The following is a 56,858-nucleotide window of genomic DNA, read 5'->3' as shown; positions in this document are numbered from 1 at the left end:
GCAAGTCGCGTTTGCCGGAGCCGCAGGACGCGCTGATCTAGCGGTACAGCGCGAGTGCTCCGGTGAGGGAGTCGACGGCCTGCCGCGGGCCGTGGATCGCGAGGCCGAGGTATTCGACGTCTTCGGGCTTGGTGCCGGCCAACGTGTCGCTCATCTGCTGATAGGTCCTCGCCTGCTGGGCGATCTGGTTCATGTCGTGCACGACGACGTCGTCGCGAGCCGCGGCCTGTGCACGCAACTCGTGAAGCCGTTCCGGCGACGCCTTCAGCACCGGGATCGGGTACGCCGACATGGCAGTGTGCGGATTCCCGCCGGCATCCACGGTGTCGGCCCCGACTGTCTCGGCATGCCGGTGGCCGAGGCCGACCCCGAGCAACGCCGCGGTGTTCAGAGCGACGCCAACCGGGGCGTCGGCGGAAATGATGACCACGATCTTGTTCGTCAGCACAGTCGGAACGTATCCCGACGTACAAGATTTCACCCGCGCAACCGAACATCGTTCGGCAGATCTGCGAAAATCGTGGTCATGGACGAACTTGATACGGCGTTGCTGCGGATCCTGCAGAACGATGCCCGCCGCACCAACCGCGAGATGGCCGCCGAGCTCGGCATCGCCCCGTCCACCTGCCTGGAGCGGATCCGCTCACTGCGCGAGCGCGGGGTGATCAGCGGCTACCACGCCGCCGTCGACCTGAAGGCGATCGACCGCGCCATGCAGGCCATCATCTCGATCAAACTGCGCCCGCAGGCGATGGCCAAGGCCACCGCCTTCCAGGACTACGTGATGCAACTCCCGCAGACCCTCGACATGTTCATGGTCTCCGGCGCCTCCGACTTCCTCGCGCACGTCGCAGTCCGAGACGCCCAGGCACTCCGCGACCTCGTCCTCGACCTCGCCAAACGACAGGAGATTGCCGACATCCGCAGCTCGGTGGTCTTCGAGCACCACCACCGAACCACGGTCCTCCCGCTGTAGAGGGTCAGCGGTTGTCCTTGATGCGTTTCGCCTTGCCCAGTGAGCGTTCCAGGGCGTGTGGGTCGAGGATCTCGACGGTGGCGGTGACGCCGACGCGGTCCTTGATGCGACGGGACAGTACGGCGGCTGCGGTGCTCCGGTCGGTGAATCCGGGGGCGGCCTCGACCTGGACGGTGAGTTCGTCCAGGCGGCCGGGGCGGGTGAGGATGCAGAGGTAGTGCGGGGTGAGGCCGTCGACCTCGAGGATCTGTTCTTCGATCTGAGTGGGGAAGACGTTCACGCCGCGGACGATCATCATGTCGTCGGTGCGGCCGGTGATCTTCTCCATCCGGCGCATGCCCGGGCGCGCCGTACCGGGGAGGAGGCGGGTCAGGTCGCGGGTGCGGTACCGAATGACGGGGAAGGCCTGTTTGGTGAGGGTGGTGAAGACCAGCTCGCCCTCGGAGCCGTCGGGGAGGACCTCGCCGGTGACCGGGTCGATGATCTCGGGGTAGAAGTGGTCTTCCCAGATATGCAGGCCGTCCTTGGACTCAACGCACTCCTGCGCGACGCCCGGGCCCATCACCTCGGACAGGCCGTAGATGTCGACCGCGTGCATGCCGGTGCGTTGCTCGACCTCGGTGCGCATCTGCTCGGTCCAGGGTTCGGCGCCGAAGATGCCGATCCGCAGCTGGGTGTCGCGCGGGTCGAGGCCGCGGCGTTCCATCTCGTCGATGATCGCGAGGAAGTACGACGGGGTGACCATGATGATGCGAGCGCCGAAGTCGCGGATCAGGTCGACCTGTCGCTCGGTCATCCCACCCGAGACCGGTACGACGGTGCAGCCCAGTCGCTCGGCGCCGTAGTGAGCGCCAAGCCCGCCGGTGAACAGGCCGTAGCCGTAGGCAACATGACAGATGTCGCCAGCCCGGCCCCCGGCCGCGCGGATCGAGCGGGCCATCAGATCTGCCCAGGTGTCGATGTCCTGCTGGGTGTACCCGACCACGGTCGGCTGGCCGGTCGTCCCGGACGAGGCGTGCACCCGCGCAACCTGGGACTGCGGTACGGCGAACATTCCGAACGGATAGTTGTCCCGCAGATCCTTCTTACCGGTGAACGGCAGTCGGCTCAGATCGGACAACTCCTGCAGATCACCGGGCGCGAACCCGACCTCGTCCAACGCTGCCCGATAGTGCGGCACGTTCTCGTAGCACCGCCGTACCGTTGCCTGCAGCAACGACAATTGCCGGGACCGGAGCTCGTCGACCGACAGCCGCTCGCCGGGATCGAGCAACTCCTCGGGACACGCATCACCGAGCATCTTCAGTACTCCTAGGGACGGGCTAACAGGGTCGCGATGCCCTGCCCGACGCCGATACACATGGTGGCGAGCGCGTACCCGGCGTCGCGGTGGCGAAGCTCCAGGGCTGCGGTGAGAGCGAGGCGCGCGCCGGACATCCCCAGGGGGTGACCCAGGGCGATGGCGCCGCCGTTCGGGTTGACGTGCTCGGCATCGTCGGGGAGTCCGAGCTCGCGCAGGACGGCCAGCGACTGTGAAGCGAAGGCCTCGTTCAGCTCGATCGCGCCGATATCGGACAGTGCGACACCGGTCCGAGCGAGAAGTTTGCGGGTGGCCGGCGCGGGCCCGATCCCCATGATCCGAGGCGGTACGCCGGCCGTCGCGGTACCGACGATCCGCGCCAGCGGAGTAACGCCGAGCCGCGAGACCATGTCGCCGCTCATCACGAGCAGGGCGGCCGCGCCGTCGTTCATGCCGGACGCGTTGCCCGCGGTCACCGTACCGCCGTCGCGGAACGGCGTTCTGAGTCCGGCCAGGGCTTCGAGGGTGGTCTCGCGCGGGTGCTCGTCGGTGTCGACGACGGTCACCGCACCGCGCTTGCCGGGGATCTCGACCGGCACGATCTCCTCGGCCAACCGGCCGTTCGCCTGGGCCTTGGCTGCGCGCTGCTGACTGCGCAGCGCGAACAGGTCCTGGTCCTCGCGGGAGATGTTGTAGTCGGCGGCAACGTTCTCCGCCGTCTCCGGCATCGAGTCGATCCCGTACTGCGCCTGCAGCACTGGGTTCACGAACCGCCAGCCGATCGTAGTGTCGAACACCTCGGCCTGCCGGGAGAATGCGGTAGTTGCCTTAGGCATCACAAAAGGTGCCCGCGACATCGATTCGACGCCACCGGCGATCAGTACGTCGTTGTCCCCGGCAATGATCGATCGGGCGGCATACGCCAGTGCGTCCAGACCCGACCCGCAGAGCCGGTTGATCGTCGTACCGGGAACCTCGACCGGGAGACCCGCGAGCAGCACGGCCATCCGGGCCACGTTGCGGTTGTCCTCACCGGCCTGGTTCGCACACCCGAGCGCGACATCGTCTATCAGCGCCGGGTCGAGAGTCGAGTGTCGGGCCAGCAGGGACCGGATCGCGTGCGCGGCCAGATCGTCCGGGCGAACGCCGGCCAGCGCACCGCCGTACCGGCCGATCGGGGTCCGGACTCCGTCGACCAAGAACGCCTCGCGCGTCATGCCTGCTCCTCAATGATCGTTCCCGACAACTGGCGGCTGCGGCCGCGGAATTCGGCGATGACGTCGTCGCCGCGGCGGACCGTCACGTCGTAGATCGCGTTCCGGCCGAAGGTGGTGCGCTCGGCCGCCTCGGCGACGAGCAGGTCGCCGAGGTGCGCGGGCGCGACGAAGACGATGTCGCAGGCCTGCGCCACCGTGACCTGGTTCCGGGAGTTGCAGGCGAAGGCGAACGCGGAGTCGGCCAGGCTGAACACGAAGCCGCCGTGCGCGATCCCGTGCCCGTTCACCATGTCGTCGCGGACCGGCATCTCGACCGACGCCGTACCGTCCCCGACCGCGACCAGGCGCATACCCAGGCCGGCGCTGGCGGTGTCCTCCGCCCACATCGCCGCCGCTACGCGGTTCGCCAGATCCATACCGACTTGCCCCTTCGGGTGAGGGTTTGTGACACTCTAGCCCCGATAATGCCTCTGACTGTAACATCGCCAGCATGACCGATCTGCTGGCTGCTCATCGTGACCGTCTCGACGCCGCTCTGACCGCGATCCGCAGTCGCGGCTACCACTCCGCGTTCCCGGAGTCCCCCAGCCCGCGGGTGTACGGCGAGACGGCGGCAGCCGACGGCCAGGCCGCCTTCGAGGCCCACCTCGGTACGACGTTCGCCGTGGAAACCCCCGGGTCCCGCGGCACGGTGGTCACCGAGGAGTCGCCGTTCGGGATCAAACTCGACGTGTCGTACCCGCGGACGGTCGAATCCGGTCTGGACGAGCTGCTCGAGGCGTCGCGCAAGGGACTGACCGCCTGGCGCAACGTGGGGGTCGACGGCCGGACGGGCGTCGTGCTGGAGATCCTGGACCGGCTGCACAAGCGGGTGTTCGAGCTGGCCAACGCCGTTCAGCACACCAGCGGCCAGGCGTTCGTGATGGCGTTCCAGGCCGGTGGCGCGCACGCGCTGGACCGCGCGCTGGAGGCGGTCGCCTACGCGCACGAGGAGATGAGCCGCTACCCGGCCGAGGCGCTCTGGGAGAAGCCGGCCAAGGGCGACCCGATCCGGATGCAGAAGAACTTCACCGTCACCGGCCGCGGCGTCGCGCTGGTGATCGGCTGCAACACCTTCCCGACCTGGAACTCCTGGCCCGGCCTGTTCGCCTCGCTCGTCACCGGCAACGCGGTCGTCGTGAAGCCGCACCCGCTCGCGGTGCTGCCGCTGGCGATCACCGTCGAGGTCTGCCGCGAGGTGCTCGGCGAGGCCGGTTTCGACCCGAACCTGGTCACCCTGGCCGTCGAGAAGGCCGGCGACGGCCTGGCCAAGCCGCTGGCCACCCGGCCCGAGGTGAAGCTGATCGACTTCACCGGGGGCAGCGAGTTCGGCGACTGGCTCGAGCAGAACGCCACCCAGGCGAGTGTCTTCACCGAGAAGGCCGGCGTGAACGCAGTCATCATCGACTCCACCGACGCCTTCAAGGCGCTGACCGGGAACCTGGCCTTCACGCTCGCCCTGTACTCCGGCCAGATGTGCACCACCACCCAGAACCTGTTCATCCCGGCCGGCGGGATCGAGACCGACGAGGGGCACAAGTCGTTCGAGGAGGTCGGCGCCGGGATCGCCGGTGCGATGGGCAAGCTGCTCGGCGACGATGCCCGCGCGGTCGAGATCCTCGGTGGCATCGTCAACAACGCGGTCATCAGCCGCCTCGACCTGGCCGGCGAGTACGGCGACGTCGTACTGGAGTCGCGGGCGATCAAGCACCCGGCCTTCCCGGATGCCGTGGTCCGGACGCCGCTGCTGGTCGCGCTCGAGGCCAAGGACACCGATGTGTACGGGCGCGAGTGCTTCGGGCCGGTGTCGTTCCTGGTCAAGACCGCGGACACCGCGGAGTCGATCGAGCTGTTCCAGCAGACCGTCACCGAGGGTGGCGCGATGACGGCGGGCATCTACTCGACCGATGCCGGTGTCCTCGACCAGGCCCGCGAGGCCGCGCTGGACGCAGGGGTCGCGCTGTCGGAGAACCTGACCGGTCCCGTGTTTGTGAACCAGTCGGCTGCGTTCAGTGATTTTCACGGCACTGGAGCCAACCCGGCAGCGAATTCGACCTATACCGACGGCGCATACGTTGCGAGCCGCTTCCGGGTCATTCAGTCTAGGCGTCATGCCTGACGCTTTGGATGCCGCCAACCTTCGCGAAGCTCTTACCTACTACGACCGCTGGCTGGCGTTCAACCAGCGCTACCAGCGGGTGCCTGGAGTTCAGACTGCTGTCCACGCCGCGGACGGGATCGCCTTCTCCGCGGCGTACGGCCTGGCCGACGTCGAAAACGCCGTACCGCTGACCGAGTCCCACCTGTTCCGGATCGCCTCGCACTCGAAGACCTTCACGGCGACGGCGATCTTCCAGCTGGTTGAGCAGGGGCGTGTGCGGCTCGACGACGCGGCCGCGCAGCATGTGACCGAGCTGGTCGGTACGCCGCTCGGTGAGCGCACGGTCCGCGAGTTGCTCGCGCACTCCGGTGGCGTGACGCGGGACAGCGGCGCGGCGGACTGGTGGCAGTTGGCGACGCTCTTCCCCGATCGGGATCAGCTGCTCGCCGTACTGCGGGATTCGGGTGCTGCGGTGTTGCCCGAGAACGACCGCTTCAAGTACTCGAACATCGGCTACGGGTTGCTCGGACTCATCATCGAGGCTGCGAGTGGTACGTCGTACAACGCGTTCGTGCAGACCGGGATCGTCGACAAGCTCGGGCTGAGTGGGCTCGGGCCGGAGCTGGATCCGGCCCGGCTCGGTGAATACGCGGCCGGGCACAGCGCGCTCTCGTACGCCGAGACGCGGGTGCCGATCGAGCATGTCGACACCCGGGCGCTGGCGTCCGCGACCGGGTTCTTCGGGAACGCTCGTGACCTGGTGACGTATTTCTCCGCGCACTTCCCCGGTGACGAGCGGCTGCTGTCGGACCGCTCGAAGCGTGAGATGCAGCATCCGCTCTGGAAGGCGGGCAAGGACGACGGCGTGCGGTACGGGCTCGGTCTGCAGGTGACGAAGATCGGTGAGCGGGATTACTTCGGGCACGCCGGCGGCTACCCGGGGCACATCACCAAGACCTTCGTCGACGGTTCGCGCCGGCTGGCGATCTCCGTGCTGACCAACGCCATCGACGGTCCGGCAGCCCAGCTCGCCGAGGCTGGTCTGAAGCTGATCGACCTGGCCTCGTCGAAGGATCGTGGTGACGCGGCCGGGCTGCACCGCTTCGTCGGCCGCTACGCCAACCTGTGGGGCGTCACGGACATCACCGTCCTCGGCGGTCGGCTGTACGCGATCGACCCGACCGACACGGACCCCGCCGACGACCCGCAACCGCTCGAAGCCGACGGCGATCGCCTGCGCGTCACGGGTGGATCTGGGTACGGCGCGTACGGCGAGTCCTACGGGTTCACGTTTGATTCAGATGGGGCTGTGGAGTCGGTGCGCGGATCCAGCGGACTGCTCATGCACCCCATCGACCGGTTCGCCCTACCCGCCCGGGTTACCGTGCAGGAGTGACGATCCACGGCGACCACCCGTTTCTGCCGCCCGAGTCCGAGCGCAGTCCGGTACGCCGGCTGCGCGGGCGGTTGCCGTCACCGGTCGGTCTCTGGACCACATCGTACGGCGGGAAGCGGGCGGGGCTGACGGTCTCGTCGATGCTGATCGCCGACGGGGAACCCGGGTTCGTGATCGGCCTGATCGACCCGGACTCGGACCTCTGGGAAACGTTGCACAAGGCAAGGACCGCCGTGGTGTCCCTACTCGGCGGTCCACACCAGCAACTAGCCGACGCCTTCGGCTACGTCGCGCCCGCTCCCGGCGGCCCGTTCCGGATGATCGACTGGACCGACACCGACTGGGGCCCGGCCCCTGCAGGCGTCTCCACCTGGGCCGGCTGCACCCTCGTCACCCCCGACCCACCCGAGATCGGCTGGGCCCTCCAAGTCCAACTCGAGATAGCCCACGTCGAGCTGGCGACCGACGACGTACCGCCCCTCATCCACCGCCGAGGCCGCTACACCACCCTCTAACCGCCCCGGCCATCAGTGGTGGCAGGAGACAGGCAACGGCGGCCGGAGCCCTGTGGCACCAAGTCTCCGGCAGGTAGTTCGTGTCTCACGCCACCACTGGTGGCGCGGGGCGAGGGGGTGGGCGGCTGTGGTGTAGTGGGGAGATGCGAGCGACCACGATTCATGCGCCGTACGACATCCAGCTGACCGAGGTGCCGGACCCGAAGATCGATGGGCCGACTGATGCGCTGGTGCGGGTTGTTGCCTCGTGCATCTGTGGGTCGGACCTGTGGCCGTATCGGGGGGAGAACAAGATCCGGCCGGGGAGCCGGATCGGGCATGAGTTCGTGGGAGTCGTCGAGGAGATCGGCGCCGACGTGCGGACGGTCAAGCCGGGGGACTTCGTGATCGCGCCGTTCGTGGTCAGCGACGGGACGTGTGCGCACTGCCGGGCCGGCTTCCAGACCGCGTGCGAGAACCTGGTCGGCTACGGCAGCAAGCAGGCCGACGGCGGTCAGGGCGAGTACGTGAAACTCCCGTACGCCGATGGCACGCTGGTCACGACTCCGGAACCGCCGGACGAGTCGATGATTCCGTCGCTGCTAACGCTTTCCGACGTGATGGGGACCGGCTGGCACGCGGCTCGGTCCGCGAGAGTGAAGGCTGGCGACACGGTGGTCGTGGTCGGCGACGGTGCGGTTGGACTGTCCGGCGTACTGGCGGCCGCACGAATGGGTGCCGAGCGGGTGATCGCGCTGTCGCGGCACGAGTCGCGGCAGCAGTTGGCGGTCGAGTTCGGTGCCACGGACATCATTTCGGAACGCGGTGACGAGGCGCGGGACGCCGTACTGGCTCTGACCGATGGTGTCGGCGCCGACGCGGTGCTCGAGTGTGTCGGGACCGGGCAGTCGATGGAGACCGCGTTCGACGTGGCGCGGGCCGGGGCCACGGTCGGGTTCGTCGGCGTACCGCATGGGGTCGAGGTTCCGATCGGGACGATGTTCCGGCGCAATGTCGGCCTGGCCGGTGGGATGGCGCCGGTGCGGGCGTACCTGCCGGAGCTGATGGCCGACGTACTGGCCGGGGAGATCAACCCCGGGAAGGTCTTCGATCTGGACCTGCCGCTGGCCGAGGTCGCGGACGGGTACAAGGCGATGCACGAGCGCCGGGCGATCAAGGTGCTCCTTCGCCCATAACGCTCTGTGGTCACGCAATAACCGACAAAAACGCGCGAAACCGCTCGTATGGTCTCGCTCTCACAGCAGTTGTGCGGTGCGATGACGGTTGCGCAACGCGCTCGCGCGCAGCGTTGACACCGGGGTTCGGGATGCCCAGAGTGGGGCGGTGTCAAGGGGGCATCGTTGTCATCGGCGGCGCCACAACTGCTTGATCGGAGAGTGGAAAATGCGTGGTGGTCTGAGCAAGACCTTCGCGGTGCTGGGCGCGGCGGGTCTTCTCGCTGTCAGCGCCTGTGGCAACAGCGACGACGGCGGTGGCAGCGGGAACACCGCCAGCAAGGACGTCACCGTCTTCACCTGGTGGGCCGACGGCGGCGAGAAGGCTGGTCTGGACGGCCTGGTGTCGGTGTTCAAGACCGACTGCAAGGACTACAACTTCGTCAACTCGGCGGTTGCCGGTGGCGCCGGTTCGAACGCGAAGCAGGTGCTGGCCAACGACCTGCAGGCGGGTAAGCCGCCGTCCACCTTCCAGGCGCACGCCGGGGCGGAGCTGAAGGACTACATCAACGCCGGTCAGGTCGACGACGTCAGCGGGCTGTACAAGGACTTCGGTCTGGACAAGGCTTTCCCGCAGAACCTGATCGACCAGCTGACGGTCGACGGCAAGATCTACTCGATCCCGGCCAACGTCCACCGCGCCAACGTGGTGTGGGCGAACCCGGAGGTCCTGAAGAAGGCGCAGATCGACGGCAGCAAGGCACCGGCCACCGTCGACGCCTGGATCGCGGACCTGACCAAGCTGAAGAACGCCGGGGTCAAGGCGCCGCTCGCCGTCTCCAAGGGCTTCGCCCAGGAGATGCTGGTCGAGGCTGTGCTGCTCGGCGAGCTGGGCACGGACACCTTCAACGGTCTGTGGGACGGCAAGACCGACTGGGCCGGTGCGAACGTGACCGCCGCCCTGAACAAGTACAAGACGCTGCTGAGCTTCACCAACGTCGACCGCGAGGGCATCGACTGGCCGGACGCGCTGCAGTACGTGAACAAGGGCCAGGCCGGCTACACGCTGATGGGTGACTGGGTCGCCGCGCAGCAGCTCGCCGACAAGGTGCCGGACTCGGCCTACACCTACTTCCCGTCGCCGGGTACCGCGGGCACGTTCCAGTTCCTGGCCGACTCCTTCACGCTGCCGACCAACGGGCAGAACCCCGAAGGCACCAAGTGCTGGCTGAAGACCGTCGGCTCGGCCGAGGGCCAGAAGGCGTTCAACACCAAGAAGGGTTCGATCCCGGCCCGCTCGGACGCCAACGCGGCCGACTACCCGAAGTACCAGCAGGTCGCGATGGCCGACTGGAAGAAGGACAAGATCGCGGGCTCCTGCGCCCACGGCTCGGCCTGCTCCGCCGGTCAGAACAACGACATCCTGTCCGCGCTGAGCCAGTTCAGCGGTGCCCAGGACGTCGCGAAGCTGCAGACGGCGCTCGGTACCGCGATGAAGACGAGCTGATGCACAGCGAGTTGGGGATCTGAGCATGTACGGAAGAATCCGGACCTGGGGCCCTGGCGCCCTGGTGCTGTTGCCGACCGTGCTGCTGCTCGGGTACTTCGTCTACGGGTTGATCGCGTGGTCGTTCAACACGTCGCTGACCGATCGGCACACGGCCCGCAAGGGCCCGGCCGACTACGTCGGCTTCGAGAACTACGCGAATCTGTTCGGTGAGGAGCGGTTCCTCAACTCGCTGAAGAACCTCGGCGTGCTCACGGTGGCGTTCATCGTGGGCACGCTGATCTTCGGCCTGCTCTGGGCCCTGCTGCTGGAGAAGGGCGTCCCGGGCGAGAGCATCTTCCGGTCGGTCTTCCTGTTCCCGATGGCGGTCTCGATGATCGCCTCGGGCGTGGTCTGGGCCTGGTTGCTGAACCCGTCCCAGGGCGACGACGCCCGCGGACTGAACCGGCTCTTCGGGATTCTGCATCTGAACTTCCTGGAGAATCCGTGGTGGACCGCCGGCAGCCGGTGGACCACGATGGCATCGATCGCGCTGCCCGCGGTCTGGCAGCTGTCCGGCTACATCATGGCGCTGTTCCTGGCCGGCTTCCGCGGCATCCCGAACGAGCTGCGCGAGGCGGCCCGGGTGGACGGCGCCTCGGAGTTCAAGCTCTACCGGCACGTGCTGTTCCCGCAGCTGTCCCCGATCGCGCTGTCGGCGCTGATCATCCTGGGGCACATGTCGCTGAAACTGTTCGACCTGATCTACGCGATCACCGGGCCGAACCAGTTCCGCACCGAAGTCCCCGCGGTCTACATGTGGAACACCTTGTTACGCAGTGACCAGGCCAAGGCGGCGGCGATCGCGATCGTGCTGCTGGCGTGTGTCGCGGTACTGGTCATCCCGTACGTCGCGTACACCGTTCGGCAGGAGGCAGAAGAGTGAGCGCCGCAGATGCGACCGGTTCGGCCGCGGCGGCAATCCGTCGTACGCCGAAGAGCCGCGGGGTGATCGCGGACGGTTCCACGCGCAAGAGCCGGACCGTGCGCTACATCCTGCTGATCCTGTTCCTGCTGTTCGTGCTCACGCCGGTCTACGTCGTGGTCATCACCAGCTTCAAGACCTCGCAGGACACGACGGCTGCCGCGCAGTGGTCGTTGCCGGAGACCTGGACGCTGGAGCCGTGGCGCAAGGCGTGGGACGTCCTACAGCCGTACATGATCCGCTCGCTCACGCTGGCGATCCCGTCCGCGATCATCGCGTCGATGATCGGTTCCGCGAACGGGTTCGTGCTGGCCCGCTGGCGGTTCCCAGGCGCGAACCTGGTGTTCGCGTTCATCCTGTTCGGGATGTTCATCCCCTACCAGGCGGTGATGCTGCCGCTGCGCACGACGTTCACCGAACTGGACGTCACCCGCGGAGTGCCGACGCTGATCATCGCGCACTGCATCTACGGCATCCCGATCTGCACGCTGATCTTCCGCAACTACTACGCGACCATCGTCCCGACGGAGATCATCGAGTCGGCCCGCGTGGACGGCGCCGGCCTGATCCAGACCTACGCCCGGATCATCCTGCCGATCTCGATCTCCGGTTTCGTCGTCACGCTGATCTGGCAGTTCACCTCGGTCTGGAACGATTTCCTGTTCGCCCTGTTCCTCACCCAGCAGAACAACGGCCCGGTGACACTGGGGCTCGCGGCCCTGTCCGGCGGCCAGAAGGTCGACTACGCGGCCAGTATGGCGGGCGCCCTGATCACGTCGTTCCCGACGCTGATCGTCTACATCGTGCTCGGCCGCTGGTTCATCGGCGGCCTGATGGCCGGAGCGTTGAAGGGCTGAGGTATGTCGTGGTGACGGTCCGTACATCTTTCCCGTTCGGATGTACGGGCCGTTGTCATGTGCTCACGGCGTGTCTCAATAGTTGTCCACAGGACGCGCGCATGGGCCTGCGGCGAGTTAGGCGTGGACTGTAATCTCACGAAGGTGACCAAGTCACCCCGAGGGCGAGACGGACGGCGCAGCCACCTGCGGCTCGTCGATTCGAACCCGGATCCCACCCAGGCTCCCGCGGCCGGCGTCGACGTCGACACGACGCCGAGTGTCGCCGTGCTCGAGACCCTGCTGGAGACGCTGACCCTCGACCTGGCCGCCGCCCCGCGCAGTCTGCACCCGGTGATCGCCGAGGCCTCGGTGGCCCGGTCCGCCGCGATGCTCGCCGACCAGCTCTGGCCGGCCGGACGCCCGGACGAGATCGGTGAGGTCGAGCGGTTCTTCTGGGCCGACGCCGCGCGAGTGCTCGGCGAACGGCGTGACCCCGAGTCTTTCCAACTGCTCACCTCGCTGGCCCGCACGGTCGGACCGGCCGGGCGGTTGCCGCTGCAACGCGCGCATCTGTCCCGGTTGCGCACCGAGGACGAGGTACCCGACTGGGTGACGCGGATCGCCGGTTTCCGGCTGACCAGCGCGATCGTGTCCGAGGACATCACCGGCGACGGACTGAGCGTCGTACTGGATTATGACGACGAACAGCATCCGCACACCGTCGTAGTCTTCATCGACAACAACATCGGCGCCATCGTGAAGGACGTCTTCGTCGGCCCACCGGTCGACCGCGTGCTGGACGCGTACCAACGCGGCGGCCGCGTCACGATCCGCACCGTCCGCCCCGCAACCGCGGCCGGCATCATCCTGCAGGCACTCGGCGAAACCAACGATTACGACGACCCACCCGTGACCGAGGACTTCGAGTTCTTCTCGGCCCTGCTGGTGAATCGCCTCACTCAGTTGCCCGAACGCCCCATCCGCCCGCCGATCCGCCCCCTGCTCTCACCGCGCCAGCGCGACCAACTGGTCGACGAGTTCCTCGACTCCTCGTTCGCTTTTGAGCTCCCCGACGATGCAGCCGATATCGTCCGCCTCTGGATCGACCACGCCGTCGATCACACAGTCGGCGGTCCGCTGCGAGTGAGCGCCGTACTGGTCGAACTCTTCCTGGCCCACTGGCTACCCCGCAAGGTCCTTGCCGACAGCACCTACTTCGCCGCCGTACCCACCGTCGTCAAAGCCTGGCTCGCCCACGCCGGCGACCGCACCCAACTGGCCCTGGACGTAGTCGAAGAAGCCGTCGACGCCGTAGACGTCTGGACCCCAGCCCTGGAAGCCGCCGCCATCATCGACCCGGTCGGCGAACGCGTCTTCCTCGACGACACCACCAGCGACCTGGAAGACGCCTACCGAGCCCTCTCCGGCCTGGGTTCCCCACCCCAACCAGACCTCCAAGGCCTCGACAAGTCCCAAGCCGCCACCCTCTCCGTCCTAGCCCCCCACGCCTGGCTCATGGCCGGCGAAACCCTAGGCACCGCCTACGCCCCCGACGCCTTCGACATCGCCGAACGCCTAGTCCGAGACGCCCCCGACTTACTGGCCAAAGCCCGCCTCTCCACCTGGCCCCGAGCCATCGTCTGGCTCCTGGCCCACCGCCACCGCCTGGTAGGCCCCGGCGAACCCCTAACCCCCTACTCCCTGGCCACCGACCTGGCCTCGTCCCCCGCCACCCTCCGCAAAACCGCCAAGCTCCTGACCGACACCTTGATCCTCCCGCGCTAGCCGTTCAGCTGGTGCTCCACCCGGTGGCGGATGTACCCATCCGGGTGGGACCGCGCTATCGCCACGGCCGCGTCCACCAAGTCATGAAGTTCCGGCGGGTAGAACGACTTCCAGAGAGGCAGTCCGGGGAGGATCGAGCGCCGCACGTCGAGATGCTCATTGGCCACGAACTCCCGCAGCGCGGCCGCGTTCCAGTCGACTTTGAGGACCGAGCGGTCGTCGGATTCGGGGTGGCCGGGATTCTGCGCCTGCACCAAGGGCATCTTCAGGCCTATGTCTGACCAGTACCAGGCTCGTGCGGCACCAGCACGCTCAGCGTCGGTTCCGGTGCGCAAGTACCCGAGAAGGGCTGCCCGGACACGCCGTCGCCCGAATGCGTTGAGTGCCGGCTCGACGAAGTGCCGATTGAAGCTGGGATCGGGGTCGTGGACGGCAGCCTTGAGCAGTACGTCGAAGGATGCCGTCGGCAGGCTGATCCCGCCACGGCAGGCCCGAAAGAGGGCTGTCCGGACGTTACGTACCCAGTCGTGCCGATCACCGGCCGGATCCGGGGCGAGCCCGAGTGTGGTGACGACGTCCGCAAGGCATTCGAAGAACATCTCCGGGTGATGTGGCGTACGGTCCGGCAGCGCTTCGAACACCTTGGAGGTCTGTGCATCGTCGCTGTCCACAGCCACATTCAACCGCACGAGGAGACGGCCAGCCGGGTGCCGGATCGCCCTCCGCAGCAGCCGCCTTGCGCGCGCCCACCCAACCGTGTTCATCGCGTCGTGCAGCACCAACCCACCACCTCAGCCATCGGGTGCAACACCCGCGGCACTCCCACCCCACACAACCGCGGTTCAGCAAGCCGCGGGCACGCGACGGAGGAGCGCGCGTGTCCCGGAGCGAGGGCTGCGGCGATGGCGGACCTGCAGGCCATCACAATCGCGACTCACCCACAGCGCGCCCGCTCAAACACACTGCGCCAACACAGTTGTGATGGCCCTGGCGTCCGCGATGACGATCAGCCACGACGGCCCGCGCGACCGCCCCAGCCTCTCGAGGGCGGCACCTCGGCACGCCCCACCCCACACAACCGCGGTTCAGCAAGCCGCGTGTCCGCGACGGAGGAGCGGGCGGGAGCGGCGGCGGTTGCGAATGGACGGTTGGCGGAAGGTGTTGTTGTGAGGAAGCGGCGGCAGCCGCGTGGACGGGTGGGCGGGGCGTGCGGGGCGGGTAGCACGCGACGGAGGAGCGCGCGTGCCCCGGAGCGGGGTGCTCACCGCGGTGGGTGGGTGCCCGGAGCGTGGGCGCGGGGTGGAGGGTGAATGGGGGCGAGCGATACTGGATGTATGCATGTGCGTGCGCCGGAGCTCAAGGGTCGTGGGTGGTTGAACACCGGGGGACGGGAGTTGGCTTTGGCTGACTTTCGGGGGCGGTTTTTGCTCCTCGATTTTTGGGCGTTTTGTTGCGTGAACTGTTTGCACGTGTTGGACGAGTTGCGGCCGTTGGAGGAGAAGTACGGCGACGCGCTGGTGATTGTGGGGGTGCATTCGCCGAAGTTTGCGCATGAGGGGGAAGAGGCGGCGGTTCGGGCCGCGGTGGAGCGGTATGAGGTGGGGCATCCGGTGCTGGATGATCCGGAGTTGGTGACTTGGCAGAACTACGCGGCGCGGGCTTGGCCGACGTTGGTGTTGGTGGATCCCAACGGGTACATCGTGGCGCAGTACTCGGGTGAGGGGCATGCGCATGCGTTGGATGCGTTGCTGGCGGAGCTGATCGCTGAGCACGAGGCTGCCGGCACGTTGACGCGGGGGAAGTCGCCGTACGTCGCTCCTGAGCCGGAGTGGTCGGAGTTGCGGTTCCCGGCGAAGGTGATTGCCTTGGACAACGGGAATCTGCTGGTGGCCGATGCGGGGAACCACAGCATCGCGGAGCTTCAGGCTGACGCAGAGACGTTGGTACGGCGGATTGGCACCGGGCAGCGGGGTTTCGCGGACGGGGTGCAGGCGAGTTTCTCGGAGCCGAATGGGTTGACGCGGCTGCCGGTTGAGATCGCTGAGCAGGTTGGGTACGACGTGGTCGTGGCGGACACCGTCAACCACGCGCTGCGCGGGATCGACCTGGCGAGCGGTGAGGTCAGCACGCTCGTTGGGACCGGCAAGCAGTGGATGGATGGCGACAGCACCGACGTACTGAGTTCGCCGTGGGATGTCGCGTGGTTCCAGGACAAGGTGTGGATCGCGATGGCGGGCGTTCACCAGTTGTGGACGTTCGATCCGATCACGAAGGTCACCGAGGTGGCAGCTGGAACGACGAATGAGGGGTTGAAGGATGGTGAGCCGCGCGAGGCGTGGTTCGCGCAGACGAGTGGGCTGGCGGTGGATGGGGATCGGCTTTGGCTGGCCGACTCGGAGATCTCGGCGCTGCGGTGGATCGACAGTGAGGTGCACACTGCTGTCGGGACCGGGTTGTTCGATTTCGGGCTGCGGGACGGGAAGGCGAGCGAGGCGTTGCTGCAGCACCCGCTCGGGGTGACCGTGCTGCCGGACGGTTCGGTGGCGATCGCCGATACCTACAACGGCGCCGTACGGCGGTATGACCCGCGTACCGACACTGTCGACACGATGGCGACCGAGCTCGCCGAACCGAGCGGTGCTGTTGTTGTGGGCAACGAATTGCTGGTGGTGGAGTCGGCCGCGCATCGGTTGACCCGGATTCCGCTCGGGGCGTCGGCGACGGCGTCCGAGTTCAGCACGCGGACGCAGCGACCGCCGATGGACATCGCGGCCGGCGAGGTGACGCTCGAGGTGGTGTTCACGCCGCCGCCCGGTCAGAAGCTCGACAACCGGTACGGTCCGTCGACGCGGCTTCTGGTCTCGTCGACCCCCGACACGCTCCTGCGCGAAGGTGCCGGCGACTCCACCGATCTGGTCCGGCGACTTGTGATCGACGAGCGCGTAGGCGACGGCGTACTGCATGTCGCAGTGCAGGCCGCGTCCTGTGATGACTCGGATGCGGTCGAGTTCCCCGCTTGCCACATGCATCGGCAGGACTGGGGTGTGCCGGTCCGCGTCACTGCTGACGGACCGGCACGGTTGCAGTTGGTGCTGTCAGGCGGCTGAGCGCCTACTCCTTGATGTCGCGGTGGTGCTCCTCGACGACCCGGTACTCCTCTTCGATGGCCGGGTCGATGGCGTCCGTCTCCACCCGGCGCCGCCGGTTCGTGATGTAGAACGACAGCACGATTCCAGCCGCTCCGGCCAGCAGCAGGATGTAGCCGACCACCTGCAGGTTCACCGCATCCCAGGTGTCCCGGACCGCGAACGCGAAGATCGCGCCCACCACCATCAGAAAGATCCCCACACCGATGCTCATCCGAGCCTCCTAGTGAAGTACGTCCTGCTCAAGACGCTACTCCGTGCGCACTCTGTAATCCATCACTTGTCAGACACGCCACCAGTACCCCACCAGAAACACCCACAAGCCTCGATCTAGTTGTGGCGGAGGTCGATGTCTCCGCTGACGGTGGTGGCCGTCAAACTGTGGGTGGCGGCCGAGTCGTTGCCCAAGGTGTTTTCGACCTCGCCGGAGCGGGTGTTGGTGGTTACTCGGTAGCCGGTGGGGGCGGTGATTTCGACGTCGCCGCTGGTGCCCTTGACCCGGATGTCGTTGGCTTCGGTCAGGTCCAGGCCGATGTCGCCGGAGGAGGTCTCGATGTCGATCGGGCCGCCGCGCAGTCCGTCGGCGTCGATGTCGCCGGAGTTGGCTTTGATGTTCAGGCGGCCGGTGAGGTTCTGGATGGAGACGTCGCCTGAGGTCAGGTCCAGTTTCACGTCGCCGGTGACGTCGTTGAGGTCTACCTCGCCGGAGCGGGAGGTGGCGTCGACGCCGGCTACTCCGGTGAAGGAGAGGTCGCCGCTGCCGTTCTCGCCGACGACCTTGGTACCGCGTGGGACGGTCACCTCGTAGTCGGCGCTGCAGTTCCAGCCGCAGTCGCCGTCGAGTTTCAGAGTGCTGCCGTCGACCGAGTAGGCGTCGCTGCGCTTGAAGAACCAGAAGTGGCGCATCTGCTTCACCGTCGTGGTGTCGTCGTCGGAAACCTTGATGTTGATGTCGGCGTTGTCGGCCGCCAGCCGCACCGTGTCGATCTTGGCGTCGATGCGGTGCTCGTCGTCACTGTCTCTTCCCCCGAACTGCCATAACCCGACGCCGGCCGCGATCACCAGCACCACGACCCCCAGCTGCCTGCTCTCCATCGTCCGCCTCCCAGCGTGTCAGCCTCGACCGTAGGCTGCGGACGCCGTACGCCGGATCAGGCAGAACCCCCTAGCCGCCCCTGAGCCGAACCTCAGGGACACCTGAGGTCAGGAGCGGTGATCGCCGCGCGACACCGCCCCGGCGAGGTCGTCGCCGATGGCGCCGAAGAAGGTCCGTGCCCAGAGATCGTCGCCATGCCAGTACGGCCCGTCGGCGCCGGGCAGCGACGACGGGGCCTGCCCGCGTTCGAGCGCGCGGCGACAGTCGGCGCATAGCGGCAGGGTCAGCGTGGCGCCGTCGGACTTCACCTGGGTCTTCCGTCCGGACGACCGGCCGTGCAGTGGGTTGAACGCACACAACTCCGGTACGGCGTCAATCGGACGGTCGGCCGCCACCGCGACCGCGGCGTCGTACTCGCGCCTGGCCTTGTCCAGCAGGACCATCGCACCGACCACGTCGACGAGATCCTCGGACGAGTCGAGCACCTTCTCCGCGGCCTGGCGCGCGTCGAGGGCGGCCTGCTGATGCGAGAGCCCCAACCCGTGGGCGCTCGGCAAGGCGGCCAGCTTCGAGCCGAGCGTGGTCAGCTCGAGCGCGGTCTCCCGAGTCAGCTGCCGGCGCTGCTCGGCCGCCACCGTGGCAGCAACATGCGGCGGGATGCTGAACGACTTCTCGCGGCGAGGTCGCCGCGGTCGGCGCGGCCCGCCGCGGCGGGCCCGGTCGATCACCAGGCTGAGGCCCACCAGGACGGCGGTGCCGAGGACGATGAACAGCGCGACCTTGACGCCTGACGGGCCGGCCGAGTCCGCATCCGCGTCGCGTCCGCCACCATCCGACTCGGTCGGCTTCACCGGCGGCAGCACAGGCGAAGCCAGCAGCTCGTACATCCGGGCGAGCACCTCGGTCGGACCGGCGTCGTACCCGGTGTCGGCGAGTGCGCGTTGCCGGTATGGCCGGACCTGGTCATCGTCGAGCTGAGACAGCTCATGCACCTGGTACCACGGGAACCGGCTGCCGCCATCAATCACGACGTACAGGCCGGGCCGGTCGAGAGCGTCGATCACCAGCGTGAGGACGTTGCTTTCCTTGCCCTGGAAGGCGTCGCTCGGGGTCAGCGGCAGCACGATCGAGTAGACCGGGTATCCGAGCGCCTTGGTCTTCGCCCGAACGTCGGCGCGCATGCTCTCCGGCAAAGCAGCCTGGTACGCCGGATCGACGTACAGCCGGTCCTTTTCCAGGGCAGTCGCGATCTCGCGCGCCCGTTCGGCCGGGGTCTGCGTGGTACCGGCCTGGGCGGGCGTCACGGTCAGCATCAGCAGCGTGACCACCGCGGTCAACACCACGGCCGTCAGCTTGGGCAGCACCTTCACGAACGTCCTCCACGTCTTGACGCGACCAGGGCCGCCACTCCCAGCACGACACCGGCCAGCAGCGCGCCGCCGGCCATTCCGAGCGCTCCGCCGCCGAGTCCGTTGCGGATCGCGTCGCTGGTGGTGAACCGTTCCGGTTCGGGTTCCGCGACCGGCCGCGGTGTCAGTGGCGTGGTCCGGGCCGGCTCGGCGTCGTACCGGTCGTTGAGTTTCAGTCCGTCGAGGAAGTCGGAGAGCTGGCTGCTCATCGACTCGTCACGGCCCGACGACCAGGTCGAGCCCCCGGCGTACGCGTGGATCTCGTGCGCGACCGCGTGAGTCTCGTCGCCGTCCATCACGACGTACACGCCCGGCTTGCTGTTCGCGTTCGCGAGCCAGCCGGCCAGCAGTTCGGGGTCGCCCTTCTCCTGGAACCAGGTGCCACTCGGTACGACGGCGACGTACACCGGGGCCGGCGCCGTGCGAATCTCAGCCAGCATCGGACCGACGTCGGCCACCGAGGCATAGTCGGGGTCGATGTACAGCGGGGTGGTCGCCCAGGCCTCGATCGCGGCGCTGATCCGGGGATCATCCGGAACCGCGGCCGTGGCGGCCGTCGGGATCCAGAGCACCGCAACCGTTGCCAACAGCAACATCATTGCCCGCCTCATCGGACGTCCTCCGGCCGCTTGCAGACCCGCTCGGCCAGGTCGTCGGTCAGCGCGCCGAAGCCGGACGCGACCATCGGGCTGTCCTCCGGATCCAGGGTCCAGTACGGGACGACCTCGCGACCGCGACCGAGCAGACCGGTGCTGCGGCTCACCTGCAGTCCGTACGGCGTCTTGCCCTTGTGGAGCCGCTGCGCGCAGGTCCGGCAGGCCGGGACCTCGACGCCGTCGGCCCAGGCGACGCGGGTCGTCCCGGTTCGGTGGGTCGGATCGAAGAAGCAGGGCGGCTTGACCGTGCCGCCGACGGCTTGCTGAGCCTGGCGAGCCAGCACGAGAGCGCCGGTCACCGCGAGCAGGTCGTCCGGCTGATCCGCGCGCAATGTGCGGGCAGCTTCCAGCCGGCGGTTCGCGTCGTCGCGTTGGTCGAGCTGTGTCAGCGACAGGTTCGGCCGCTTCTCCAGTTGCCGAATGGACCGGGCGGCTCGCCTGATCAGCTGGTCGGCCTGCTGACGGATCTGGTCCCGGTACGCCGTCGGTTCGTCGGCCTTCGGTCGTGTCGCCGGTCGACGGCGGCGCCGGTTGAGAACCAGGACCAGGACGAATCCCGCGAACCCGCCGACGCCGAGTCCGATGAACGCCGCGCGGTCCTCCTGGTCGGTGATCGACGGGGTGTCCGCCCGACGCGGCGGTTTCAGATCGCTCGCCGGAGCCGGCGGCAACGGGCGGCCGTCGTACGCGGTCTCGGCCTGCTGGATGGTTCGGACGATCTGCGGTGCGGGCCGGTCGTCGACGATCTGGCGACGCTGTGGGTCGTCGGCCCGGACGCTGGTGATGTCGCGACCCTTGAGACCGCCGGGCCGGAACAGCTGCTCGACGCCGGTCCAGTAGTCGTCCGACACGACGCGGACGATGTACAGGCCGGGCTGCCCGACCCGCGCCTGCAACAGCGTCGGCAGGTCGTAGAGCTTCTCCCGCAAGTACGGCGTTCGTGGGACCAACGCGACGTACACGGCGAAACCGGCCCGCTCGGACTCGGCGCGGATCCGGTCGAGCTCGGTGGTCGGGATGGCGGGGGCGATCCGGGAGTCGACGAAGATGCGGTCGGTCTGCCAGCCGGTCGCGATCCGGTCCGGGATCGATGGGGTGGCCGCGTGGGCGGGGAGAACCGGCAGGGCCACGAGGACGGCGAGCAGCGTGGCGAGGCGGCGGAGCGTGGCGGACATCGCGGACAGCCTACGACGACCTGACGGATTCACGTTCGCACAGACGCAGCCCTGGGACGGATGGTTCCGGCACACCGCAGCCCTGGCTCGGACAGGGGAAGCCAAGCCAGGGATGCAGGTGCCTCGGGCAGAAACGCTGCTCCACGGAACCGCTTCAGGAGAAGGGCAGATGGCGGGGCAGATCGATCTGCCCGTCCCCTGATGCGGAAGGAATCAGAACGCGGACTCAGGGAGATCCATGATGTCGAGGTCGGTCAGCTCGGCCTTGATCCGCTCGGCGCGGACCGACGGCATCGTCGAGCGGACGAACCACTGAGCCGCCGCGACCTTGCCGCTGTAGAAGTCCTGGTCGGCCGGGGTCAGCTCGCCGCCGAGCCGCTCGAGGGCGACCTCGGCCTGGCGCAGCATCAGCCACGAGCAGACCACGTCACCGAGGACGAACAGCAGCCGCGAGGTGTTCAGGGCCACCTTGTAGACGTTCCGCGGGTCGCCGTTCTCGGCCTGCGGGTTGCTCGCCATCAGCGCCTGGCCCATGATCCCCAGCAGCTTCTGGGTGTCCTCGAGGCCCTTCGCCAGCAGCGCGCGCTCCTCCTTCAGGCGGCCGTTGCCGGCCTCGGAGGCGACGAAGCCCTGGATCTGCTCGGCCAGGTGACCGAGCGCCTTGCCCTGGTCCTTGATGATCTTGCGGAAGAACAGGTCCTGGCCCTGGATCGCGGTGGTGCCCTCGTAGAGGGTGTCGATCTTGGCGTCGCGGACGTACTGCTCGATCGGGTAGTCCTGCAGGAAGCCGGAACCACCGAACGTCTGCAGCGACTCGGTGCCGAGCAGGGTCCACGACTTCTCTGAGCCGTAGCCCTTCACCAGCGGCAACAGCAGGTCGTTCACACCTTCCGCGACCAGGTCGTGCTCACCGGCGTACCGGGCCTGCTCAGCGCGGTCCTGGTACGTCGCCGTGAACAGCACGAGCGCGCGGAGTGCCTCCGAATACGCCTTCTGCGTGAGCAGCGAACGCCGTACGTCGGGGTGGTGGGTGATGGTGACTCGCGGCGCGTCCTTGGCCGGGTTGGTCAGGTCGGCGCCCTGCACCCGCGTCTTGGCGTACTCGAGCGCGTTCAGGTAGCCCGAGGACAGCGTCGCGATGGCCTTCGTGCCGACCATCATCCGTGCGTACTCGATCACCTGGAACATCTGCGCGATGCCGTCGTGCACCTCGCCGAGCAGCCAGCCCTTGGCCGGTACGCCGTCGCCGAAGGTCAGCTCGCAGGTCGTGGAGACCTTGATGCCCATCTTCTTCTCGACGTTCGTGACGAAGGCGCCGTTGCGCTCCCCGGTCAGCTCGCCGGTCTCCAGGTCGAAGTGGTGCTTCGGTACGACGAACAGGCTGAGCCCCTTCGTCCCGGGGCCGCCGACCCCCTCGATGCCCTGCGGGCGGGCCAGCACGAGGTGGACGATGTTCTCGGTCATGTCCTGCTCGCCCGAGGTGATGAACCGCTTCACGCCCTCGATGTGCCAACTGCCGTCGTCCTGCAGCGTGGCCCTTGCGCGCCCGGCGCCGACGTCGGAACCGGCGTCCGGCTCGGTCAGCACCATGGTGGCGCCCCAGCCGCGCTCGATGATGTGGTGCGCGATCTTCTTGTCACGGTCGATGCCGTTGCGCCACAGCACGTGGGCGAAGTTCGGTCCGGCGGCGTAGATGTGCACGGCCGGGTTGGCGCCGAGCACCATCTCGGCCGCGGCCCAGCGCAGCGACGGCGGGGTCGGCTGACCGCCCAGCTCGGCCGGCAGCTCGAGCTTGAACCACTCGGCGTCCATGTAGGCCTGGTAGCTCTTCGTGAACGACTCCGGCATCCGCACCTCGTGCGTCTCCGGGTCGAACACCGGCGGGTTCCGGTCGGCGTCCTCGAACGACTCGGCGATCTCGTTCTTCGCCAGCCGGTCGATCTCGCCCAGCACCTCACGCGCGGTGTCGACGTCCATGTCGGCGTACGGTCCCTGCCCGAGCACCTCGCCCCGGCCGAGAACCTCGAGCAGGTTGAACTCGATGTCCCGCAGATTCGACTTGTAGTGACTCACAGGGGTCTCCCTCGACCTATACTCGCCAGTAACTTGAGTATATACCGGCCGGTAATAAAGGCAAAGCGGATTCACTGTTCGCGTGACCACAAAGCTGATCTACGAGACGCACTCCACAACGCTCGACAACGAGAACGGCATCGCCACGGGGTGGCTGCCGGGCGAGCTCTCGGCCGAGGGAAGGCGACACTCGGCGGAACTGGGGGCGCGAAACCAAGGGGTCGACGTGGTCTTCAGTTCGGATCTGCGGCGCGCCGTACAGACTGTCGAGCTGTCCGGGCTCACCGCCCCGCATTTGAGGGACTGGCGGTTGCGCGAGTGCAACTACGGCGAGCTCAACGGGGCCCCGAGGGATGCGCTCGACCCGAGAGTCGAGCGCATCCGGACGCCGTTCCCCGGCGGCCAGAGCTACAACGACGTGCTGGAACTGACGCGGTCGTTCCTAGCGGACGTCAAGCGCTGGTACGGCGGCAGCGTGGTGCTCGTGGTCGCGCACTCGGCGAACAGATGGGCGTTGGAACACCTGCTCGGCGGGGGCGTGCCGTTGGAAAAGCTGATCGCCGCACCGTTCAACTGGCAGCCGGGGTGGGAATACGAGCTCTAGGGCGTGTAGACGGTGTTCTTGCCGTAGAGCTTCTGGGTGAAGGCCGACATGTACGACGCGGTGTTCGCCTCGGTCAGGTTGTAGGTGAGGAAGACGCCGTAGCCCTCGCGCACGGTTTGTGCGGCGAGCTCGGCGGCCCTCGTCTGGCTCGTCGCGGTGTAGCTGACCGCGGCCGGTGAGAGCCGCGACTTGTCGGTCGGGCCGCTCGGGACTCCCCAGCTGCCGTAGTACGGCTGCCAGGCGTAGTCGAAGGTGTTCCGGATGTCCCCGGCGCCACTGGTCAGTCGGTCCGATGCCGGGCCGATGTCGTACAGCGTGATGAGCTTGCCGGCCGGCATCTTCGCGCGCAGGGCCTGGACCAGCCAGATGAACGAGTCCGCGTTCGGCTGGCCGGTGCCGTTCTTGCCGTACTCGACGTACTCGTCGTCGAAGTCGATCCCGTCCAGGCCGTAGCGGGCGACCGCGTCGGCGAGTTCCTGGGCGAAGGCTTCGGCGGCGGCCTTGTTCGGGAAGTTGGCGAACCCGGCGCCCTCGTGGTTGCCGAGGATCGAGAGGGTGACCTTGATGCCCTTGGCCTGCAACGGGCGGACCTGGGTGGCGACGTTGTTGAGCACGTTCGTCACCTGCGTGTTGAAGTGCAGGTACGCCTTCTTGGTCGTCGTGTTGTAGTTGATGTTCGCGGCGAAGATCACCGCGATGTCGATCACCTGACGGCCGTCGTTGGCCAGCTTGTACTTGCCGGCGCTCAGCATGCTGTGGTCGTTGACCTCGATGTAGGCCACCGTGGTCGGCTTCTTCACCGCTCGGCAGGCCGCGGTCGCGGTGGCGGTGCCGGTCGCAGCCACGGCGGTACCCGCCGCGATAGCTGTCAGAAGGGTCCTTCGGCGCATGAGTTCGCTCATTCGGTCGGCTCCTCGTCACAAGGGTGGGCGGTCCGCTGTACCGGTCGAACTAAACCGGTATAGCGGACTGATCATCGGCCGGGCCCAAACCCAGTGTCAAGGGATCAACTCGGAGTGACTACGACGATCTCCGTCCGGGTCCCGGTCTCGACCTTCACCTCGACGTCCTCGCCGTGCGGAATCAGCAGCGCGTGCTTCGAGGTCGCGCTCCACGCACCCTCGCCGTACCGGTAGGAGAGCGTGGCGTCCTTGGCGGCGACCGCCCAGCCCTGGTTGTCGGGCAGCCGGATCTGGACGGGCAACGTGGCGCCGCGGTTGGGCTCGCCGCCGCCGATGATCTGCGCCTTCCCCTTCGCCCGCTGCAGTACGGCGTACACGCGGCTCGCGTCGGTGTCGATCTGCTGCTCGCCGAGGTAGACGGAACTGCCGTTGGCCGTCACGCCGTACCCGATCCAGAGCGATGCCGAGAACATGTAGTGCTCCGGGTCGGCGGCCGCTCCGACGGTGTTGGTGAAGGTGTCCCGGGCGTCGCCGGCGAGTTGCTCGGCACCGGCTGACATCGGCCAGAGCCCGTCGTTCGGGATGTCCGACGACCAGAGTCGATCGTCCGGCGTCGAGTTGCCCATGGTGTTCACTCCGCCGTTGGCGATGGCCAGGTCGGACGGGCCCTGCGCCGGCAGCGTGTGCAGAGCCAGCTTCTTCGCGTCGGTGTTCTCCGGGAGCTTGACGACGCCGACGCCGTTCTTGAACTGCACCTGCGTGTACTTGCGGCTGCTGCTGCCGTTGCTGTCGTCGTACTCCCGCGCTGGTGACCAGCCGACCTTCTTGCCGGTGTCGAGCACGACCAGGGTGTTCCTGGTGACGAAGCCGGTGGTCAGGCTGACGCCGGGCGCCGGGTAGGTGTCCGCGACGACGGCGGGTTTGCCATCCGTGCCGTCGGCGACGAATCCGACCAGCGTGTGCACACCTTCGCGGTCGAGCTGGATGTTGTCGTGATGGCGGAGATCGGAGTACTGCCCGATGATCGCGACCCGCCCGCCCGGGGTCTTGCCGGCCCAGAAGACCTGCGGTTCGCCCTGCATGCGGTCGAAGATCCCGCGGTCCCGGTTGCCCGAGTTGCGGTGCGACTTCTCCCAGGCGGCCAGTGCCTGGTCGAGGTAGTTCTGGTCGCCGGCCAGGTCGCCGCGGGTGTGGCCCTTCATCAGGAAGCCATAGGGATCGTTCTGGACCGGTACGCCGGCCACTGGTGCGTCCGTCAGCTGGTGGTAGAGCGAGGGACCGGTCAGCGTGACGCCGCCGACTGCCAGCACGACCATCGTGCTGACTGCCAGCGTGGTCAGGCGCCGGCGGCGGAGCCGGCGGGCGCCGCCGACGCGGACCCGGTCGAGTACGTCGGGTGCGGCCTCGATCTCGTCGACACTGGCCATCAGCCGGTCCTTGAGTTCGGTCTTGGTCATCGCAGTCCTTCCAGGAGTGCGGGTTCGGTGATCAGGCGGAGGCGGTCGAGGCCGCGGGAGGTCTGACTCTTGACGGTGCCGAGTGAGCAGTTCAGCGCTTCGGCCGTCTGCGCCTCGGTCATGTCCTCGTAGAACCGCAGGACGATCACCGCGCGCTGCCGTGGCGGGAGCTCCTGCAACGCCGCGAGCAGTCCGTCCCGAACGGCGTACTCGTCCGATCCGTCGGGTGCACCCGGGTCATGGTGGTCGGCGAGCGCCACCTCGGGCTTACGGCTCTTGCTGCGCCACCTGTTCGCGGACAGGTTGGCCAGCGTCTTGCGGGCGTACGGTTCCGGCGACCCGTGGATCCGTCGCCATTTCACGTACACCCGCTCGAACATCTCCTGCACGAGGTCCTCGGCCGCGGCCCGGTCCCCAGTCAGCAGTACGGCGGTCCGCAGCAGCCTGGTTGCGCTGCCGCGGACGAATTCGTCGAAGTCGTCGCCCCGAGACACCCGGTGCTCCTCCCCGTGATCTGGTCTGTACCGAGAATGACACCGGCAAGGACCGCAAGGTTGAGACAGAATGTTTGTCGTGACCAACCCACCCACCTCGCACCGGCGCTCGCTGGTCGCGGGCACGGTCGGCAACTTCGTCGAGTGGTACGAGTTCGGCGCCTACGGCTTCTTCGCGACTGTGATCGCCGCGAACTTCTTCAGTACGACGGCCACCAGCGACGCCGAGAGCCTGATCAAGACGTATGCCTCGTTCGCGCTGGCGTTCTTCTTCCGCCCGATCGGTGCCGCGATCTTCGGCCGAGTCGGCGACCGGATCGGCCGTCGCCCGACATTGATCCTGGTGCTGCTGCTGATGACCGGCTCGACCACGCTGATCGGCGTACTGCCGACGTACGCGAGTGTCGGGGCCTTGGCGCCGTGGCTGCTGACCCTGGTCCGGGCGCTGCAGGGGTTGTCGGCCGGTGGTGAGTTCGGTGGTGCGGTGTCGATCATGACCGAGTTCGCGCCTGCGGGTCGTCGAGGCCGGTACGGCGCTTGGCAGTCGTTCACCGTGGCTCTCGGCCTGCTCGCCGGAGCCGGGCTGGCGGCGATCCTGGCCACCGTGCTGAGCAAGGAAGCGCTGACCGACTGGGGTTGGCGGGTGCCGTTCCTGGTCGCGCTGCCGCTCGGTCTGGTCGCGCTGTGGTTGCGGCTGAGGCTCGAGGAGACGCCAAGCTTCACCCGGACCCAGACCGCTGCTGCTCAGCCCGGGGCAGGGGGTGCTGCTGAGCCGCGGCCAGCGGGTGCTGGTGAGGTGGCGCGGGCGATCGCGCTCGGGATCGGGCGGCTCATGGGCTGGTCGGCCGCCGGATACACCTTTCTCGTCGTGATGCCGTCGTACCTGCAGGCGACGCTGAATGCGACCTTCCAGCAGGCGCTGGTCGCGACCGTGCTGGCGAACGCCGGTTTCGCCGCGTCGATCCTGCCGGCCGGGGCATTGAGTGACCGGATCGGGCGTCGGCCGGTGATGATGACCGGCGCCGCGCTCGTCGTCGTACTGGCGTTTCCGCTGCTCAACCTGCTCCAGGACAAGGAAGCCGGTACGGCGGCCAAGGGGGCCGCGGTCTTCGTCGCCGGGCTGGTCGTGGGGTTGATGGCCGGGCCGGGACCCGCGATGCTGGCCGAGATGTTCCCGACCCGGGCGCGCTACACCGGGCTCGGCCTGGCGTACTCGCTGTCCAACGCAGTGTTCTCCGGGTCGGCCGGTTTGATCATCACCGAGCTGATCAAGCAGACCAAGAACATCGATATTCCGGCCTGGTACGTCGTGGTGACGTGTGCGGTGAGTGTCGTCGCACTGGCGACGTTGCGCGGCGACGATCATCGACGGGAGTTGCGGGACTGACATGCGAGTCATCGGCTTGATGTCCGGGACGTCGTACGACGCGATCGACGCGGCGGCGGCCGACCTCCGCCTGGACGGGGATCAGTTGGTGCTGACCCCGCTCGGGATGCTCAGCCAGCCGTACCCGGACGAGGTCCGTCGGGAGTTGGCCGGGTTGTTGCCACCGGCAAGTACTTCCGTTGAGCAGGTGTGCCGGTTGGACACCGGGATCGGGCAGGCCTTCGCTCGGGTGGCGCAGCAGTCGGTCGAGCAGCTCAGCGGTGGGTACGCCGATCTGATCGTGTCGCATGGGCAGACGGTGTTCCACTGGGTCGACGACGGGCAGGTGCGCGGCACACTGCAGCTCGGGCAACCGGCCTGGATCGCGGAAGCGACCGGTACGACGGTGGTGTCGGATCTGCGATCGCGCGATGTCGCGGCCGGTGGGCAAGGTGCGCCGCTGGTGAGCATCATCGACGTCCTGTGGTTGCGCGGGCGACCCGGCGTACCGATCGCGTTGAACCTTGGTGGGATCGCGAATATCACCGTGGTGGACGGGGATCCGGTCGCGTTCGACACGGGGCCGGCGAATGCGTTGATCGATGCGGTGGTCACCGAGCTGACGGTTGGGCGGCTCGGGTTCGATGTCGACGGTGTGATGGCTGGGCGTGGGCAGGTGCATGCGGAGTTGCTGGAGCGGCTGCTCGCGGAGCCGTACTACGCGTTGCCGGCGCCGAAGACCACTGGCAAGGAGCTGTTCAACCTCGCCTACCTGGCTCGGATGATGGAGGGTCTGCCGGAGATCCCGGCCGACGACGTGGTCGCGACGGTCACTGCGCTGACCGCCCGCACGGTCGCGGACGCCGTACGGCGGCATGGTGGGACCGAGGTGATCGCCTCGGGCGGTGGGATCCGGAACCCGGCCCTGATGCAACGGCTGGCTTTGGAACTGGAGGGCGTGCCGGTTCGGACCAGCGACGAGTTGGGTCTGCCGTCGGCGGCCAAGGAGGCGCTGGCCTTCGCCGTACTGGGGTTCCTGACCGTGCACGGGCTCGGCGGGACGGTCCCGAGCTGCACCGGCGCCCGGCACTCGAGCGTGCTCGGATCGATCACTCCGGGTCTGGGTGGTGTGCCGCATGTCTCGGCCGATGTTCGACCTCCGGCGAGCCTTCTGATCGAGTGAGCGCGACACTAGTTCCGTGACGAGGTTGTTCGTGGTGACAGGTGCGCCCGGGGCCGGCAAATCGACCGTGGTTCCGGAGCTGGTGCGGTTGAATCCGGGCAATCTCGTCGTGATGGACATGGACGAGCTGCTCGACGACCAGGGGCGGTTGTTGGGGATCAGCATCGCGAGTCCGACCGCGGCACCCATCTGGCCGGCGTACAACGCGGTCTGGTTGCGGATCACCGAGCTGATCCGGCGGTCCGGCATTCCCGTTCTGCTGCTGACGCCGGGGTTGCCCAGTGAGCTGCCGGAAGGGCGCTGGCTGCACCTCGACTGCCCGGACGCCGTACGGCGGAAGCGGTTGGCTGCGCGCGGTTGGCTTCAGGATCAGATCGACGACGCGCTGGCTGATGCGGCCGAGCTGCGGAAGTACGTTCCTCGGTCGGTGCGGGGTGACGTCTCGCCCGAGCGGGTCGCGCGCAGCATCCTCGACTGGATCCGCGGCGAGCGCTTCGGTAAGACCCTTAGTCTCTGGACTCGCTTCCGCAACTAAGGCGTCCCGCCCACGCCGCGTGATGGACAAGACGCTGTCCAGATGACAACATGTTGTCCATGACGATCCCGCCCCGCGCCGACTGGCCGAAGCCGGCCGAGGAGACCGAAGGCGGTGCCCTGTTGACCGACGTCATCCTCGCCACCTTCCGCCTGAACGCCCGCCTGCTGGAGGCGGCTCAGGACCTAGCCGCCCACGGCGGCCTCACCGCAGCCTGGTGGCAAGTCCTCGGCGGCGTCATCGACGAACCCCGCTCAGTCGCCGACGTCGGCCGCATCATGGGCGTCAGCCGCCAAGCCGTCCAACGCATCGCCGACCTCCTGGTCGACCGCGGCCTGGCCGAATACCGCCCCAACCCAGCGCACCGCCGAGCCAAACTCCTCGCCTGCACCGAACCCGGCTACTGGGCCATCCGCCAAATCTCCGTAGCCCAACACCCCTGGGCCGCCGACCTCAGCGCCGACCTCCCCCTCAAAGACCTCCAAACCACCCTAACCACCATGCAATCCCTCATCACCAGGCTCGAACATGGGTGATGACGCTGGTGAGCGCACGGCGGAGAGCATCACCGTTCGCACGGATCCGGAGATCGAGCGGGCGCTCGACGTACTGACCCGGGGCGGCACTCCGCGGCCGACGGTCATTCGGCAGGCTGTCCTCGAGGCGGCCGCGCGGCTGGAGCGTGCTGTGGCGATGCGGCGAGCAGTCCTGCGCATGCCGCTCGGGGATCCAGATGGTGTCGAGGCCGGCGCCGCACTCGCGCATGAGCGGCAGGACCACGCCCTGCCTTGATCGCTCACCAGGCTCGAACAAGCTTGATGGTTTGGGTTTTGCCGTGGGTTTGGTGGGTGGTGAAGGTCAGGCGGGTGCCGGTGAGGGTTCGGGTGACTTGTACGCCGGGGGTGGGGGTGGCTGGGCGTAGGTATTGGGCCCAGAGGTTGAGGGTAATGGTCGCTCGGGTGGTGGTGGGGTCGGCGACGGCGACTGTGGTTTCGGTGGGGGTTCGGCGGATGAGGGTGGCGGCGGGGCCGTCGATGGTTAGGCCTGGTAGGTGGTGAGGGCCTGGGGTGAAGGTGTTGGCGGCGGTCAGGCGTAGGGCTTGGTGCTGGATCGCTTGTAGGCGTGGGGTGTTGGCCAGTACGGCGAGTCGGCCGTGGCGGTAGGCGCGGAGTGCTGCCTCGGTCGCTTTGGGGACGAGCGCGTAGGCGAGGGCGCGGGTGGATCCGGCCGGCTGGGCTGCGGTTAGGGCGAAGACCTGTTTGGTGACTGGGGTGTCAGGGTTCGCGGTCCGGATCGTGCGGCGGCTGCGCGTGACGTCTTGCAGGGTTGACGAAACGTCGGTGGGGGCGAGGAAGTAGTAGCCGACGGCAACGTTATCGGCCACGTACCGCAGCCAGCGGGGGTCGCCGGATCCCGTCCAAGGGCGACCATCTCGCCGTACGCCGGTGATGGTCACGGAATCGCCGGGCGCGGCGATGCGGGTGTCGAGGGTGGTGGTGACCGCGCGGTCGGGGTCGTGCAGACCGGCGGCGAGTACGACGATCTCGTCGTCGAGCAGGAACCACGACTTGGTTGCCGAGGCGTTCTGGTACGTCATGAAGTCGGCCGGGAGTTCATCGCGGGACACGTAGGCGAAATCGTCGGACTGCACCCAGCCGACTGCGCCGTACGCGTCGAGGGTTGCGCCACCGGAGTGCTGGTTGGTGCCGGTCGGGAAATAGACGTACGTGTTCTGCGCCTCCGACGACGGCGTGAACTCCGGCGGGCGGTTGTAGTACGCCGTCCCGTAGAGCTCGGGGATCGTCTTGCGGGTCTCAACCGGCGCGGTTACCCCGCCGAGCGCGTACGGCGAGACGGTGGTGAAGTAGTCGACGCCGTACGAGCGGGTCTGGTCCTGACCGCTCAGGTACAGGTAGTGCGCGCCGTCGCCCTGGAACCACGGCATCAGGTTCTCGCCGCTCATGTACTCGTACTTGCTGATCCGCTCCGAGTTCCGCGCGAGCGCGAACGCATACCCCGGTCGGCGGTGCACAGTCCGGTCCATCGCGTTGAACGCCGTACTGCTCGCGGCCGGGTTGAGGTCCGCCGGTACGACGGTCGGGTCGGCACGCAGATCCGCGAACCGCGCGATGCTCACCGGCGAAACGAAACTGTTCGGGTTGATCGTCGGCCGCGCGGTGAACTTCGCGAACGCCTTCAACCGGGCCGCGTCCTGCGCTCCCGCGTAATCGGCGAGGTCGACGACTGCCTCGACGATCACCGCCACATCGTCGTACCCGGTGCCAGGTCGGGAGACCGCACGGCCCTTGACGATCTCCATCATCCAGCCCTCGAAGATCAGCGGGGCGAACCCGTCCTCGACCCAACCCTGGACGACGCCGATCAGCTCACCGGTCTGCGCGTACGACGTACCGGCGAGCACCTTGATCGTCTGCACGACCCGACTGAGCAGGGCTTTGCCGTAGGAGCCCGTGTACGCGACGGACGAGTGCTGGATGAAGGAGCCGTCGGCGTAATACCCGTCGGTGACGCCGTGCTGGAGGTTGTACGGATCGATGGTCGCGAACACGGTGAACTGATCCGTCAATGCTTTCCGGATCCGCGCTTCGTCGTTGAGCAAAGCGCCTTGCAGGACACGGTTCGCGGTGATGTCGACCAGGTTCGCCCCGGTGTGGAACCGCGAGTCGAGATCGACGTCGCCGTTCTTCCCATTCCGCAGATAGGAGTCCATCGAGGCGACGTACTGCGTGATGAGGTCGGCGGGCGCGTCGATGAGTGCGAGTGTTTTGGAGACGAACGTGGAGACGCCGATCTCCCAGGTGAACCAGTTGCCGTAATACCCCTTGGCCTGATCGCCGTACCAGCCGTCGTGGAGGCGGCGGAGTCCGTCGGCTACCCGGGTGCGGACCTGCTCGTTGCCTTGCAGGTCGGAGGCCGGGCCGGGGCGGCGGTACGCGAGGGCGATCTCGTAGAGGTGCAGGTACGACGCACTCAGATTCGGATCGCTGGTCCCGAGCGGGAGTCCCGCGAAGAGCTCGTTAGCGCCGGCCCGATCCATCGCCGCCAACCACGTCCGCGCGGTCGCGTCCATCGCGGTCAGCTTCGCGGCGACTTCCGGCCGCACGTTCGATTCCGCCGTACCGGCGTAGATCGCAATCGCATTGGCAAGCAACAAGCTCGCCTCGTTCGTGGTGGCCGTGGTGGCCGCGGTGGCGCGAGCCGGGTTGACCGCGGTCAGCAGAGCTGCGGCGGGGACGAACGACAGCAGGCGGCGGCGACTGATGTACACAAACACTCCCAGGGCGATGGGAAAAACCTCACCCCAGAAGTCAACCAGCCGCAACTATCTTCCAGCAAGCGTTTACCACCCCCCAATCGCCTGCCCGCAACATCCTTGCGGGCGAGGCGTCCCGGCTACCTATGCGCTCTCACCACGAGCTGGTACGACGTTGTGCACGGTTCAACCATCTGCGCGGGCCGAAGGTGGTTGAGGGGTGCCCAAGGTGCGCTGGCCGGGGCGACCTTGAGCACGGTTCGACCGTTTCGGCGGGCCTCACATGGTTGATCGGTGCTCAAGGTGATCGCTGGCCCGCGATCTCGGGTCCCCGGGGCGGTCTGGTGCGTTAGTCGGAAGAAAATCGTCGCGGGGACCCGAATTTTTACCGGCTAACGCAAGAACTCGAGCATCCCGCACCTCAGCCACAGCCCGTCAGCCCCCGACGACGTGGAACCGCGGTAGCCGACCTCGCCAACCCGCCCAGCCACCCGCATGGCCCGCCCTCTTGCGTTGTCGGCCGCCTTTGGTGGTCGAGTCGGGGTCCAGGCCCGAAAGGACTCGGCCGGGGACGTTCGCTGTGGCTGATCGCCGCGTCCGGCCGACTAAAAAGAAAGCGTGGCTGGGCGCCGCGGTGGCTGAGGTGGATGGTGCGGTCGGCGACCGCGGCTCCACGTCGCCTGGGGCTGCCGGGCTGTGGTTGCCGTGCGGGAAGAGGCCTGCTGACAGCTGACCCACCCGCACCTCACCAGCCACCCCGCGCCCCATCAATCGTGCCGCGCCTCGCCACGCGCGCCGCGCCTCACCGAACCACCCCGCGCATCATCAACCGCGCCTCACCACACGCACCGCGCCTCACCACGCGCGCCGCGCCTCGCCAAACCACCCCGCGCATCATCAACCACCCCGCGCGTCGTCAACCGCGCCTCACGAAACCGCGCCGCGCCTTGCCAACCGGGCCGGGCCTCGGCGTGTGTGCAGTGCGGTGGTGCGTTGGGCGGTACTTTTTTCGCAAATAGCCCCCCAAAGTTACCGAGCAACGCGACCTCCGCGGCTAACGTCCGATGATCCGGAGACCGGGTCTGCGTTAGACCGGGGCTGCGGGTTCTTCGGACGTTGTGGCAGGGGCCCCGGATACCGCGGAGTGAGCCTTACCGGTCTTGGGGTTCACTCATGAGGTGGTGAGGGGTGGACGGAGATCGACCCCGCGTCCTGAGGGGAGCGGGGTCGGTGGGGTTAGGAGCCGCCGGCTCCTACTAGTTGGCCGTCCATGGAGAGGATGCGGATGGGGCCGCCGGTGGTTTTGGCGGGGATGACGAGGGCGATCTGGTGGAGGTAGTCCTGGTGCAGGGTTTGGGTGAACTTGACCATGCTGCTGAAGGCGGTTGCTTCGCCGCTCGTCCAGTAGGCGTTGGAGCCTGGTTCTACTCGTTGCAGGTACTGCTCGGTGAGGGTCAGGAAGACCAGGCCTTCGCCGTCTGCGGTCATGAAGGTGACGGGGGTGCCGGTTGGTTTGTAGGTGTCGGTGACGGCGGCGATGTAGGGCTGGGCGGCGTCGGCGACCTTTGACTTGGCGCGTTGTTCGAGCAGCTTCGTCGTACCGGGGGAGGCGGTGAAGAGCTTGGCCTCGGCAGCCTTCGGACCGCCGCTCAGGTACGCCGCGAGGGTTGGGGCGACTGCGGTGGGGTGGGTGGCGAGGTTGGCTACGTCGGCTCGGCTTGGGGTGCGGACGCCGTCCATTGACGGGAGGTCGATGGAGGGGCCGGGGTAGACCGAGTGGGTGAGCAGCCAGGGTGCGCCGGCGCTCTCTCGCTGCCAGACGCCGAGCTGCCGGGTGCCGGCCGAATTCGAGACGCCGGTGGTGACCACGAAGCGCATCGGGTATGCCGTGAACTCCGGTGCGCCGACCACCGGATCGGTGAAGGTGAACGGCTTCCCGATGGTTTTGCCGGCGGCGTCCAGTTTGCGGCCGATCTGGTAGCCGGCGAGGGTCTGGGCCAGGGTCGGTTCGGCCTCGATGGTGGCGGCGAGCTTGTTGTCGCGGGTCTGGTTGGCCTTGTTGTTGAGCTCGTTGTACTTCGTCACCACGGCTTTGGCGTCGGCGACGGTGACTGCGGGGCGGCGGTCGGGGACGGTCAGGTTGTTCTTCGGCGGCATCAGACCGCAGCTGGTTGCCGTCAGCAACAAAGCGCCGCTGGCGAGGAGTGCCGCCGTGCGCTTCACCGCCTCGTCGCTCTTGGAGAACTCGGGAGACTCCATCAATGGCAGTGTCTCGGCAGGCGGAGTGGGCGCGGCAGAGGCCTGATCGGCGAAGGTGGTGGTCGAGACGGTAACCGGCATCGCGGCGGCTGAGGTGGCGGGGGCGAGCGGTGTGGGGGCGGCGAACGAGGTGGCGGGGGTGAGCTGCGGGGTCGGCGAGCTGGATGTCGGCAGGGTTGCGCGGGACTTCGCCCTGGCTACTTCGGCGGGGGTCATCAGCATCGGTGCCGACCGCAACGGCTGGATGCCTGCCAGCGGTCGCGCGGGTCGCGTCGGGCGCACCGGAGGCTCGGTCTGGAGCTGAGCGGCCGACGAAGGCTTGGGCTGGGCGATCACCGCGAGCTTCTCGGTCGCTTCATCGGCCACCACCTCAGGAGCCCGGTACGCCGGAACGTCGTCCGCCGGGGCGAACGGGCTGGTCTCGCGGGCGGGCGCCGCCGTACTCAGTGCGACTGCTGTGGCGACCGGGACCAGCAATTCGTCGGTGGTGTGTGACGGCGAGCGGCGGAAGGCTAGGGCGATGCCTAGGGCGAGGGCGACTATGCCGGCGCCGAGGATGAGGAGGCTGATGCCGAAGGAGCGGTGTAGTTCGATGCCGAAGCTGACGTTCGCGTCTACTGCGGGGGTGCCGTCGGCGTTCATGACGACGACTGAGTAGCGGCCGTCTTGCATGGGCCAGGCGATCGACTGGTTGCCGTTGCCTCCGGACTTTGCGACCCACCAGTCCAGGTCGCCGGGCGGGGTGAGCTTGTGCTCGAAGCCGCGCATGGTCTGGGTGCTGATCGTGGAGGGGACGTCGTACCGGATCACGCGGGTGTGGGCGGCGCCGTTGAGGTAGTCGGCGACATCCAGGTCCTGGGCGATGCCGACGAACACGGGCTTGGGCCCGGTGACGCTGACGCGCAGGGTCGGACCGTGGCGGTCGAGCAGGTCGGGTGCGGTGACCACGGCGACGCCGTCGCTGGTCAGTGCGCGGCCTCCGGTGGAGATGGTGTTGTCCGGGCCGACCAGCCAGAACGCGGCGGCGGCACCGGCGACGCCGACGACCAGGCCGATCAGGGTCAGCAGCAGGCCCAAAGCAGTGCGGGCGAAACGCATCAAGAGCTCCCGTTGGTACGACGAGACCGGCCCGCGGACGGGGGACCGGACAGCGGGCTCGGCCGCGGGCCCCGTCGGGGATCCCGTACTCCACCCGTTGCCGTACCTAACTGACGGCGCACGGATCTGTTACGATCCCGTCAATAGTGAACAGCCATTCGTAAACTCCCGGGGGTGTTCGTGGCGCGTCCGCGGCTGGTCGACGACGAGGCGATTCTGGACGCGACCCGGCTGGTGCTGGCCGAGGTCGGCCCGGCGAAACTCACCCTGGCCGCCGTCGGCGCGAGAGTCGGCCTGGCGCCCCCGACGCTGATGCAGCGCTTCGGCAGCAAGCGCGGTCTACTGCTGGCGTCGGCCGCCCGCTCACCGCAGATGGTGCTCCGGGCAGCCGAGGCGGCGGAGGCGGCCAATACGTCCCCGCTGGCGATCCTGCGCGACTTCGCCCTGACGGCAGTCGCGCACATCGAGCGCCGCGAGCAGCTCGGCAACGGTCTCGGCTTCGTCCAGCTCGACGTGTCCGATCCGGAGTTCCGCGAACATGCCCTCGCGCACTCCGCCGCCATCGTGAACACCTGCGCCCGCTTCTACCGAGCCGCGGTGACAGCCGGCGAGCTCCGGGAAGAGACCGACGTACAGGCGCTTGCGCGGCACACCCTGGTCTGTTTCAACGGCGCGCTTCAGGTCTGGGCGGTGAACGGCTGGGGTTCGCTGTCCGCCTTTCTCACCGAGCAGCTCGACCTGATGCTCGCGCCCTATCTTCCGAAGAGGTCCTGATGTTCTTGCGGGTATTCGTGTTCTACCTGGTCACGTTCGTCTTCAGCGGCGTGCTAAACGCCGTCCAGGCCGCGGCCGGGCCCGATCCGGCGCTGATCCAGCTGGTGCAGTTCGCGCCGGCACTAGGGGTCGGCGTGATGTTTCTGCTGTTTCGCCGTACGACGCGTGTCGCCGCCCGCTGCACGCCTGCGCAGGCGGTCGCGGGGCGCAGTGCACTCGTCGTCGGCATCGTCATTGCCGCTCTGCTCGTGTCGGTGCTCGTGCACCTCGTCGCCGGGCAGCCGTGGCGAGCGCAGAGCCCCGAGTTCCCCATCGGAGTGCTCGTCCTGACGATGCTCGTCGGAGCGGCGGGTGAGGAGCTCGGCTGGCGGGCCTACCTCCAGCCCTACCTGCAGACGCGCTTCTCCGTCCTTCGATCCTCGCTCGTCGTCGGCGTGCTGTGGGGCCTGTGGCACATCGGCGGCTTCGAGCACGGCCTCGTCTACATGGCCCTGTTCGTGACGATGGCGACCGCGCTGTCGGTGGTCCTGGGCGCCGTACTGCGGACTGCGGGCGGGATCAATCTGATCGTCGCCACTCTCGCGCACGCGGCGGTCAACCTCGGCCTCATCGTGGTGTTCAGCGAAGAGTCCGGCGCGCTGTTCCCGATGGCGGTGCTCGCGGCGGTCTGGATCCTCGCGGCGATCGCCACGCACCTCAGCCTGGGGCGAGAGCCTGGGCGGGTGTCGCCGCCCAGGCTCGCTGAGATCAGGGCTTGACGGCCAGTACGGCGCCGATCAGGCGTCCCCAGGCTGTTACTTCGTCGGGCTCGTCGACCGGGCGCCACAGGGCTGCTGGGACCAGGCCCGGCGGAAGGATCGTGATGCCTTCGGGGAGGAGGGCGAGGATCTCCTCGTCGGAGCGCCAGCGACCGCGGCCGATGGACTGCTGGACGACCTCCTGCAGCTGGAGGCTGCGCGGGTCGTCGGCGCTGCGGAAGTGGCTGACGAAGAAGTAGCTGCCGGAGGGGACGCGGTCGTACCAGAAGTTGACCAGGTCGGCCGGGTTCTCGTCGTCGTTGAGGTGGTGCAGGATCGCGCTCAGGATGATGGCGACCGGCTTGTCGAAGTCGATCAGCGAGCGGGTCTCCGGGCTGTCGTAGATCGACTTGGGCTCGCGCAGGTCGGCCTGGAAGACGACGGTGTTGTCGTTCTCGGCGAGCAGGGCGCGGCCGTGGGCCAGCACGATCGGGTCGTTGTCGACGTAGACGACCTTCGACTCGGAGGCGTGCCGCTGGGCGATCTGGTGGACGTTCTCGGCGCTCGGCAGGCCGCTGCCCAGGTCGAGGAACTGCCGGACCGGCGTGGTCTCGACGATCTCGCGGATCGCCCGGACCAGGACGGCGCGGTTGTCGAGGGCGAGCGCCGGCGAACCCGGCATCTCACTGACGATGTGGTCGACAAGGGCCCGGTCGACGGCGAAGTTGTCCTTGCCGCCGAGCATGTAGTCGTAGGCGCGGGCGATGCTGGGCGTGCTCAGATCAATACCAGGGGGAGCGGTCTCTTCGCTGTCCTGGGGTACTTCGTCGGCCATTACGGCAGTCCTTCCGGTCCCTTGGCGTGTAACTCCCGTCACTCTATGTCGAGTCCGTGGCCGCGCGCACCGGCGGGAGCCCGGTGTTCTTTCTTTCGTGGTCGAGAGGACCGGCTCCGTTTCGGCCGGGGCCGGAAACATTCGTGGTTCCGGGGCCGCAGAGAGCGGATGTCAGAACATTCGAAGGGGCCCGAAATGACAGAACGCCAGATCCGAAGACCTGGCGTTTCTCTTGGAGCGGGTGACGAGAATCGAACTCGCACTGTCAGCTTGGGAAGCTGATGTTCTGCCATTGAACTACACCCGCATGCATCGCCCAGCAGCGGCGAGCGGAGAAAGCATAACCGATGGGTGGGGGCGCCGGTACGGCGGGTCCGGCGCGCCGCCCGAGGCAGTTGTTGCGCGGTCAGCGGAATAGGCCGGAGAAGGTGGCCGAACGCATCGAAAAGCGGTCCGGGACGGTTTGCGCGGGGGGTTCCGGGGCAGTTTTCCACAAAGGGCACGTCCAAGGACTGGGCATGCCCGTCATCTTCTGGCAGATTAGAACGCGTTGCCGGGGGCAACATTCGACGCAACGTGAGGATGCGGTCCTTGCCGGGACCGGACAAGATGGTTGCGGGGCAACTGGATGAAGGGGTGAACGGTGGCAACAGACACGAGTGACGCGCTGGAGAACCTGGAGAAGGAGCTCGTCACGTTGGCACGGCGGCTGCGCGGTCTGCAGCGGACGCTGTCCGACGAGGCGCATCCGGACCTGGAGCCGGCGCAATATGCGTTGCTCAACCACGTCGAGGAGCTGGCGCCGGTGCGGATGGCCGACCTGGTCGCTGCGCTCGAGGTGGACAAGGGACCGGTCAGCCGGGCCTGTGCGCGACTCGAGGAGGAGGGCCTGCTCAAGCGCGCCGCCGACAAGACGGACGCCCGGGCGACCTTGCTGACACTGACTGCGGCCGGCAAGCGCAAGCTCGCCGCGGCCCGCAAGAAGCGGCACAAGGTGATCGAGGACCTGCTCAAGGACTGGTCGCCGGCACAGGTGAAGACCTTCGCCACGCAGGTGGGGAAGTTCAACAAGCTGTCCGACTAGTTCGTTGCCTCGGGCCACAGGAGTGGTGGTGTCTCACGCCGGGGAGCTGAGGGCTCCGGACGACCCGCCACCAGCCTCCTGTGCACGGCCGAGGCAGGGAGGAACTGGGCGCAGAGCAGCACGCTTGCTACCGTGCATCCGTGCTGCTCTCCGACCGCGACATCCTGGCCGAGCTCGACGCCAAGCGCGTCCAGCTGGAACCCTTCGACGCCGCGATGGTGCAGCCGTCGAGTGTCGACGTACGGCTGGACCGGTTTTTCCGGGTCTTCGAGAACCACCGGTATCCGCATATCGACCCGGCCGAGGAACAGCCCGACCTGACCCGTGAGGTCGAGCCAGAGGGTGACGAACCGTTCATCCTGCACCCGGGCGAGTTCGTGCTCGGATCGACGTACGAGCTGGTGACGCTGCCCGACGACGTCGCCGCCCGGCTGGAGGGCAAGTCCTCGCTGGGGCGGCTCGGCCTGCTCACCCACTCCACCGCCGGGTTCATCGACCCCGGCTTCTCCGGGCACGTGACCTTGGAGCTCTCCAATGTCGCGACCCTGCCGATCAAGCTCTGGCCGGGGATGAAGATCGGCCAGCTGTGCTTCTTCCGGCTCTCGTCACCGGCCGAGCACCCGTACGGCTCGGCGAAGTACGGGTCGCGCTACCAGGGGCAGCGCGGCCCGACACCTTCGCGTTCCTACCAGAAGTTCCACCGCACCGACATCTAGGCGGTCGGCTTCATCGCGATCAGGACCTTGTCGACGTCGTAGTTGTCGGCCTTGTCGTTCTGCAGGTAGGTGGCGCCGTACTCGGTGATGGCGGTCGGCGACGGCGTCCCCAGCTTCGGGTCGAACAGGGACAGGTCCGAGCCGAACTTGTTGCCCACGTCCTGGCTCGGGTCACCGGTCGGCGCGCTGCTGCTGGTGCCGTCGGTCGGCGTGGTGCTCGTCGACGGGGTCGAGCTCGGGTCGCCTGAGGGCTGCGGGATGTCGGCGCCGGTCTTGGCGTCGAGCATGATCGGCTGCTCCTGGGCGGTGCCGTAGACGACGCCGTGGAAGGCGCCCGTGGTGAGCGGGACGACGCGGCTGGCCGAGTTCTTGTTGTAGCCCCAGACCTTCTTGCCGGTGGTGTCGTCGATCCCGATGATCTCCTCGGTACCGCCGTTCTGGCCGGTGCTGCAGACGACGGCGGTCGCCTGGTCGCTGAGACAGCTGTAGCCGTAGGCCTTCTCGGTACCCAGCGTCGACTTGATCTGGCCGACCAGCGTGCCGGTCGCGATGTCCACGGCGTACAGGCCGCTGTTGTACGTGTACACCATCGACTTCGGGTTCGGCACGTACGACGAACCGTTGAAGTAGGCGTGTTTGGTGCCGCTGGCCTCGGGGGTCAGGTAGTCCATCTTGGTGGGGATCTGCTTGCTGATCTTGCCGCTGGCCCCGTCGAAGATCACGATCGTGCCGTCGTGCGCACCCTCGTTGTTGGAGGCCTTCGCGCCGACGACCGTGCCGTTCAGTACGGCGGCCGGTGCGATGAAGGGAGTGATGGTCGCCTTCTGCGTCTTCGGGTCGGCGAACACGGTGAAGTCGCGGCTGCCGTTCTTACCGCCGTCGGAGCTGTTGGCGTGCAGCCCGATCGCGACCTGGCCGGTCGCGGCGTCGTACGACTGGGAGCTGATGTCGCCGGCGGTGGTGCCGGGCCCGAACTTCTCGGTGAAGTCCGTCGTCGTTTCGGCGATCGTCTTGCCGTCGACGGCGTCGATCCACTGGACGACGAGCAGGCCCTTGGCCTTCTGGGTGCCGTTGCCCTTGTCGATCTGGCTGTAGGCGATCACTGCGACGTCCTTGCCGTCCAGCTCGACGGGCATCACGTCGCTGTGGTCGGCGGTGGTGATCGTTTCGGTCTTGGCCGTGGCGAGCACGGTCCACGGGTCGCGCTGCCCGGCGATGTGGCGGCCGGTGAGACCGGTCTTCGCGGCGACCAGCGCGGTCTGGCCGACCATCCCTGCGGAGAGCGTGTCGTCGTCGGAGGCGCCCTTCTCGACCGGGATGCCGTACGCCGCGACGGGCGTGAGGCCCTTCGGTGGGTCGAACGATGCGACCGGCGGGGGCGCGGGAGTGCCCGGTGTGTCACCGCCACCCTTGGGTGCGTCGCTGCCCTTGTTGTCGTCCTTGCCGCCGCAACCGGCGACCAGGATCAGCAGGGCGGCGGCGGTGGCGACGGCCTTGGCTGTCGGACGCTGCATCGTTGCTCTTCTCCCCAAGTCAAACGAAGTGATCGCTTGAAACCTAGCAGCGTCCCCGGGGCCTGATCGCGGTTACCCACAGGCGTTGCATCAAGCTGCAACACAAGAGGTCAGCGCACGATCGAGAGGCCGGTACCGCGGGGTTCGGGGCGGGCGTGCCGGCCCTGCGGCGCCGGGGTCGTCAGCGGCTCGAGCTTGTCGGCCAGCCGGCGCAACGCGATCGCCAGACCGTGCCGGGGACCGCTGTCGGTGGACTGGTGCTCGTGCAGCAGCGCACGGGTCTCGGCGGCCCGGACCTGCTCGGCGACGCGGTAACGGGCGACCTCTTGGTGTTCGGTGATCATGGCCGTACTCCTTCGCGTGATGGTTTTTGGCAGTGCTTCGCCCAGGTCCCGCCGGACCGATGCCGGCGAGACCTCCTGGAGGCGTGGTTCAGACCTTGACGATGGTGATGTCGCCAGTGACGGTGCGGGCCCGCAGAGTCAGCGAGCGGGCGCCCGCCTCGGGCTTCTCGCTGGGCTCCAGCTCGGAGCGGATCCGGCCGGTGACCGTCTTCAGGTCCAGGTACGTCGGGATGCCGTCGGGAACTCCGACGCGCACATCCCCGTTGGCCGTCTCGGCCTGGATGCTCGGCCCGTCGGCCACCTCGACGGTGACGTCGCCGGAACCGGAGGTGGCGACCGAGTGGTCGCGGATCCGCTCGATGGTGATGTCACCCGAGCCGACCTTGACGCTGGCCGGTCCGGCCGCGTCACCGATCCGGACGTCGCCGGAGCCGGTGCTGAGCCCGATCGTGTCGGCGGCCTCGCCGATGTCGATCGAACCCGAGCCGGTGCTGCCCTTGGCGACACCGGACACGTGCGAGACCCGTACGTCGCCACTGCCCGTGCTGACCGCGAGGTCGCCCTCGACGACCTCCAGACGGATGTCGCCGGAGCCGGTGGACAGTCGAGCGGCGCCGACCGGGACCTCGGCGGTGATGTCACCGGAGCCGGTCTTGGCTCGCACATCGAGCACCGCCGGGGTGGTGATCCTCAGGTTGATCTCGGGGCCGCGGCGAGTGCTGAACCGCCTGCCCTTACGCAGTTCGACGATCAGCTCGCCGTCTTCGACGGTGTAGACGACGTCCTCGTCGGTGCCGTCCTCGACCTCCAACTCGACGAACGTCTGGGTGCCTTCACCCTGGGCGAGCAGGACCTGGCCGGAGCCGATCTCGATCCGCGCCTTGGTGACCTCGCCGTCCTCGGCGATCAACTGACTCGTGAAGCCGCTCACTGTGCCCACCCCTGGAATCGCTGGCTCGAACCGCGCTCACCGCGGCGGTGCTCCTTCTCCTCGCGACGGCGCTCGCCCTCGGCGCGGCGCTGGTCACGCTCACCGCGACGCTCGTCACGGCGGCCGTCACGCTCACGCCGACCCCGGTCGGGACCGAAGACGCCGTTGTCGCCGAAGGGGCCACCGGGACCGAACACACCGTCCGGGCCGAAGACACCATCGGGTCCGAGCGGTCCGTCGGGCCCCAGCGGGCCGTCCGGGCCGAACATCCCACCGCCACGCGGCGGGCGCGGTGGCCGCGGCGGGCGCCCCGGGCCACCACGGCGGCCCCGGTCGCTCAGCGACATCATCACCGTGCGCATCAGCCACGCGTTCGAGGAGATGCCCTCGGCAGCCGCGGCTTCGTCGACCTTGTTCTTCACCGACATCGGCAACCGCAGCGTGATTCGCGCGGTGGGCTCATCGGCCTCCGGGGCAAGGTCGTTGACCTCGGAGTCGTTGTCGTCTTCCAGTACGTCGTCCGTGTCGTCGGGTCCGGTCAGCTGGCTCGGAGCCGGCGTGACCACGAACTCGGGACGGCCACCGGCCATCCGGAGCTCGACCGAACCGGGGGACAGCTCACGGCTGATCTCCCCGGCGGCGTCGGACAGGGCTGAGATGAGGGCCAGGCGGCCAGCGTCATCCAGCGTGGCTGCGAGGCGCTGGGCCACGGAGCGAGTTTGGTCGTCGGCCAGGGCGGTCGCGTTCTCCACGCTCCGCCGGACCGACTCGAGATAAGGCTCAAGTTCCATGACGCCAACTATGACGTCATCGTGACGTCACTGTCAACCCCGTCTGATGTCATCAGGGCGTCAGAGGCAGAATGGGTGACACCACAACCATGGAGGAAACGTGTCCAGAGGAGTACTCGTGACCGGCGCATCGCGCGGGGTCGGAGCCGCCGCAGCCATGGCCTTCGCCCAGGGCGGTGACCGCGTGGCCCTGCATTGCCGCGGCTCGGTCGAGCGCGCCGAAGAGGTCCGCGCAAGCCTGCCCGGCGACGGCCATGCGGTGGTCGCCGCTGATCTCGGTGATTCGGCCGCAATCCCTTCCCTGGTTGAGGAATCAGCCCGCCTGCTCGGCCGCATCGACGTACTGGTGAACAACGCGGCCATGTACGTCGACGAGCCGGTCGCGGGGTCCCGGCGAGTCGGCCATCCGCTGGCCGAGACGTCGTACGAGGAGTGGGTCACGGCCTGGCGCCGTACCCTCGCGGTGAACCTCGAAGGCGCCGCCCATGTGACCTGGTGCGTCGCCCGGCAGATGCTCGACATCGAGCCGTCAGACGGTGTACGGCGGGGTGCGATCGTCAACGTGGGGTCGCGCGGCGCCTATCGCGGTGAGCCCGACGTACCGGCGTACGGGGCTTCGAAGGCCGGATTGCACGCGATGGGCCAGTCACTTGCCGTCTCGCTGGCGCCACATGACATCACCGTGACGTCAATCGCGCCCGGCTTCATCGCCACCGACCTGACGGCCGACTTCCTGACCGGCCCCGGCGGCGATGCGATCCGCGCCCAGAGCCCCTTCAACCGAACCGCCACCGCCGAGGAAGTAGCCGCAGCCATCCACTGGCTTGCCTCTTCCCCGGCAGGTTGGTCGTCCGGCGCCGTCCTCGACTTCAACGGCGCCTCACACCTGCGCTGACGGAGCGGTCAGCCGTAGACCTCAAGTTCGACGATCCGGGAGTAGGTGTTGCCGTTCCCGGCCAGGCAGAGGATGCGTACGGCGTCTGCCTGGACCGGATCGAATGTCGAAGCGACGTGGCCGAGGGTGTTGCCGCGGACCTGGGCCACGGTCTGCCAGTCGCCGGTGCCGCTGCGGACCTGGACGTCCCAGTCGCGCAGGCCGTTGGTCGCGGCCGGGTACTTCACCGAGTCGAGGGTGTAGAGCTCGACGCGGTTGATCGTGGTCGGCGCGGCGAGGGCGACGGCGTAGTTGTCCGGGAAGACCGCGCGGGTCCCGTCGTTCCAGCCGGTCAGTGTGTCCCAGTGCTCGGAGTCGTGGTCACCGTCGACCCCACCACAGACGGCGAAGTTTCCGTGGGTCGACGAGGCGGTGGCCTGTTCGCCGAGTGCCACATTGCTGCCAGGATCCTTTGAGGGCAAGGGATTCACGGTCACCGGCACGGTCACCTTGGACCGGTCGACCTCGAGCTCGATCGAGTAGTTGCCGGGCTGGGTGTCGCGCGGCACGCGGACCTCGACCGGCGCGGAGACCGGCTGGTCGGGGTCGATCGCCGGGAGCCAGGACGAGAACAGTCTGCGGGACAGTTGCAGCGGACCACTTGGGTCCAGCGTCAGATCGGCGTACCGGTCCTCGGTGCCGGTATTGGTCATGGTGAGCGTCAGGTTGCCCGGGAAACAGGGCAAGCCGACGACGCTCAGCTGCTCGGGTTGCACCGACACCTGTACGCCGGACCGTGGCGGTGCGCCATTGGTTGCCTGGGGCAACGCAATCGCGGCCGCGACCGCCGTACCGAGGGCGACGGCCGATTGCCATCGAATCGTCATCGCGGTCTCCTCAGAGGGTCTGGATGCCCGGGCGGCCGTCCTCGACGAGGAGTTTGGCGCGGGTGCTGACGGTGCCGTTCGGGATGCTGACCTTGTCGACCACGCGGTAGTCGGAGATCCAGCGTTGCGGGGTGACGCTGCAACTGACGTAACCGCGCTGGAAGTTGCCGAACTTGATGTGCGGGTTCTCCTTGAGCAGCGTTACGCCGCCCGGATCGAGGTCCATGCCGTCCATCGCGGACGAGATCGACGTACCGACGAACTCGGTGCCGACGGTCGGTGAATCGGGGTTCGCGAAGTCCATCTTGAGGTCGGACGCCACGCTGCGGTGCAGGTCGCCACCGATCGAGACCAGGTTGCGGAGTTTGCGCTCGTAGGCGGCGCCGAGGACGCGGTTGCGGGACGCTTCGTAGCCGTCCCAGGTGTCCATCGGGACCAGGATCTCCGGGCCGTCCTTGACGTCGAGCCGGGCCAGCGCGTTCTGTTGCGCCAGCACGTTCCAGCGCGCCGAGGAGGATGCCCAGCCGTCGAGCAGCCACTTCTCCTGAGCGTCCCCGGTGATCGAGCGAGCCGGATCCTTGGTTTCCGGGCCGGGCGCCTTCGACCCGTCGCCGTACGCCTGGTCCGAGCGGTACTGCCTGGTGTCGAGGACGCTGAACTCCGCCAGCCGGCCGTACTGGAACCGCCGGTAGAGCTGCATGTCGGGACCGTTCGGCAACTGCGCGAGCCGCAGCGGCATGTGCTCCCAGTACGCGCGGAAGGCGTTCGCGCGCCGTACCAGGAACTGCGCGGGCGGAGCGCTCGGATGCGCCTCGTCGGCCCAGTTGTCGACCACCTCGTGGTCGTCGAGCGTGACCACCCAGGGCGCGGAGGCGTGCGCCGCCTGGAGGTCGGCATCCATCTTGTACGACGCGTACCGGACGCGGTACTCGTCCAGCGTGACCGTCTGTTGCGTCATCCAGGGTTCGTTCGAATGCGGCCGGATGCCACGGTCGATCCCGAACTCGTAGATGTAGTCGCCGAGGAAGAACACCACGTCGTGCTCGCGCCGGGCCATGTCGGCGTACGCCGTGTACCAGCCCTCCCACCAAGCCTGGCAGGACGCGAAGGCCAGCGACATCTCACCGACGACCGCATCCGCCGCCGGCGCCGTCCGGGTCCGGCCGACCGGGCTGAGCTTCCCGTTCACCCTGAAGCGGTACCAGTACGGCCGCCACGGCCGCAGTCCGCGGACATCAACGTGCACCGAGTGGCTCGACTCGGGCCGCGCCCGGGTCGTGCCCTGCCGCACGATCCGCCGAAACCGCGGATCCTCGGCGACCTGCCACCCGACCTCGACCGGCCGCCGATTCATCCCACCGAACGGCGCCAGCGGCTCCGGCGCGAGCCGCGTCCAGATCACCACCGCATCCGGCAGCGGATCGCCGGACGCGACCCCGAGCGTGAACGGGTCCCGGCGGTCACCGCGACCGGTCGCCCCGGCCAGCGCCTGCGCCACCCCGGGCAGGTCACCGGACAGCGCCAGCGCCGCCGCCGCTCCTGTGACCGTCAGAAAGCTCCGTCGAGTACTCATCGGCCCACCCGATCATCCGCCGGTGACAACTTCCGCGGCAGGTAGGTTTCTACCCGCCTAACGTCACGTTACGAGAAGTTCTCACGTATCGGCGTGAAATGACCGAATCCGGCCTCAGCTGACGATCTTGCTGGCCGGCGGCGGCGTGATGCTGACCGGCTTGTTGTAGTCGGACATGGTCATCACCATGGAGGTGCCGCTGACCTCGAACTCCATCCGGCGGATGAGGTGCGACTTGTCCATCCAGATCGTGTAAGGGAGGACCGCGGGCACGCCCTTCGGCATCTTCTTGCCCTTACCCGCGTACGCCTTCGCCGCGTTCAGGTTGACCTCGTACTGCTCCATCTTCTCGCCGACGATGGTGTCCTCGCCGACGAACTTGATGCTGACCAGGCTCTTGTCGAACGACTTGAACGCCTTGGTCGGGTCGCCGCTGTCGAGCAGCTGGTCGAGTTGGTCGATCTGTCCGGACTTGAACTTGACGTACTTCCCGGCCGGAGTCGCGCCGGGGATCGACGCGTAGCCGGTGCCCTTGGTGACGATCATCTTGGCCGTCTTGCCCTTGAAGGCCGCGCCGCTCATCTCCATCGACATCGCCGCCGGATTGAAGGTCTGGACGCCCCGAATCGTCATGACCGTTTGGGTCCCGGCCTTCAGGGTGGCGAACGTGCGCCACGACTTCTGCTTGGTGAGCGCGGTGTTCATCGCGGGGACGAAGGTGACTCGGTTGAGGCGGGTGACCGCGGGTGGCGGGGTGCTGACGGCCTTCTGCGGCTCGACGGTAAAGCTGGGTAGCGGGACCGGAGCGGCGGCGGGCTTCTCGTTGCCTCCGCAGGCGGCCAGGCCGAGGGCCAGGGGTACGACAGTGACCGTGGCGACGGCGGCACGGAACTTCATGAGTGGTTTCCTCCCCAGGTGATTCAAACGCCGCAGCTTACGGCCCGAATCACCTGAGGAGGAAGGGAATTGCACGTTGTTGCAATCAGCCTCGTTTGACGGAGGCGAGCAGCAGTTGGGCGACGTCCTGGACCTCTACCTCTTCGCGGGCCGAGCCGTCGGCCTGCTTGGCGGTGAGACCGTCGGAGAGCATCACGCGGCAGAACGGGCAGCCGGTGGCGATCTTGTCGGCGCCGGTTTCGACGGCCTCGGTGGTGCGGTTGACGTTGATCCGGCTGCCGATCTTCTCTTCCATCCACATCCGGGCGCCGCCGGCACCACAGCAGAACGACTTGGTCTTGTTCCGCGGCATCTCGGCGTACTCGGCGCCGGGGATGATGTCGAGCAGTTCGCGCGGGGCGTCGTACACCTGGTTGTGCCGACCGAGGTAGCACGGGTCGTGGTAGGTGATCTTCTGGCCGTTCAGCGTGCTGTCGGCCGGGGCGACCGGGGTCAGCTTGCCCTCGCGGACGAGCCGGTTGAGTAGCTGGGTGTGGTGGATGACGTCGAGCTCGACGCCCAGCTGCGAGTACTCGTTCTTCAACGTGTTGAAGCAGTGCGCGCAGGTGGAGACGACCTTCTTCGCGCCGGTCTCCTTGAAGACCTCCGCGTTCTGCATCGCCAGCTGCTGGAAGACGAACTCGTTGCCGGACCGCCGCGCCGGATCACCGGTGCACGTCTCACCATCACCCAGTACGGCGAAGCTCACGCCGGCGATGTCGAGCAGCTCGGCCACGGCCTGCGTGGTCTTCTTCGCGCGGTCCTCGTAGGCGCCCGCACAGCCGACCCAGAACAGGTACTCGACCTCGGCCAGCGTCTCGACATCGGTGCCGACCTGCTTGACCTCGAACGGCAGATCCTTGGCCCAGTCCATCCGGCCGGACGGGCTCATGTTCCACGGGTTGCCCTTGTTCTCCAGGCCCTTGAACAGCCCGTTGAGCTCGGACGGGAACGACGACTCGATCAGCACCTGGTAGCGGCGCATGTCCATGATCGCGTCGACGTGCTCGATGTCGACCGGACACTGCTGCACGCACGCGCCGCACGACGTACAGGCCCAGAGGGCTTCTTCGTCGATGACCGCGACGTCGGCCGGACCGACCAGCGGCTTCTCCTGCTCGTCGAGCACCAGCTGGGACAGCGACTTGCGGTCGTCCTCGGCAGCCAGCAGGTACGGCGCTTTGGCGTACGCGTGCTCGCGGAGTCCCATCATGATGAGCTTCGGCGACAGCGGCTTCTCGGTGTTCCAGGCCGGGCACTGCGACTGACAGCGACCGCACTCGGTGCAGGTGGTGAAGTCGAGCAGGCCCTTCCAGGTGAAGTCCTCGACCTTGCCGACCCCGAGTGCCGCGTCCTCGTCGAGCTCGTCGATGTTCTCGAAGTCGATCGGCTCGCCCTTGACCATGATCGGCTGGAGCGCGCCGAGCGCCGTACCGCCGTCGGCGTTGCGCTTGAACCAGATGTTCGGCCAGGCGGTGAAGCGGTGCCAGGCCACGCCCATGGTCGCGTTCAGCGAGATGGTGATCATCCACGCGAACGAGATCAGGATCTTGACCATCGCGACCAGGTAGACGGTGTTCTCGAGCGCGTGCTCGGACAGCCCGCCGAACAGCGCGTCGCCGACGAACCAAGTGCTCGGGAAGTGGAACTTGCTGCCCGCACCGAGTGCGTACTCCAGGCCGCGCAGCAGCACGATGCAGACCAGTACGCCGAGGATCGTGTACTCGACGTAGTACGCCTGCCAGGCCGTGGATCCGAAGAACCGGCTGTACCGGCCCTTCTCGCCGCGGGGGAGGGCGCGCAGGCGGATCGCCATCAGGCCGATGATCGAGATCAGACCGGTCCAGGTCAGGAACTCGCTGACCCACTCGAAGACGAACCAGTGCCCGATGATCGGCAGCGCGAAGTGCGCGTCGAACAGCTGACCGAAGGCCGTCACCAGGCTGAGCACCAGTCCGAGGAAGCCGAACGCGACGAACCAGTGCAGGACGCCGATGTGGCTCCACTGCAGCATCCGCGTGTGCAGGAGGGTTTCCTTGGCCAGCGTGGCGCTGCGCTGCCCCGGCTGGTCGGTGCGGCCAGGTGCCGGCTGCCCCAGCTTGATGACGGACACGATGTGCCCGATCGTCTTGCCGAACAACGCGACGCCGACCAGGGCGATCGCGAGCGACACGATGATGGCGAGGATCTGCATACCAGCGATGTTATTGGTTGGTTACCGCTCAGTCATGTCGGTGTCGGGCTCGTCACGCGTGAGATGTGACCGTGATCAAACCTCCACAGAGCGTTACCGGGAACTCCTTGCCGCGGAGTAGACCAATCCGTAGGTTTCCAACCACTGCGAATGCAGAGATGGAAATGATTTCACGGGAGCATAGATGCGTTTTCAGCGGGCAGCGGTCGCAGGCGCGGTGCTGGCGAGTGGGTTGCTGGGGCCGAGCGCGGGTACGGCGAATGCGGCGTCGGTCGACCCGGAGGTCCGGGTCGCGAAGAAGTGCGACACCAAGACGGTCTACTGGTACACGCGCGGCGGTAAAGAGGTCTACGTCGGGACGAACCTCTACAGCGAGTGGCTCGAGGGCCCGGGCCGGATCACCTACCAGAAGACAGCGACCTCGGAGTCGAACTCGGCCTGGACCGGTGACCTCGGGGTGAGCATCCCGCTGGTGATCGCGGAGATCCAGAGCAAGTACGCCAAGACCGTGGGCAAGTCGCACTCGGTCTCGCAGACCTGGTCGTACACCGCCGAGGTCCCGGCCGGAAAGATCCGTCGCCTGCACCAGCTCAAGCAGTCCTGGCGCGTCCAGGTCGTCCGCTGGCGCTACACCACGTCCGACTGCAAGAAGACCAAGGAACTCAGCAGCAAGACCGCGACCTTCCCGGTCAAGAACCGCGACTACATGTGGATCCTCATCGGCCGCGAGTGAAGGTCAGTCGGCGAGGCGGCGGAGGCGGGCGGCGACGGCGCCGCGGCGGCGATCGGCCGGCGGCAGGTTCGCCTCCAACGTCTCGAAGATCTCCAGGTCCTCGGCGCCGGTGGCCGTCTGCGAGAAGTGCCACAGCAGGTCGGGATCGCCGGCGTCGAGCACGCTGCGCCGGACGGTCGCGTCCAGCTCGTCGCGCTCGGCACGAAGAGCCGGAGCGTCGGACCGGGTGAGCAGTGGGCCGGTATAGAGGTCGACTGCGGTCCGCAGATCACCGCGGCGCAGTGCGTCCTGTACGTCGGTCACGTCGCCGGTCACATCGGCGATGATCCGGTACGGCTTCGTGTCGAGGACCCCGCCACCGAGCAGGTTCCGCAGCCGGTGCATCTCCGCGCGAACAGTCGTCGGGTTCCCCTCGTCGCCGTACAACTGGAGCATCAACTGCTCTGCGGTCAGCCCGGACGGGTGCAGTAGGAGAAGAGTCAGTACTTCGGCCCTTCGCAACGTGAGAGCGATCTCGCGGCCGCCGACGACTGCGATCGGCTGGCCGGCGCCGAGCAGCTTGAGCCGCAACGACGGTCGGGTACGGCGGATCGGCGTACCGGGGATGCGGAGCAGGTAGCCCTCGTCGAGCTGTTCGACCAGGCCCTCGCGGCCGTCGCCGAGGTCGATCCGGTCGGTGCCAGCGGGCACTTCCAAGCGATCCGGCAGCCACTCATGCGGTTGTACGGCGAGCACGCGCCCGGTCGGAGTGAGTAGTGCGCCCGGCGCATCGCCAAGCGCGACCAGGTGCTGCATGTTGCGGGCGCGGAGCTTCTCGTCGGACGCGGCCATCCGGACCCGCAGTTGCCCCTCGGCGAGCTGAGCGGCAGCCGTCACCAGCGCCACCATCGCGGGATGAACAGTGCGCAGCGGACCGGAGACGTCAACCGCGCCGAGCAGCTTGCCGGTGTCCGGGTCATGCACCGGCGCGGCCGCACACGTCCACTCGTGGATCCGGCGAACGAGGTGTTCGGCCGAGTGGATCTGCACCGGCTGGCCGACGGCGAGCGCCGTACCCATGCCGTTCGTACCGATCTGGTCCTCGGACCACACCGCCCCTTCCGACAGGGCGATCCGATCCGCCTGTCGCCGTACGGCGGCCGCCCCTTCGCGCCACAGAATCATCCCCTGCGCGTCGGTGATGATCATGATGTGCGACGCCTCGTCGGCGATCGTGGTCAGCGTCTGACGCAGTACCGGCAGCACCGCCTGCAGCGGGTGGTTGGCGCGGACCGCCTCCAGTACGTCGTGGTCCACGACCACCGGAGGTGCGTCCAGCTCGGGATCGACCGCAGCCGCCAGCGACCGCTGCCACGATTCCGCGACCAGTTGGCGAGGTGCCCCGGGCACCCGGTGACCACCGAGCACTTCGTCGTACAGCTCGCTCAACCGGCGCGCCTGGTCCGCCGCGTCCATCGCCTCACCTCGCGTGCAACGTCGGTGCAACGTCGCGCTCCGTAGATTCCGCCTCAGGTATCCCGAGGAGGACCTATGACGATCTTCGCAGCTCCCGGGCAGGATGGCAGCCCGGTCACCTACAAATCCCGCTATGAACACTTCATCGGTGGTGAGTGGGTCGCGCCCGCGAAGGGTGCGTACTTCGAGAACCCGTCGCCGGTCACCGGCCAGAACTTCACCGAGATCGCCCGCGGTACGGCGGACGACGTCGAGCGCGCCCTCGACGCCGCCCACGGTGCCGCGCCGAGCTGGGGACGCACCTCGCCGGCCGAACGAGCAGACATCCTGAACAAGATCGCCGACCGGATCGAGGCCAACCTCGAACTGCTCGCGGTCGCCGAGAGCTGGGACAACGGCAAGGCCGTCCGCGAGACGCTGGCCGCCGACCTCCCGCTCGCGATCGATCACTTCCGCTACTTCGCCGGGGCGTTGCGGGCGCAGGAAGGATCCGTGTCGGTGATCGACAACGACACGATCGCCTACCACTTCCACGAGCCGCTCGGCGTGGTCGCGCAGATCATCCCGTGGAACTTCCCGATCCTGATGGCGACCTGGAAGTTGGCGCCCGCGCTGGCCGCCGGCAACGCCGTCGTACTGAAGCCGGCCGAGCAGACCCCGGCCTCGATCCACGTACTGCTCGAGCTGATCGCCGACCTGATCCCGCCGGGTGTGCTGAACGTGGTCAACGGTTTCGGCGTCGAGGCCGGCAAACCGCTTGCCTCAAGCAACAGAGTCGCCAAGGTCGCGTTCACTGGTGAGACCACCACCGGCCGGTTGATCATGCAGTACGCCTCGGACAACCTGATCCCGGTGACGCTGGAGCTCGGCGGCAAGAGCCCGAACATCTTCTTCGAGGACGTCGCCAACACTCGCGACGAGTTCTACGACAAGGCGCTCGAGGGTTTCACGATGTTCGCGCTGAACCAGGGCGAGGTCTGCACCTGCCCGTCGCGGGCGTTGATCCAGTCGTCGATCTACGACCAGTTCCTCGGCGACGCGACCGCGCGCACGCAGGCGATCAAGACCGGCAACCCGCTCGACACCGACACGATGATCGGCGCCCAGGCGAGTAACGACCAGTTCGAGAAGATCCTCGCCTACATCGAGATCGGCAAGGCCGAGGGCGCCAAGGTGCTGACCGGTGGCGATCGGCTGGAGCAGTCCGGCGACCTGGCCGGCGGGTACTACATCCAGCCGACCATCTTCGAGGGCGACAACAAGATGCGGATCTTCCAGGAGGAGATCTTCGGTCCGGTCGTCTCGGTGACCCGGTTCGACGACTACGCCGACGCGCTGAAGATCGCCAACGACACCTTGTACGGTCTCGGCGCCGGCGTCTGGTCGCGCGACATCAATACGGCGTACCGGGCCGGTCGGGAGATCCAGGCCGGGCGGGTCTGGACGAACTGCTACCACGCCTATCCGGCGCACGCGGCGTTCGGCGGGTACAAGAACTCCGGCATCGGCCGCGAGAACCACAAGATGATGCTCGACCACTACCAGCAGACCAAGAACCTGCTGGTCAGCTACAGCCCGAACAAGCTCGGGTTCTTCTGATCGTGGTCGACCGATCGGGGCGGTGGGGTGGGGAAGGTATTCAACGAGTTTTGTTGAGTGAGTCGGCGGGCGAGTGGCTCCGCCGGCTCACCGACCTGCACGGCCCGCTGATGTTCCACCAGTCAGGCGGGTGTTGTGACGGCAGTTCGCCGATGTGTTTCCCGGACGGTGAGTTCCGGATCGGTCCGGCCGACGTGCACCTCGGCGACCTCATGGTCGAGGGGCTCGCGAAGCCGGTCGGATTCTGGATGGCCGCCGATCAGTACGAGTACTGGAAACACACGCAGCTCACTGTCGACGTCGTGAAGGGGCGCGGCAGCGGTTTCTCGGTCGAGGCGCCGGAGGGCGTCCGCTTCCTGATCCGCTCGCGCCTCTTCACCGACCAGGAGTCCGAAGCCCTCGGACTCCTCTGAAGCGAGTGCCGACCGTCCGGTGGCGTTGCCGGGCGGCCGGCACTCTTCTACAGATCCAGTACGGCGTTGTAGATCGCGCTGCTGTCGATGTCCGCACCCTTGAGCCGCAGGATCGTACGGCGTTGCTCGTCTGTGCACGCCGCCACTCGCTGCGCGAACTCCACGTGCGGCCGATCGATCACATGCAGCCAGAACGTCAGCTCGATCTTCCACGTCGCGGTGTGCAGTACGGCGTAGTACCGCTCATCGGTGATCGCCGGAGTCGGCCGCCGCTCGCCGCGCTCGTCCCGGAAGTCGATCGACTCGAGCTCCACCCGCTGTGCGAGCGTGGTCAAACCGCCCAACACCGTCGGCCCGGTCGCGTCGGGCGCGTCGAACATGACGTCGAGATCGCGCACGACCATCAGGCCGGACAGCGCGCTGCCGATCAACGTCGGTGGCCACGGGAACGCCGTACCGAGGTCTAGCCGGTCGAACAGTTCGTGGGCCTCGGATTGCAGGGCCTGGGCGCTCTCGACGAGTGACATGGACCCATTCTCCGGAAAGTCGCGGGGAATCCTTCGGTATTTTCCCGATCGGGCAGAACGCCGGATTCGCGCGGAAAATCGGGCCTTCCATAGGCGGCTGTCACGGGTCCGCCCATGACATTTGTCAGAGGCGTGATCGCTGGCTTCCGGTCGGCTGCGGGGCGGACGATTTCGAGCACCAAACCCGCCCACATCGAGGAGTTCTGTTGAGGCAACGGAATCTCGTGTCCGCCCTGGGCGCCGGCGCACTCGCCGTCGCGGGACTGACCGCAGCTCAAGGGGCCTACGCGGCCCCGATCACCCCTTACACCGCCGGAAAGCACGCGGCTCAGGTCTGCTCGGCCGCCAAGGCCAAGCACACCGCGAGCTGCCACGCGATCAAGCTGGTCGCGAGCAACGGCGTCACCCCCAGGACGGCCACACCCCCGGCCACCGGTCTCACCCCGACCGGCCTGCGGAACGCGTACAAACTGAACGGACTGAGCGCAGGCGGCCGAACCGTCGCGATCGTCGACGCATACGGCTACCCGAACCTGGAGCGCGACCTCGGCGTCTACCGCTCGCAGTTCGGCCTGTCCGCCTGTACGACGGCCAACGGGTGCCTGCGCATCATCAACCAGACCGGCGGGACCACCCTGCCGACGTTCAATGTCGGCTGGGCCGGTGAGCAGGCGCTCGACGTCGATGCGGTTTCGGCGGCTGCGCCGGACGCGAAGATCCTCGTCGTACAGGCCAAATCGGCCAGCTTCGCCGACCTCGGTACGGCGGTCCAGACGGCCGCCAAGCAGGCTGGTGTCGTGGCGATCTCGAACAGCTACGGCGGTGGTGACGCCTCCGACAGCAGCTACGGCCAGTACTACAACCACCCGGGGATCGCGGTGACGGCGTCAACCGGTGACGACGGTTACCAGGGCGGCAGCTACCCGGCATCTTCGTCGTACACAACGGCTGTTGGCGGTACGTCGCTGGTTGCCGCGAGCAACTCGCGCGGCTGGACCGAGACTGTCTGGGACGGCGCCGGGTCCGGCTGTTCGACGTACAACACCGCTTTGAGCGCGGCCGCGTCGTTCGGAACTGGTTGCTCGAAGCGAGCGATGGCTGATGTGTCGGCCGCGGCCGATCCGGGCAAGGGCGGGATGGCGGTCTACTACCCGACCAGCAAGACCGCGTCGACCTGGGCGCAGTTCGGCGGGACGAGTGAGGCCGCGCCGATCATTGCCGCGGTCTACGCACTGTCCGGCAACACCGCCGGCTACGCGAACGCGCTGCCCTATGCGCACCCGGGCTCGCTGTTCGACGTGACCAGCGGCAGCAACGGTAGTTGCCCCACGACCCAGTGGTGCAACGCCCGCACCGGCTGGGACGGGCCGACCGGACTCGGTACTCCGAACGGAGCAGGCGCGTTCTGAGTACCGACTGAA

General features: G+C 67.7%; 53 protein-coding genes and 1 tRNA gene (1 of these 54 cut by a window edge). 26 read left to right on the top strand and 28 right to left on the bottom strand.

What is annotated here, in order from left to right:
• Positions 1-41 carry the 3' portion of a DUF433 domain-containing protein gene (locus ABD231_RS36580; RefSeq protein WP_344163025.1) on the top strand. Its footprint begins 646 nt before the window's first position, so 41 of the gene's 687 nt are visible here — the last part of the coding sequence; its start codon lies off the left edge, out of view; the stop codon is at positions 39-41.
• Here ABD231_RS36580 and ABD231_RS36575 read toward each other — a convergent pair.
• Positions 38-448 carry a DUF2000 domain-containing protein gene (locus ABD231_RS36575; protein ID WP_344163022.1) on the bottom strand — a complete coding sequence of 137 codons (411 nt, stop codon included), beginning with the start codon at positions 446-448 and terminating at the stop codon, positions 38-40. The genes ABD231_RS36580 and ABD231_RS36575 overlap by 4 nt on opposite strands.
• A gap of 78 nt (positions 449-526) precedes the next feature.
• On the opposite strand from ABD231_RS36575, the gene ABD231_RS36570 reads away from it, so the two are divergent.
• Positions 527-976, top strand: coding sequence for an Lrp/AsnC family transcriptional regulator (locus tag ABD231_RS36570; RefSeq protein WP_344163019.1), 450 nt, complete (start codon positions 527-529; stop codon positions 974-976).
• Between the two features lie 4 nt (positions 977-980).
• On the opposite strand, the gene paaK is transcribed toward ABD231_RS36570, so the two are convergent.
• The 3 genes from paaK to paaI are packed head-to-tail and all read right to left on the bottom strand — an operon-like array spanning position 981 to position 3,909.
• Complete coding sequence (gene paaK / locus ABD231_RS36565) at positions 981-2,276, bottom strand: phenylacetate--CoA ligase PaaK (RefSeq protein WP_344163016.1); 1,296 nt, start codon at positions 2,274-2,276, stop codon at positions 981-983.
• 11 nt (positions 2,277-2,287) lie between these two features.
• Positions 2,288-3,493, bottom strand: coding sequence for a 3-oxoadipyl-CoA thiolase (pcaF, locus tag ABD231_RS36560; RefSeq protein ID WP_344163013.1), 1,206 nt, complete (start codon positions 3,491-3,493; stop codon positions 2,288-2,290).
• The gene (gene paaI / locus ABD231_RS36555) at positions 3,490-3,909 is read right to left on the bottom strand and encodes a hydroxyphenylacetyl-CoA thioesterase PaaI (protein ID WP_344163010.1); all 420 of its coding nucleotides are present in this window, start codon (positions 3,907-3,909) and stop codon (positions 3,490-3,492) included. Before paaI ends, pcaF begins: the two co-directional genes overlap by 4 nt.
• A gap of 74 nt (positions 3,910-3,983) precedes the next feature.
• On the opposite strand from paaI, the gene paaN reads away from it, so the two are divergent.
• From paaN to ABD231_RS36515, 8 genes are all read left to right on the top strand, one after another.
• Positions 3,984-5,651: a phenylacetic acid degradation protein PaaN gene (paaN, locus tag ABD231_RS36550; RefSeq protein ID WP_344163007.1), complete on the top strand. Its 1,668-nt coding sequence runs from the start codon at positions 3,984-3,986 to the stop codon at positions 5,649-5,651.
• Positions 5,644-7,029: a serine hydrolase domain-containing protein gene (locus ABD231_RS36545; protein WP_344163004.1), complete on the top strand. Its 1,386-nt coding sequence runs from the start codon at positions 5,644-5,646 to the stop codon at positions 7,027-7,029. Before paaN ends, ABD231_RS36545 begins: the two co-directional genes overlap by 8 nt.
• Complete coding sequence (locus ABD231_RS36540; protein WP_344163001.1) at positions 7,026-7,544, top strand: flavin reductase family protein; 519 nt, start codon at positions 7,026-7,028, stop codon at positions 7,542-7,544. The genes ABD231_RS36545 and ABD231_RS36540 overlap by 4 nt, the downstream gene beginning before the upstream one ends.
• Before the next feature lie 143 nt (positions 7,545-7,687).
• Positions 7,688-8,719, top strand: coding sequence for a zinc-dependent alcohol dehydrogenase family protein (locus ABD231_RS36535; RefSeq protein ID WP_344162998.1), 1,032 nt, complete (start codon positions 7,688-7,690; stop codon positions 8,717-8,719).
• 208 nt (positions 8,720-8,927) lie between these two features.
• A complete protein-coding gene (locus tag ABD231_RS36530) occupies positions 8,928-10,205 on the top strand; it encodes an ABC transporter substrate-binding protein (protein WP_344162995.1) in 1,278 nt (425 codons plus the stop codon).
• 25 nt (positions 10,206-10,230) lie between these two features.
• On the top strand, positions 10,231-11,130 hold the full coding sequence (locus ABD231_RS36525; RefSeq protein WP_344162992.1) for a carbohydrate ABC transporter permease: 900 nt from the start codon (positions 10,231-10,233) through the stop codon (positions 11,128-11,130).
• Positions 11,131-11,165: 35 nt separating this feature from the next.
• Entirely contained in the window at positions 11,166-12,026 is an 861-nt protein-coding gene (locus ABD231_RS36520; RefSeq protein ID WP_425554244.1) for a carbohydrate ABC transporter permease, read from the top strand.
• A gap of 144 nt (positions 12,027-12,170) precedes the next feature.
• A complete protein-coding gene (locus tag ABD231_RS36515; protein WP_344162985.1) occupies positions 12,171-13,793 on the top strand; it encodes a hypothetical protein in 1,623 nt (540 codons plus the stop codon).
• On the opposite strand, the gene ABD231_RS36510 is transcribed toward ABD231_RS36515, so the two are convergent.
• A complete protein-coding gene (locus ABD231_RS36510) occupies positions 13,790-14,464 on the bottom strand; it encodes a hypothetical protein (protein WP_344162982.1) in 675 nt (224 codons plus the stop codon). The genes ABD231_RS36515 and ABD231_RS36510 overlap by 4 nt on opposite strands.
• A 639-nt stretch (positions 14,465-15,103) precedes the next feature.
• On the opposite strand from ABD231_RS36510, the gene ABD231_RS36505 reads away from it, so the two are divergent.
• Positions 15,104-16,900: a thioredoxin-like domain-containing protein gene (locus tag ABD231_RS36505; protein WP_344162979.1), complete on the top strand. Its 1,797-nt coding sequence runs from the start codon at positions 15,104-15,106 to the stop codon at positions 16,898-16,900.
• A gap of 4 nt (positions 16,901-16,904) precedes the next feature.
• Here ABD231_RS36505 and ABD231_RS36500 read toward each other — a convergent pair whose 3' ends face one another.
• The 6 genes from ABD231_RS36500 to ABD231_RS36475 form a co-directional block, all read right to left on the bottom strand.
• Positions 16,905-17,153: a DUF6458 family protein gene (locus tag ABD231_RS36500; protein WP_344162976.1), complete on the bottom strand. Its 249-nt coding sequence runs from the start codon at positions 17,151-17,153 to the stop codon at positions 16,905-16,907.
• 116 nt (positions 17,154-17,269) lie between these two features.
• Positions 17,270-18,034 carry a DUF4097 family beta strand repeat-containing protein gene (locus ABD231_RS36495; protein WP_344162973.1) on the bottom strand — a complete coding sequence of 255 codons (765 nt, stop codon included), beginning with the start codon at positions 18,032-18,034 and terminating at the stop codon, positions 17,270-17,272.
• A 108-nt stretch (positions 18,035-18,142) separates the two neighbouring features.
• On the bottom strand, positions 18,143-19,405 hold the full coding sequence (locus ABD231_RS36490) for a hypothetical protein (RefSeq protein ID WP_344162970.1): 1,263 nt from the start codon (positions 19,403-19,405) through the stop codon (positions 18,143-18,145).
• Positions 19,402-20,043: a hypothetical protein gene (locus ABD231_RS36485; protein ID WP_344162967.1), complete on the bottom strand. Its 642-nt coding sequence runs from the start codon at positions 20,041-20,043 to the stop codon at positions 19,402-19,404. Before ABD231_RS36485 ends, ABD231_RS36490 begins: the two co-directional genes overlap by 4 nt.
• An 8-nt stretch (positions 20,044-20,051) precedes the next feature.
• Complete coding sequence (locus tag ABD231_RS36480) at positions 20,052-21,275, bottom strand: hypothetical protein (protein ID WP_344162964.1); 1,224 nt, start codon at positions 21,273-21,275, stop codon at positions 20,052-20,054.
• Between the two features lie 213 nt (positions 21,276-21,488).
• A complete protein-coding gene (locus ABD231_RS36475; protein ID WP_344162961.1) occupies positions 21,489-23,348 on the bottom strand; it encodes an acyl-CoA dehydrogenase in 1,860 nt (619 codons plus the stop codon).
• 82 nt (positions 23,349-23,430) lie between these two features.
• Here ABD231_RS36475 and ABD231_RS36470 point away from each other — a divergent pair, with 82 nt between their 5' ends.
• Entirely contained in the window at positions 23,431-23,952 is a 522-nt protein-coding gene (locus ABD231_RS36470; protein ID WP_344162958.1) for a histidine phosphatase family protein, read from the top strand.
• Here the strand turns inward: ABD231_RS36470 and ABD231_RS36465 are convergent.
• The 3 genes from ABD231_RS36465 to ABD231_RS36455 form a co-directional block, all read right to left on the bottom strand.
• Entirely contained in the window at positions 23,949-24,854 is a 906-nt protein-coding gene (locus ABD231_RS36465; RefSeq protein ID WP_344162955.1) for an endo-beta-N-acetylglucosaminidase H, read from the bottom strand. The two genes, ABD231_RS36470 and ABD231_RS36465, sit on opposite strands and share 4 nt — an antisense overlap.
• 104 nt (positions 24,855-24,958) lie before the next feature.
• Positions 24,959-26,311 (bottom strand): hypothetical protein, encoded by a 1,353-nt coding sequence (locus ABD231_RS36460; RefSeq protein ID WP_344162953.1) that lies wholly within the window; start codon positions 26,309-26,311, stop codon positions 24,959-24,961.
• The gene (locus ABD231_RS36455; protein WP_344162950.1) at positions 26,308-26,805 is read right to left on the bottom strand and encodes a SigE family RNA polymerase sigma factor; all 498 of its coding nucleotides are present in this window, start codon (positions 26,803-26,805) and stop codon (positions 26,308-26,310) included. The genes ABD231_RS36460 and ABD231_RS36455 overlap by 4 nt, the downstream gene beginning before the upstream one ends.
• Positions 26,806-26,884: 79 nt before the next feature.
• On the opposite strand from ABD231_RS36455, the gene ABD231_RS36450 reads away from it, so the two are divergent.
• The 5 genes from ABD231_RS36450 to ABD231_RS36430 are packed head-to-tail and all read left to right on the top strand — an operon-like array spanning position 26,885 to position 30,681.
• Positions 26,885-28,192: an MFS transporter gene (locus ABD231_RS36450; RefSeq protein WP_344162947.1), complete on the top strand. Its 1,308-nt coding sequence runs from the start codon at positions 26,885-26,887 to the stop codon at positions 28,190-28,192.
• A 1-nt stretch (position 28,193) separates the two neighbouring features.
• A complete protein-coding gene (locus ABD231_RS36445) occupies positions 28,194-29,354 on the top strand; it encodes an anhydro-N-acetylmuramic acid kinase (protein ID WP_344162944.1) in 1,161 nt (386 codons plus the stop codon).
• Positions 29,355-29,370: 16 nt separating this feature from the next.
• A complete protein-coding gene (locus tag ABD231_RS36440; protein ID WP_344162941.1) occupies positions 29,371-29,889 on the top strand; it encodes an AAA family ATPase in 519 nt (172 codons plus the stop codon).
• 59 nt (positions 29,890-29,948) lie between these two features.
• Positions 29,949-30,425, top strand: coding sequence for a MarR family winged helix-turn-helix transcriptional regulator (locus ABD231_RS36435; RefSeq protein ID WP_344162937.1), 477 nt, complete (start codon positions 29,949-29,951; stop codon positions 30,423-30,425).
• Positions 30,418-30,681 carry a hypothetical protein gene (locus tag ABD231_RS36430; RefSeq protein WP_344162934.1) on the top strand — a complete coding sequence of 88 codons (264 nt, stop codon included), beginning with the start codon at positions 30,418-30,420 and terminating at the stop codon, positions 30,679-30,681. Before ABD231_RS36435 ends, ABD231_RS36430 begins: the two co-directional genes overlap by 8 nt.
• A gap of 4 nt (positions 30,682-30,685) precedes the next feature.
• Here the strand turns inward: ABD231_RS36430 and ABD231_RS36425 are convergent, their stop codons facing one another.
• Both ABD231_RS36425 and ABD231_RS36420 read right to left on the bottom strand, forming a co-directional pair.
• Complete coding sequence (locus tag ABD231_RS36425; RefSeq protein ID WP_344162931.1) at positions 30,686-33,178, bottom strand: polysaccharide lyase family 8 super-sandwich domain-containing protein; 2,493 nt, start codon at positions 33,176-33,178, stop codon at positions 30,686-30,688.
• 1,221 nt (positions 33,179-34,399) lie between these two features.
• On the bottom strand, positions 34,400-36,520 hold the full coding sequence (locus ABD231_RS36420) for a DUF8094 domain-containing protein (protein ID WP_344162928.1): 2,121 nt from the start codon (positions 36,518-36,520) through the stop codon (positions 34,400-34,402).
• 174 nt (positions 36,521-36,694) lie between these two features.
• Here ABD231_RS36420 and ABD231_RS36415 point away from each other — a divergent pair, with 174 nt between their 5' ends.
• Entirely contained in the window at positions 36,695-37,294 is a 600-nt protein-coding gene (locus tag ABD231_RS36415) for a TetR/AcrR family transcriptional regulator (RefSeq protein ID WP_344162925.1), read from the top strand.
• On the top strand, positions 37,294-38,052 hold the full coding sequence (locus tag ABD231_RS36410) for a CPBP family intramembrane glutamic endopeptidase (RefSeq protein ID WP_344162922.1): 759 nt from the start codon (positions 37,294-37,296) through the stop codon (positions 38,050-38,052). Before ABD231_RS36415 ends, ABD231_RS36410 begins: the two co-directional genes overlap by 1 nt.
• On the opposite strand, the gene ABD231_RS36405 is transcribed toward ABD231_RS36410, so the two are convergent.
• Both ABD231_RS36405 and ABD231_RS36400 read right to left on the bottom strand, forming a co-directional pair.
• The gene (locus ABD231_RS36405; RefSeq protein ID WP_344162919.1) at positions 38,042-38,866 is read right to left on the bottom strand and encodes an SAM-dependent methyltransferase; all 825 of its coding nucleotides are present in this window, start codon (positions 38,864-38,866) and stop codon (positions 38,042-38,044) included. The two genes, ABD231_RS36410 and ABD231_RS36405, sit on opposite strands and share 11 nt — an antisense overlap.
• Positions 38,867-39,099: 233 nt before the next feature.
• A tRNA-Gly gene (locus tag ABD231_RS36400) sits at positions 39,100-39,173 on the bottom strand.
• A 336-nt stretch (positions 39,174-39,509) separates the two neighbouring features.
• Between ABD231_RS36400 and ABD231_RS36395 the strand changes: the two genes are divergently transcribed.
• Positions 39,510-39,950, top strand: a complete 441-nt coding sequence (locus ABD231_RS36395; RefSeq protein WP_344162916.1) for a MarR family winged helix-turn-helix transcriptional regulator — start codon at positions 39,510-39,512, stop codon at positions 39,948-39,950.
• 140 nt (positions 39,951-40,090) lie between these two features.
• Positions 40,091-40,666 (top strand): dCTP deaminase, encoded by a 576-nt coding sequence (gene dcd / locus ABD231_RS36390; RefSeq protein WP_344162913.1) that lies wholly within the window; start codon positions 40,091-40,093, stop codon positions 40,664-40,666.
• Here dcd and ABD231_RS36385 read toward each other — a convergent pair.
• The 4 genes from ABD231_RS36385 to ABD231_RS36370 form a co-directional block, all read right to left on the bottom strand.
• Complete coding sequence (locus ABD231_RS36385; protein ID WP_344162910.1) at positions 40,663-42,180, bottom strand: hypothetical protein; 1,518 nt, start codon at positions 42,178-42,180, stop codon at positions 40,663-40,665. The two genes, dcd and ABD231_RS36385, sit on opposite strands and share 4 nt — an antisense overlap.
• A 110-nt stretch (positions 42,181-42,290) precedes the next feature.
• Positions 42,291-42,524 carry a hypothetical protein gene (locus tag ABD231_RS36380; protein ID WP_344162907.1) on the bottom strand — a complete coding sequence of 78 codons (234 nt, stop codon included), beginning with the start codon at positions 42,522-42,524 and terminating at the stop codon, positions 42,291-42,293.
• 88 nt (positions 42,525-42,612) lie between these two features.
• Positions 42,613-43,455 (bottom strand): DUF4097 family beta strand repeat-containing protein, encoded by an 843-nt coding sequence (locus tag ABD231_RS36375; protein ID WP_344162904.1) that lies wholly within the window; start codon positions 43,453-43,455, stop codon positions 42,613-42,615.
• Positions 43,452-44,246 carry an Arc family DNA-binding protein gene (locus ABD231_RS36370; protein ID WP_344162901.1) on the bottom strand — a complete coding sequence of 265 codons (795 nt, stop codon included), beginning with the start codon at positions 44,244-44,246 and terminating at the stop codon, positions 43,452-43,454. The genes ABD231_RS36375 and ABD231_RS36370 overlap by 4 nt, the downstream gene beginning before the upstream one ends.
• A 100-nt stretch (positions 44,247-44,346) precedes the next feature.
• On the opposite strand from ABD231_RS36370, the gene ABD231_RS36365 reads away from it, so the two are divergent.
• Entirely contained in the window at positions 44,347-45,141 is a 795-nt protein-coding gene (locus tag ABD231_RS36365) for an SDR family NAD(P)-dependent oxidoreductase (protein WP_344162898.1), read from the top strand.
• A gap of 8 nt (positions 45,142-45,149) precedes the next feature.
• On the opposite strand, the gene ABD231_RS36360 is transcribed toward ABD231_RS36365, so the two are convergent.
• The 4 genes from ABD231_RS36360 to ABD231_RS36345 form a co-directional block, all read right to left on the bottom strand.
• Positions 45,150-46,007, bottom strand: a complete 858-nt coding sequence (locus tag ABD231_RS36360; RefSeq protein ID WP_344162895.1) for a galactose-binding domain-containing protein — start codon at positions 46,005-46,007, stop codon at positions 45,150-45,152.
• 10 nt (positions 46,008-46,017) lie between these two features.
• Positions 46,018-47,580 (bottom strand): alkaline phosphatase D family protein, encoded by a 1,563-nt coding sequence (locus ABD231_RS36355; protein ID WP_344162892.1) that lies wholly within the window; start codon positions 47,578-47,580, stop codon positions 46,018-46,020.
• Between the two features lie 114 nt (positions 47,581-47,694).
• A complete protein-coding gene (locus ABD231_RS36350) occupies positions 47,695-48,477 on the bottom strand; it encodes a LolA-like protein (protein ID WP_344162890.1) in 783 nt (260 codons plus the stop codon).
• A gap of 85 nt (positions 48,478-48,562) precedes the next feature.
• Positions 48,563-50,710: a (Fe-S)-binding protein gene (locus tag ABD231_RS36345; protein ID WP_344162886.1), complete on the bottom strand. Its 2,148-nt coding sequence runs from the start codon at positions 50,708-50,710 to the stop codon at positions 48,563-48,565.
• Positions 50,711-50,894: 184 nt separating this feature from the next.
• Here ABD231_RS36345 and ABD231_RS36340 point away from each other — a divergent pair, with 184 nt between their 5' ends.
• Positions 50,895-51,443: a hypothetical protein gene (locus tag ABD231_RS36340; RefSeq protein ID WP_344162883.1), complete on the top strand. Its 549-nt coding sequence runs from the start codon at positions 50,895-50,897 to the stop codon at positions 51,441-51,443.
• A gap of 3 nt (positions 51,444-51,446) precedes the next feature.
• On the opposite strand, the gene ABD231_RS36335 is transcribed toward ABD231_RS36340, so the two are convergent.
• Positions 51,447-52,898, bottom strand: a complete 1,452-nt coding sequence (locus ABD231_RS36335; protein ID WP_344162880.1) for a helix-turn-helix domain-containing protein — start codon at positions 52,896-52,898, stop codon at positions 51,447-51,449.
• A gap of 75 nt (positions 52,899-52,973) precedes the next feature.
• Here ABD231_RS36335 and adh point away from each other — a divergent pair, with 75 nt between their 5' ends.
• On the top strand, positions 52,974-54,497 hold the full coding sequence (adh, locus tag ABD231_RS36330) for an aldehyde dehydrogenase (protein ID WP_344162878.1): 1,524 nt from the start codon (positions 52,974-52,976) through the stop codon (positions 54,495-54,497).
• Between the two features lie 53 nt (positions 54,498-54,550).
• Positions 54,551-54,910, top strand: coding sequence for a DUF779 domain-containing protein (locus ABD231_RS36325; protein ID WP_344162875.1), 360 nt, complete (start codon positions 54,551-54,553; stop codon positions 54,908-54,910).
• A 47-nt stretch (positions 54,911-54,957) separates the two neighbouring features.
• Here the strand turns inward: ABD231_RS36325 and ABD231_RS36320 are convergent, their stop codons facing one another.
• Positions 54,958-55,437 (bottom strand): hypothetical protein, encoded by a 480-nt coding sequence (locus ABD231_RS36320; RefSeq protein ID WP_344162872.1) that lies wholly within the window; start codon positions 55,435-55,437, stop codon positions 54,958-54,960.
• A gap of 206 nt (positions 55,438-55,643) precedes the next feature.
• Between ABD231_RS36320 and ABD231_RS36315 the strand changes: the two genes are divergently transcribed.
• A complete protein-coding gene (locus ABD231_RS36315) occupies positions 55,644-56,846 on the top strand; it encodes a S53 family peptidase (protein WP_344162869.1) in 1,203 nt (400 codons plus the stop codon).
• Positions 56,847-56,858 lie beyond the last annotated feature (12 nt).

This window comes from Kribbella yunnanensis, assembly GCF_039529655.1.
In the GTDB taxonomy this organism is placed as follows: Bacteria; Actinomycetota; Actinomycetes; order Propionibacteriales; family Kribbellaceae; genus Kribbella; species Kribbella yunnanensis.
This window is presented reverse-complemented; position numbering and strand designations above follow the sequence as displayed.

Coding starts and splice junctions, on each gene's coding strand:
- ABD231_RS36570 (WP_344163019.1), top strand. CDS start 527: ATGGACGAACTTGATACGGCGTTGCTGCGGATCCTGCAGAACGATGCC.
- paaK (WP_344163016.1), bottom strand. CDS start 2,276: ATGCTCGGTGATGCGTGTCCCGAGGAGTTGCTCGATCCCGGCGAGCGG.
- pcaF (WP_344163013.1), bottom strand. CDS start 3,493: ATGACGCGCGAGGCGTTCTTGGTCGACGGAGTCCGGACCCCGATCGGC.
- paaI (WP_344163010.1), bottom strand. CDS start 3,909: ATGGATCTGGCGAACCGCGTAGCGGCGGCGATGTGGGCGGAGGACACC.
- paaN (WP_344163007.1), top strand. CDS start 3,984: ATGACCGATCTGCTGGCTGCTCATCGTGACCGTCTCGACGCCGCTCTG.
- ABD231_RS36545 (WP_344163004.1), top strand. CDS start 5,644: ATGCCTGACGCTTTGGATGCCGCCAACCTTCGCGAAGCTCTTACCTAC.
- ABD231_RS36535 (WP_344162998.1), top strand. CDS start 7,688: ATGCGAGCGACCACGATTCATGCGCCGTACGACATCCAGCTGACCGAG.
- ABD231_RS36530 (WP_344162995.1), top strand. CDS start 8,928: ATGCGTGGTGGTCTGAGCAAGACCTTCGCGGTGCTGGGCGCGGCGGGT.
- ABD231_RS36525 (WP_344162992.1), top strand. CDS start 10,231: ATGTACGGAAGAATCCGGACCTGGGGCCCTGGCGCCCTGGTGCTGTTG.
- ABD231_RS36505 (WP_344162979.1), top strand. CDS start 15,104: ATGGGGGCGAGCGATACTGGATGTATGCATGTGCGTGCGCCGGAGCTC.
- ABD231_RS36500 (WP_344162976.1), bottom strand. CDS start 17,153: ATGAGCATCGGTGTGGGGATCTTTCTGATGGTGGTGGGCGCGATCTTC.
- ABD231_RS36495 (WP_344162973.1), bottom strand. CDS start 18,034: ATGGAGAGCAGGCAGCTGGGGGTCGTGGTGCTGGTGATCGCGGCCGGC.
- ABD231_RS36485 (WP_344162967.1), bottom strand. CDS start 20,043: ATGATGTTGCTGTTGGCAACGGTTGCGGTGCTCTGGATCCCGACGGCC.
- ABD231_RS36480 (WP_344162964.1), bottom strand. CDS start 21,275: ATGTCCGCCACGCTCCGCCGCCTCGCCACGCTGCTCGCCGTCCTCGTG.
- ABD231_RS36465 (WP_344162955.1), bottom strand. CDS start 24,854: ATGAGCGAACTCATGCGCCGAAGGACCCTTCTGACAGCTATCGCGGCG.
- ABD231_RS36460 (WP_344162953.1), bottom strand. CDS start 26,311: ATGACCAAGACCGAACTCAAGGACCGGCTGATGGCCAGTGTCGACGAG.
- ABD231_RS36445 (WP_344162944.1), top strand. CDS start 28,194: ATGCGAGTCATCGGCTTGATGTCCGGGACGTCGTACGACGCGATCGAC.
- ABD231_RS36435 (WP_344162937.1), top strand. CDS start 29,949: ATGACGATCCCGCCCCGCGCCGACTGGCCGAAGCCGGCCGAGGAGACC.
- ABD231_RS36430 (WP_344162934.1), top strand. CDS start 30,418: ATGGGTGATGACGCTGGTGAGCGCACGGCGGAGAGCATCACCGTTCGC.
- ABD231_RS36420 (WP_344162928.1), bottom strand. CDS start 36,520: ATGCGTTTCGCCCGCACTGCTTTGGGCCTGCTGCTGACCCTGATCGGC.
- ABD231_RS36410 (WP_344162922.1), top strand. CDS start 37,294: ATGTTCTTGCGGGTATTCGTGTTCTACCTGGTCACGTTCGTCTTCAGC.
- ABD231_RS36405 (WP_344162919.1), bottom strand. CDS start 38,866: ATGGCCGACGAAGTACCCCAGGACAGCGAAGAGACCGCTCCCCCTGGT.
- ABD231_RS36385 (WP_344162910.1), bottom strand. CDS start 42,180: ATGCAGCGTCCGACAGCCAAGGCCGTCGCCACCGCCGCCGCCCTGCTG.
- ABD231_RS36380 (WP_344162907.1), bottom strand. CDS start 42,524: ATGATCACCGAACACCAAGAGGTCGCCCGTTACCGCGTCGCCGAGCAG.
- ABD231_RS36370 (WP_344162901.1), bottom strand. CDS start 44,246: ATGGAACTTGAGCCTTATCTCGAGTCGGTCCGGCGGAGCGTGGAGAAC.
- ABD231_RS36360 (WP_344162895.1), bottom strand. CDS start 46,007: ATGACGATTCGATGGCAATCGGCCGTCGCCCTCGGTACGGCGGTCGCG.
- ABD231_RS36355 (WP_344162892.1), bottom strand. CDS start 47,580: ATGAGTACTCGACGGAGCTTTCTGACGGTCACAGGAGCGGCGGCGGCG.
- ABD231_RS36350 (WP_344162890.1), bottom strand. CDS start 48,477: ATGAAGTTCCGTGCCGCCGTCGCCACGGTCACTGTCGTACCCCTGGCC.
- ABD231_RS36345 (WP_344162886.1), bottom strand. CDS start 50,710: ATGCAGATCCTCGCCATCATCGTGTCGCTCGCGATCGCCCTGGTCGGC.
- ABD231_RS36340 (WP_344162883.1), top strand. CDS start 50,895: ATGCGTTTTCAGCGGGCAGCGGTCGCAGGCGCGGTGCTGGCGAGTGGG.
- ABD231_RS36335 (WP_344162880.1), bottom strand. CDS start 52,898: ATGGACGCGGCGGACCAGGCGCGCCGGTTGAGCGAGCTGTACGACGAA.
- adh (WP_344162878.1), top strand. CDS start 52,974: ATGACGATCTTCGCAGCTCCCGGGCAGGATGGCAGCCCGGTCACCTAC.
- ABD231_RS36320 (WP_344162872.1), bottom strand. CDS start 55,437: ATGTCACTCGTCGAGAGCGCCCAGGCCCTGCAATCCGAGGCCCACGAA.